Origin of the sequence: Paenibacillus sp. LK1 (genome assembly GCF_002750415.1) — a bacterium.
GTDB lineage: Bacteria > Bacillota > Bacilli > Paenibacillales > Paenibacillaceae > Paenibacillus > Paenibacillus taichungensis.
In genome coordinates, this window is sequence record NZ_PEII01000006.1 from 173,015 (window position 1) to 230,685 (window position 57,671).

Annotated in this window: 46 protein-coding genes and 1 riboswitch (2 of these 47 running past the window's edge); of the genes, 36 read left to right on the forward strand and 10 right to left on the reverse strand. The window is 47.0% G+C overall.

From position 1 onward, the window contains the following. From CS562_RS15470 to CS562_RS15515, 10 genes are all read left to right on the forward strand, one after another. Window positions 1–273, forward strand: the end of a protein-coding gene (locus CS562_RS15470; protein ID WP_099856944.1) for an AbrB family transcriptional regulator. It extends 843 nt beyond the left edge of the window; the window shows 273 of its 1,116 coding nt (coding positions 844–1,116); its start codon lies off the left edge, out of view; its stop codon occupies window positions 271–273. Between the two features lie 292 nt (window positions 274–565). Then, window positions 566–976, forward strand: coding sequence for a MerR family transcriptional regulator (locus CS562_RS15475; protein WP_257219498.1), 411 nt, complete (start codon window positions 566–568; stop codon window positions 974–976). Between the two features lie 141 nt (window positions 977–1,117). After that, window positions 1,118–2,218 (forward strand): MBL fold metallo-hydrolase, encoded by a 1,101-nt coding sequence (locus CS562_RS15480; RefSeq protein ID WP_099856948.1) that lies wholly within the window; start codon window positions 1,118–1,120, stop codon window positions 2,216–2,218. 77 nt (window positions 2,219–2,295) lie between these two features. Next, window positions 2,296–3,105, forward strand: a complete 810-nt coding sequence (locus CS562_RS15485) for an SDR family NAD(P)-dependent oxidoreductase (RefSeq protein WP_064635958.1) — start codon at window positions 2,296–2,298, stop codon at window positions 3,103–3,105. Window positions 3,106–3,381: 276 nt separating this feature from the next. Then, complete coding sequence (locus CS562_RS15490) at window positions 3,382–4,200, forward strand: purine-nucleoside phosphorylase (RefSeq protein ID WP_076287857.1); 819 nt, start codon at window positions 3,382–3,384, stop codon at window positions 4,198–4,200. A gap of 192 nt (window positions 4,201–4,392) precedes the next feature. Further along, on the forward strand, window positions 4,393–4,722 hold the full coding sequence (locus tag CS562_RS15495) for a GRAM domain-containing protein (protein WP_076287858.1): 330 nt from the start codon (window positions 4,393–4,395) through the stop codon (window positions 4,720–4,722). A 336-nt stretch (window positions 4,723–5,058) separates the two neighbouring features. Then, the gene (locus tag CS562_RS15500; RefSeq protein ID WP_099856950.1) at window positions 5,059–5,598 is read left to right on the forward strand and encodes an SMI1/KNR4 family protein; all 540 of its coding nucleotides are present in this window, start codon (window positions 5,059–5,061) and stop codon (window positions 5,596–5,598) included. Window positions 5,599–5,642: 44 nt separating this feature from the next. Beyond that, entirely contained in the window at window positions 5,643–6,083 is a 441-nt protein-coding gene (locus CS562_RS15505) for a GNAT family N-acetyltransferase (protein ID WP_099856952.1), read from the forward strand. A 141-nt stretch (window positions 6,084–6,224) separates the two neighbouring features. Next, a complete protein-coding gene (locus CS562_RS15510) occupies window positions 6,225–7,472 on the forward strand; it encodes an MFS transporter (RefSeq protein ID WP_257219499.1) in 1,248 nt (415 codons plus the stop codon). Window positions 7,473–7,556: 84 nt separating this feature from the next. After that, window positions 7,557–8,879 (forward strand): LLM class flavin-dependent oxidoreductase, encoded by a 1,323-nt coding sequence (locus CS562_RS15515; protein WP_099856954.1) that lies wholly within the window; start codon window positions 7,557–7,559, stop codon window positions 8,877–8,879. Window positions 8,880–8,910: 31 nt separating this feature from the next. Here the strand turns inward: CS562_RS15515 and CS562_RS15520 are convergent, their stop codons facing one another. Together CS562_RS15520 and CS562_RS15525 are read right to left on the reverse strand one after the other, a co-directional pair. After that, entirely contained in the window at window positions 8,911–9,615 is a 705-nt protein-coding gene (locus CS562_RS15520; protein WP_099856956.1) for a DUF6199 family natural product biosynthesis protein, read from the reverse strand. A 170-nt stretch (window positions 9,616–9,785) separates the two neighbouring features. Continuing rightward, the gene (locus CS562_RS15525) at window positions 9,786–12,935 is read right to left on the reverse strand and encodes an alpha-mannosidase (protein WP_099856958.1); all 3,150 of its coding nucleotides are present in this window, start codon (window positions 12,933–12,935) and stop codon (window positions 9,786–9,788) included. 231 nt (window positions 12,936–13,166) lie between these two features. Between CS562_RS15525 and CS562_RS15530 the strand changes: the two genes are divergently transcribed. From CS562_RS15530 to pstB, 16 genes are all read left to right on the forward strand, one after another. Beyond that, window positions 13,167–14,999: a cache domain-containing sensor histidine kinase gene (locus CS562_RS15530; RefSeq protein WP_099856960.1), complete on the forward strand. Its 1,833-nt coding sequence runs from the start codon at window positions 13,167–13,169 to the stop codon at window positions 14,997–14,999. After that, window positions 14,996–16,555 carry a response regulator transcription factor gene (locus tag CS562_RS15535; RefSeq protein ID WP_099856962.1) on the forward strand — a complete coding sequence of 520 codons (1,560 nt, stop codon included), beginning with the start codon at window positions 14,996–14,998 and terminating at the stop codon, window positions 16,553–16,555. Before CS562_RS15530 ends, CS562_RS15535 begins: the two co-directional genes overlap by 4 nt. A 284-nt stretch (window positions 16,556–16,839) precedes the next feature. Further along, on the forward strand, window positions 16,840–17,745 hold the full coding sequence (locus tag CS562_RS15540; RefSeq protein ID WP_205524889.1) for an ABC transporter permease: 906 nt from the start codon (window positions 16,840–16,842) through the stop codon (window positions 17,743–17,745). Between the two features lie 22 nt (window positions 17,746–17,767). Further along, window positions 17,768–18,724 (forward strand): carbohydrate ABC transporter permease, encoded by a 957-nt coding sequence (locus tag CS562_RS15545; protein ID WP_064635967.1) that lies wholly within the window; start codon window positions 17,768–17,770, stop codon window positions 18,722–18,724. A 58-nt stretch (window positions 18,725–18,782) separates the two neighbouring features. Then, complete coding sequence (locus tag CS562_RS15550) at window positions 18,783–20,282, forward strand: ABC transporter substrate-binding protein (RefSeq protein ID WP_076287867.1); 1,500 nt, start codon at window positions 18,783–18,785, stop codon at window positions 20,280–20,282. A gap of 100 nt (window positions 20,283–20,382) precedes the next feature. Further along, window positions 20,383–23,046, forward strand: a complete 2,664-nt coding sequence (locus tag CS562_RS15555) for an endo-beta-N-acetylglucosaminidase (protein ID WP_099856964.1) — start codon at window positions 20,383–20,385, stop codon at window positions 23,044–23,046. 324 nt (window positions 23,047–23,370) lie between these two features. Further along, window positions 23,371–24,378, forward strand: a complete 1,008-nt coding sequence (locus CS562_RS15560) for a zinc-dependent alcohol dehydrogenase (protein WP_099856966.1) — start codon at window positions 23,371–23,373, stop codon at window positions 24,376–24,378. Between the two features lie 12 nt (window positions 24,379–24,390). Continuing rightward, complete coding sequence (locus tag CS562_RS15565) at window positions 24,391–25,218, forward strand: sugar phosphate isomerase/epimerase family protein (protein ID WP_076287870.1); 828 nt, start codon at window positions 24,391–24,393, stop codon at window positions 25,216–25,218. 36 nt (window positions 25,219–25,254) lie between these two features. Beyond that, complete coding sequence (locus CS562_RS15570) at window positions 25,255–26,139, forward strand: AraC family transcriptional regulator (protein ID WP_099856968.1); 885 nt, start codon at window positions 25,255–25,257, stop codon at window positions 26,137–26,139. A gap of 70 nt (window positions 26,140–26,209) precedes the next feature. Further along, entirely contained in the window at window positions 26,210–26,641 is a 432-nt protein-coding gene (locus CS562_RS15575) for an RrF2 family transcriptional regulator (RefSeq protein WP_076287872.1), read from the forward strand. 71 nt (window positions 26,642–26,712) lie between these two features. Further along, the gene (locus CS562_RS15580) at window positions 26,713–27,579 is read left to right on the forward strand and encodes an aldo/keto reductase (protein WP_099856970.1); all 867 of its coding nucleotides are present in this window, start codon (window positions 26,713–26,715) and stop codon (window positions 27,577–27,579) included. Between the two features lie 281 nt (window positions 27,580–27,860). Next, entirely contained in the window at window positions 27,861–29,255 is a 1,395-nt protein-coding gene (locus CS562_RS15585) for a stalk domain-containing protein (RefSeq protein ID WP_257219500.1), read from the forward strand. 55 nt (window positions 29,256–29,310) lie between these two features. Continuing rightward, window positions 29,311–30,174 (forward strand): phosphate ABC transporter substrate-binding protein, encoded by an 864-nt coding sequence (locus CS562_RS15590; protein WP_063565318.1) that lies wholly within the window; start codon window positions 29,311–29,313, stop codon window positions 30,172–30,174. A gap of 107 nt (window positions 30,175–30,281) precedes the next feature. Further along, a complete protein-coding gene (pstC, locus tag CS562_RS15595; protein WP_063565319.1) occupies window positions 30,282–31,250 on the forward strand; it encodes a phosphate ABC transporter permease subunit PstC in 969 nt (322 codons plus the stop codon). Beyond that, on the forward strand, window positions 31,247–32,155 hold the full coding sequence (gene pstA / locus CS562_RS15600) for a phosphate ABC transporter permease PstA (protein WP_064635983.1): 909 nt from the start codon (window positions 31,247–31,249) through the stop codon (window positions 32,153–32,155). Before pstC ends, pstA begins: the two co-directional genes overlap by 4 nt. Before the next feature lie 53 nt (window positions 32,156–32,208). Beyond that, a complete protein-coding gene (pstB, locus tag CS562_RS15605; RefSeq protein ID WP_180287152.1) occupies window positions 32,209–32,964 on the forward strand; it encodes a phosphate ABC transporter ATP-binding protein PstB in 756 nt (251 codons plus the stop codon). A 76-nt stretch (window positions 32,965–33,040) separates the two neighbouring features. On the opposite strand, the gene CS562_RS15610 is transcribed toward pstB, so the two are convergent. Next, the gene (locus CS562_RS15610) at window positions 33,041–33,997 is read right to left on the reverse strand and encodes an MORN repeat-containing protein (RefSeq protein WP_125477288.1); all 957 of its coding nucleotides are present in this window, start codon (window positions 33,995–33,997) and stop codon (window positions 33,041–33,043) included. A gap of 614 nt (window positions 33,998–34,611) precedes the next feature. Here CS562_RS15610 and CS562_RS15615 point away from each other — a divergent pair. Next, entirely contained in the window at window positions 34,612–38,145 is a 3,534-nt protein-coding gene (locus CS562_RS15615) for an S-layer homology domain-containing protein (protein WP_099856973.1), read from the forward strand. A gap of 292 nt (window positions 38,146–38,437) precedes the next feature. Here the strand turns inward: CS562_RS15615 and CS562_RS15620 are convergent, their stop codons facing one another. Together CS562_RS15620 and CS562_RS15625 are read right to left on the reverse strand one after the other, a co-directional pair. Next, complete coding sequence (locus CS562_RS15620; RefSeq protein ID WP_099856975.1) at window positions 38,438–39,067, reverse strand: TetR/AcrR family transcriptional regulator; 630 nt, start codon at window positions 39,065–39,067, stop codon at window positions 38,438–38,440. A gap of 178 nt (window positions 39,068–39,245) precedes the next feature. Next, window positions 39,246–40,571 carry an APC family permease gene (locus CS562_RS15625; protein ID WP_099856977.1) on the reverse strand — a complete coding sequence of 442 codons (1,326 nt, stop codon included), beginning with the start codon at window positions 40,569–40,571 and terminating at the stop codon, window positions 39,246–39,248. Window positions 40,572–40,810: 239 nt separating this feature from the next. Beyond that, window positions 40,811–40,931, forward strand: a riboswitch (guanidine-I (ykkC/yxkD leader). A 72-nt stretch (window positions 40,932–41,003) separates the two neighbouring features. Between CS562_RS15625 and CS562_RS15630 the strand changes: the two genes are divergently transcribed. From CS562_RS15630 to CS562_RS15645, 4 genes are read left to right on the forward strand one after another with little or no spacing between them, the layout of a single operon-like run. After that, window positions 41,004–41,717, forward strand: a complete 714-nt coding sequence (locus CS562_RS15630) for an urea amidolyase associated protein UAAP1 (RefSeq protein ID WP_099856979.1) — start codon at window positions 41,004–41,006, stop codon at window positions 41,715–41,717. A gap of 1 nt (window position 41,718) precedes the next feature. Beyond that, the gene (locus CS562_RS15635) at window positions 41,719–42,393 is read left to right on the forward strand and encodes an urea amidolyase associated protein UAAP2 (RefSeq protein WP_099856981.1); all 675 of its coding nucleotides are present in this window, start codon (window positions 41,719–41,721) and stop codon (window positions 42,391–42,393) included. Beyond that, window positions 42,386–46,081, forward strand: a complete 3,696-nt coding sequence (gene uca / locus CS562_RS15640; RefSeq protein ID WP_099856983.1) for an urea carboxylase — start codon at window positions 42,386–42,388, stop codon at window positions 46,079–46,081. Before CS562_RS15635 ends, uca begins: the two co-directional genes overlap by 8 nt. Further along, window positions 46,078–47,820, forward strand: a complete 1,743-nt coding sequence (locus CS562_RS15645; protein ID WP_099856985.1) for an allophanate hydrolase — start codon at window positions 46,078–46,080, stop codon at window positions 47,818–47,820. The genes uca and CS562_RS15645 overlap by 4 nt, the downstream gene beginning before the upstream one ends. Window positions 47,821–48,216: 396 nt before the next feature. Here the strand turns inward: CS562_RS15645 and CS562_RS15655 are convergent, their stop codons facing one another. The 5 genes from CS562_RS15655 to CS562_RS15675 form a co-directional block, all read right to left on the reverse strand. After that, window positions 48,217–49,257, reverse strand: coding sequence for an alpha/beta fold hydrolase (locus CS562_RS15655; protein WP_099856987.1), 1,041 nt, complete (start codon window positions 49,255–49,257; stop codon window positions 48,217–48,219). A gap of 217 nt (window positions 49,258–49,474) precedes the next feature. Then, window positions 49,475–50,134 (reverse strand): DUF554 family protein, encoded by a 660-nt coding sequence (locus CS562_RS15660; RefSeq protein ID WP_099856989.1) that lies wholly within the window; start codon window positions 50,132–50,134, stop codon window positions 49,475–49,477. A gap of 16 nt (window positions 50,135–50,150) precedes the next feature. Next, complete coding sequence (locus CS562_RS15665; RefSeq protein WP_099856990.1) at window positions 50,151–51,473, reverse strand: amidohydrolase family protein; 1,323 nt, start codon at window positions 51,471–51,473, stop codon at window positions 50,151–50,153. 421 nt (window positions 51,474–51,894) lie between these two features. After that, window positions 51,895–52,506: a TetR/AcrR family transcriptional regulator gene (locus CS562_RS15670; RefSeq protein ID WP_090809647.1), complete on the reverse strand. Its 612-nt coding sequence runs from the start codon at window positions 52,504–52,506 to the stop codon at window positions 51,895–51,897. Between the two features lie 190 nt (window positions 52,507–52,696). Further along, window positions 52,697–53,035 carry a hypothetical protein gene (locus CS562_RS15675; protein ID WP_099856992.1) on the reverse strand — a complete coding sequence of 113 codons (339 nt, stop codon included), beginning with the start codon at window positions 53,033–53,035 and terminating at the stop codon, window positions 52,697–52,699. Between the two features lie 124 nt (window positions 53,036–53,159). Here CS562_RS15675 and CS562_RS15680 point away from each other — a divergent pair, with 124 nt between their 5' ends. The 5 genes from CS562_RS15680 to CS562_RS15700 all read left to right on the forward strand — a co-directional run. After that, window positions 53,160–53,429, forward strand: coding sequence for a hypothetical protein (locus CS562_RS15680; protein WP_099856994.1), 270 nt, complete (start codon window positions 53,160–53,162; stop codon window positions 53,427–53,429). 199 nt (window positions 53,430–53,628) lie between these two features. Beyond that, the gene (locus tag CS562_RS15685; RefSeq protein ID WP_099856995.1) at window positions 53,629–54,663 is read left to right on the forward strand and encodes an ROK family protein; all 1,035 of its coding nucleotides are present in this window, start codon (window positions 53,629–53,631) and stop codon (window positions 54,661–54,663) included. Window positions 54,664–54,932: 269 nt separating this feature from the next. Beyond that, window positions 54,933–56,132, forward strand: a complete 1,200-nt coding sequence (locus CS562_RS15690) for an MFS transporter (protein ID WP_099857223.1) — start codon at window positions 54,933–54,935, stop codon at window positions 56,130–56,132. A gap of 447 nt (window positions 56,133–56,579) precedes the next feature. Further along, window positions 56,580–57,056: a DUF6790 family protein gene (locus tag CS562_RS15695; protein ID WP_175383295.1), complete on the forward strand. Its 477-nt coding sequence runs from the start codon at window positions 56,580–56,582 to the stop codon at window positions 57,054–57,056. A gap of 63 nt (window positions 57,057–57,119) precedes the next feature. Then, a protein-coding gene (locus tag CS562_RS15700; RefSeq protein WP_099856997.1) for a hybrid non-ribosomal peptide synthetase/type I polyketide synthase crosses the window boundary here: on the forward strand, window positions 57,120–57,671 show its beginning. The gene runs 16,293 nt beyond the window's last position; only the first 552 of its 16,845 coding nucleotides appear in the window; its start codon is at window positions 57,120–57,122; its stop codon lies beyond the right edge, outside the window.

Sequence of the window (57,671 nt, forward strand, 5' to 3'; positions counted from 1 at the left end):
GCAATATTGAGTGGCGTGCTGCTGATTGGGGTCTCCATGGGACTTAGCTTGCTGCTGACACGAATGCATGACATCACAATCGTCACTGCATTTCTCAGCCTATCGCCAGGCGGTATGGACCAAATGGCCCTCATCGCTAAGGAAGTCAACGGCGACCTGTCGATTGTAACGTGCTATCAGCTCTTCCGAACCTTGTTTATCTTTTTTGCAGTTCCGCCGGTGTTAAAGCTGGCTTTCCGATCATTGCTGAAAGGGAAAAAAGATACTATATAAAATGGATAAAAGAGAGAGGGAGAGTTGAGCAGGATTGAGGCTAAGAGGCGAGAAGGTGTGGGGAGAAAGAGTGAGGCGAGAGGATGAAGGTGTCTTAAGTATGGTTCACGGTGGCTTAAGGGTGTCTCAAAGGTGACTCAATCACCGCCCAACTACCTCCCAAGTGTAAATAGAGGCATTTATGTACCTTTATTATAAGGAATAAAGGGGCTGGCTTCGATTAAGGGCAATTTTTTGCTTATAATAGAGCTAGCTGTAACATCTTATGAACTGGACTTGGGGGAGAGTGAATTTGTTTACAATCAAGGAAGTATCTGAAAAATTAAATTGCCCTGCTCATACGATCCGATTTTACGATAAAGAAGGACTTTTACCCGATATTCGTAGGGATAATCACGGCAACCGCCTTTTTGAAAAACGAGATATAGACTGGATTCGCTTAATAACATGTTTTCGTGCCACAGGAATGAGCGTAGCGGATTTGAAAAAAATCGTTGACCTTGCCTTGCAGGGAGATGAAACGATCGGACAGCGCAGATCCATACTAGAATCCCATCAAGCGGAGATCAAGAGAAAACAGCAAGTGCTAAATGAGGCTTTTGAAGCGGTTAGCCAGAAGCTTGAAGTGTATAACGATATAGAAAAGGGAAATCCTGAGGAACGTTTTCTCACGTACATTGGGGAATTAGATACAACCATATAAGTCGAGATTGTGACAAGTCACTCTGTGTAAGAATGGGGTGGCTTTTTCTGTAATCAAAAACTTGCCTTAAAGTGCACTTTAAGATGTATGCTAACAGGGTTAAAAAAAATTTCATCGGAATGAGAAAGCAGGAGAGACAGGATGAAATATGTAATAATCTTGGTCGTACTCGTATTAGTGATTTTCTGGGTCGTAAATTATTACCCGCCTCTTGGAGGGAAAAGTTCAGCGGATAGTAAGCGGCGTATTCATGAATCCGCTAACTTTATCGATGGGAAGTTTCACAATCAAATACCGACATCGATGGATTATAGTTTAAAAGATACCGTTGGAGCCCTATACGATACGATAAAAGGAAACCCAAATGGCCGACCAAAGGTAACCCTTCCAATGGAGACTTTTGATGCAAAAGCATTTTCAGACAGTGCCGAGGATCAAGTCATGTGGTTTGGTCATTCGACCCTATTGATGAAGGTCAGTGGAGTGAAGCTTCTGCTAGATCCAGTATTCAGTAAATACGCCTCTCCCGTTGCTTTCGCGGGGCCAAAGAGATATAGCATTAAGCCGCTAGCACAGATTGAGGATTTGCCTGACATCGATGTCGTCTTGATATCGCATGACCATTATGATCATCTGGACTATGAGTCTATCCGTAAGCTAAAAGGAAAGGTCAAACAATTTATCGTTCCGTTAGGGGTCGCTGGACATTTGACAAAATGGGATGTAGATCCGAGCCAGATTAAAGAGCTGGACTGGTGGGAAGAAGCATCGTATCAAGGGTTAACCTTCGTTAGCACGCCCGCAAGACATTTCTCTGGCCGCGGTGTCCGTTCTGGTTCCTCGTTATGGAGTTCCTGGGTTATTCAAGGTAAACAATCGAATGTATATTTTAGCGGGGATAGTGGTTATGGTCCTCACTTTAAGGAGATTGGCGATAAATACGGTCCGTTCGATCTTGCCCTCATAGAGACAGGTCAATATGATGTGAAATGGGCCAACATTCATATGGTTCCTGAGGAGTCCGTGCAAGCGTATCAGGATGTAAAGGGTAAAGTAATGATTCCTATTCATTGGGGAGCATTCACCCTGGCATTGCACAGTTGGACAGACCCCATTGAGCGCGCGAAAGCAGCTGCGGATAAGCTAGGTGTAGCTTTAGCTACGCCAAAAATTGGAGAAAAGGTGATTATCGGTTCAAGTGTATTTCCTACTTCAAGCTGGTGGGAGTCCATTGAAAAATAATACTTGCCTTAAAGTGAACTTTAAGGGTTACGATATCTCACGAGCCAAGCTCAATTCGTGATCTGGAGGGAATACACTTGAGTAAAACCATTTTAATTACAGGTACATCAACAGGCTTCGGTAAAGAATTGGTTCTTCAATTTGCGAAGCGTGAATGGAATGTCGTCGCTACCATGCGGGATACATCGAAAGCTGCCGCTGAATTTAGCCAATATAGTAATGTACAAGTGCTGGCCCTGGATATTACTAATCAGGAAATGACCCACGAGGTTGTGGATGCGGTAACGCGCCAATATGGACGAATTGATGTGCTGCTCAATAATGCCGGATATGCTCAAGCAGGTATTTTTGAAGAAGTATCCGTTGACCAAGCACGTCAGCAATATGAAACGAATGTGTTTGGTGTAATGACCACCATTCAAGCCGTTCTTCCACAGATGCGGGAACATCGCTCGGGTCACATTATCAATATCTCATCTATGGGCGGCGTACAAAGCTTGCCAACGCTGTCTATCTACTGTAGCTCTAAAGCAGCGCTTGAAAACCTGAGTGAAGGTCTGGCCGCTGAGGTTAAGGGCTTGGGTGTAAACCTTACCCTTGTAGAGCCAGCAGGATTCAAGACAGGTTTCCAAGGAAATACTCAAGAAATTACAAGCGATATCCCGGACTATCAACCGCTGTATGATTGGTATAATGATCTTGCTGAGACCGCGCCTTATGGCGATGTTGAAAAAGCTATGTCAGCGGTTGCTGATATTGCCGGCACAGACAATCCTCCAAGAAGACTGGCTCTCGGAAGCATGGGGCTTGTGATGGCGCGTACGCAGCTGAATGGCATGCTTGAGGAATATGACAAGTGGGAACACATTACGGCAAGCGCAGATTAAATAGAAAGAAAGAGGAGTGGATAATACATCCGCTCCTCTTTTGCATAATAAAGAATCCATCATCTATTTAATGTTAAGGCGACGAACCTGATTTTGATGAGATTTTGAGACCATATTTCGACGTGTTACAGTCCGGGCTCAAACTTTAACCTGCTTTCGGGAGGAGAGGCAGAGTCCACTTTATCCGGCTCCCATTTACTTGATTACTAAAGTTCATTACACTTGGTTTATAGTACTTACTTAATCCAAACTCAGATGTTCAGGGGGAATATATCTATGCATCAATCTGCACATATTCAGGAAGCCAGAGATTACATATTAAACCGTATTAATAACAAACCTGTCGTGGGCATGATTCTGGGATCAGGGCTGGGAGCGCTCGCGGACGAGATCGAGAATGCAACCGTCATTCCATATACGGACATTCCTTATTTTGCTCAATCCGAGGCGATTGGTCATGCTAACGAATTGGTCATCGGAGAATTGATGGGCAAGACTGTCGTAGCTATGAAAGGACGCCTTCATTATTATGAAGGTTTTACGCTGGATGAAGTAACGTTCCCGGTTCGGATTATGAAAGCACTGGGTGTCGAGCAGTTGATTATCACCAATGCTTGTGGAGCAATCAATACCAGCTTCGAACCTGGACAGCTTATGTTGATTACGGATCATATCAATCTGGTAGGGAATAATCCGCTGATGGGTCCGAATAATGCCGAACTGGGTGTGCGTTTCCCGGACGTATCACAGGTATATAATCGCGAACTCCGCAGTATCGCCCTGAAGGTAGCGGAGGAGCAGAATGTTGGTTTGCAGCAAGGGGTATATGCATGGTGGAGTGGTCCTGCGTATGAGACTCCAGCAGAGATTCGCATGATTCGTACGATGGGCGCGGATGCTGTGGGTATGTCGACGGTACCTGAAGCGATAGTAGCCATTCATGGCGGCATGAAAGTACTGGGCATTTCCTGTCTGACCAATATGGCTTGCGGCATTCTGGATCAGCCGTTAAGTCATGATGAAGTGATTGAAGTCGCCGCAAAAGTGAAAACAACCTTCATCGGGCTGGTTAAAGGTATTTTGAAAGAGATGTAATCCGGAATCGAGAGGAAGCTTTCCTTCTTTCCTTTCAAAGCAAAAATATATTAAGCATTGTCCAAGACGGAGTGATTCCGTAGGGCAGTGCTTTTTTTACAAATGAACATGTGCAAAATATTCCTATATCGGTCAAAACGACCTATAATAATAGAGATTCAAGCTATAGGCTGAAAAAGGAGACTGATAGAAATGGAAGAATTGGGCCCTACTGAGTACGTCATTTTTGAAAGGATTCAAGCAAACTGGTTAAGAGGTTTTGAAGGAGTAGGAGGAAAGCTTTTCCTTACTAATGAACGATTAGTTTTTATTCCTCACGGTCTGAATTTTCAGACGGAATGGGTTCAAATCGAGATCTGGGCTATGACTAAGATTGAGAAAAGTGCGACATGGGGACTAATTCCTAACGGAATTACCATTACATTAGACAGTGGACATGTCTTCAAGTTTGTTGTCTGGAATCGTTCTAAGATCATCAGGGAGATTGTACAAGCCAAGAGAATGAATAACGAAATAATGTAAGTTTCAGATGAAGTACATAAACCAAAAAATGTGGGATAATAAGGTGAACGGATGCTGCTCTAGCCAGATGAATTTATCAAATCCTCATAGATTAATGATGCATTGAAATCTATATAGACAATATTAATAACATGATATGCACTAAAAAGGCTATACAATGGGCACTGTCTATACGGAATTAATCCGTTGGGCGGTGCTTTTTGATTTGGCATAATGATGGGATTAACACGATCGTCATGCACTTCCTTGTATTTCCTATCTCTGATATCGTACAGTTAGATTTTCTATATCATTAGACTAGACAATCTATAAAGCGCACAAGAAGGAGAATGGAGAATGATAGAGCAAGCAGAGCTGCTATGGCGGCGTATTATTGCAAAAGGGACGGGTGCAAATGCAGATTTTGAGGTAGCGCTCAATCTCCAGCCGGGTGCGAGAGACGAAGAACTTCAATCTGTGGAAAATCAACTTGGGGTGACATTGCCTGAAGAGATGAAGGCTCTGTATCGTGTGCATAACGGACAAGCCTGGAATGTTGGCGTAGATTCCTTTGTGCGTAACCTGACATTGTCACCTTTGGATCAGGTGAAGGAGAACTGGACGTTTTTGCAGGAAGAATTCGACTCGGATGATATGGAGCCTGAGATTGAGGATGATGCTATTAAGCCAGTACTGTGGAACTGCAAATGGATTCCGATCGCAGAAAATGGTGGTGGGGATTATCTATGTCTGGACACAGACCCATCAGGTTCTGGAACGGTAGGACAGGTGTTGTATTTTTGGCATGATTGGGGACATCGATCAATTGAAGCTGCGGGGTTATTTGAATTCATTCAGAAGTGTCTGGAAGAAAAGGATGAGGTAGATGCAACGTAGGCAGCATGAATTCGAATAACTTATGCGTAAAAGGAGTCTTTTTAATGATCCAAATCACCATGCGTCAATCCAAGCAGGCAGATCAGGAGCACCTTGCTGAGTTGCGAGCTTTGGTTCTATATGATGATTTAAACAGGTTGAAAAGGTACGATGAGGTGAAGGTCCGTGAACGTTTCCGTAATACATTTGACCCTGTCCACACGTGGATTATTGAGGTCGAGGGTGAACTGGTGGGGTGTGTAGCGCTGAAACCCAAGTCGGAGGAGATGCTACTGGAACATTTCTATATCCATCCCGAATTTCAGGGTCAGCAAATAGGAAGTCAAGTGCTGAACATGCTGCTGAAACGGGATGAGGTCCGGGGCAAACGTGTTACTTTAAATGTATTGCAGGGCAGTCCGGCTCGGCGTTTGTATGAACGCTTTGGGTTTGTTTTGGACAGTGAAGATGAGGTGGATGTATTCATGTCCGTTCAAGTGCAGTAATCGTTACGGTCAAAATAACAGCATCTAACAGACCCATTCATTTAATTCTTGAATGGGTCTATTGAACTTTTCTATTATACTTTCCCGTGACGGTATCCTAATATGGATAATAACCTACTTTTTATATAGGAATTATATAGTATGGAGAATGCCGTGATGCCGCATTGGAAGCGAAATCTGTATATTCTGTGGTTTGGCCTATTTTTCAATCATATGGCTTACACCTTATCTGTTCCGTTCTTTCCGCTGTTCCTGCAAAATGATCTCGGTATTCAGAGCGGATTGGAAGTCTGGTCCGGCATTTCGATCTCGATCAGCTTTCTGATTAGCGGACTATGTGCTCCTTTCTGGGGCTCGCTGGCTGACAGATACGGGAGCAAACTGATGCTGATTCGTTCGGGCGTTGGTCTCGCCATTGCTCATCTGGCTAACTATTTCGTTTATGACCCTTACACGTTTATCGCTGTGCGGATATTTCAGGGACTTATGGCCGGCTTCAATCCTGCATCTATTACATTGGTCGGCACCAATACACCGGAGAAGCATGTAGGTTATGCGCTTGGTGTCATCTCCACATCCACGGCTGCCGGAGGAATTATGGGACCGCTTGTGGGTGGAGTACTAAGCCATTGGATCGGGCTGCGCGGATGCTTTATCGCATCGGGGATCATTACGCTGCTCTCGGCTGTGATGGTGATATGGGTAAAAGAAGCCCGCGGTCCCCGCACTGTGGTTCGCACAAGTATTCTGGGTGATCTGAAAAAAGCATCCTCCACTCCGGGATTAATGCGGATCTATGGTTTGATTTTGCTCGTTTCAACTTCCGTGCTCATTATTGAACCTGTGCTGACGCTTTATGTGGTCCAGATTGGTGGGGACGTCAGTAGTGCAACACTCAGTGCAGGAATCGTCTTCTCGGCTATCGGTGTGGCAACGGTAATTATGGGGCCGCGCTGGGGAAGAATTGGCGGGAAGATCGGATATGAGAAAACCCTGTTTATCGGCCTGCTGGGCGGCGGCATTGGCAGTTTACTGCAACTGACGGCGTATAACCTCATTTATTTTGGAAGTCTGCGATTTGTCTATGGTCTGTTCTTCGCTGCCGTGTATCCGGCCTTGAATGCGTTAATCATCAAATATGCTGACCGTGATTTCCGAGGAAGGGCTGTTAGTCTGAGTCAGACTGCGAATCAATTTGGTATTGTACTCGGCCCGTTACTTGGCGGTTTTCTGGGCGGATGGACGGGGATTCCTTTTGTTTTTCTCCTAACAGGCATTGTCCTTCTGGGAGCAGCTTGGACAGTCCGGGTAAGCGAAAGGAACCAGGCGAATAAACCGGGATTGGGTATGGCAGCAGCAGAAGCAGGCGCAAACAGCATAAAGAAATGATGAAATGAAGAAACGACTCTCAGAGAAAAAAAGGTACTCGGACTGAATTAAATGGTCATCACCACAATATAGGGAGGAATTAATATGTCACAACGACGATTGAGATTGGGAGCAAACTTGAATGGAGTGGGAAATAGCATATCTTTTTGGCGACACCCGGATATTCCGATCAATGCCAGCGTAAATCTGGATTTCTACAAGAAGCAGGCGATTAAGGCAGAGGAAGGGAAGTTCGATCTGCTCTTTATTGCGGACGGCCTCTTTATTAACGAGAAATCCAACCCGCATTTCCTGAATCGTTTTGAACCGTTAACCCTGCTCTCTGTTCTTGCGGGAGCAACTTCACACATCGGGCTGGTCGCGACGTTGTCCACCTCATATAGTGAACCGTTCACAGTGGCAAGACAATTTGCCTCCCTGGACCATATCAGTGGAGGAAGAGCCGGATGGAACGTTGTCACTTCACCACTTGAAGGCTCGGCTCTGAATTTTGGCAAAGGTGAACATCCAAACCACGCACTGCGCTACGAAATTGCAGAAGAACATCTGAATGTGGTCAAAGGCCTGTGGGATTCCTGGGAGGATGACGCGTTTATCGGGGATAAAGAGAACGGTGTTTTCTTCGACCCATCCAAACTGCATACGCTGAACCACAAGGGAGATCACTTTTCCGTCCAGGGGCCACTCAATGTGGCGCGCTCGAAGCAAGGACATCCGGTCGTTTTCCAGGCAGGTTCTTCCGAATCCGGCAAGGATCTGGCGGCCCGATCGGCCGATGCTATATACACGGGGCATGAGACGTTGGAGGAAGCTCAGGAGTTCTATTCGGATGTGAAGGCACGAGCGGTGGCTTATGGTCGTAAGGCAGAAGATATCCTGATCTTCCCTGGCATCGGTCCCATTGTGGGCAGAACGGAGGAAGAAGCGGAGCGCAAGTATCAGGAAATCGCGGAGTTGGTCGATATTGACCATGCACTGAATTATTTGGGACGTTACTTCGATCATTATGACTTTGCCCAATTCCCATTGGATGAGCCTTTCCCGGAGATTGGTGATTTGGGCAGTAACAGCTTCCGCAGTACAACGGACAAGATCAAGCAGCAGGCACGAGAACAGGGGCTGACCCTCCGCCAAGTGGCATTGCTTGCATCGACACCTCGCACATCTTTCATCGGTACACCGGATCAGATCGCTGATCAGATTCAGGAGTGGTTCGAGGGCGAAGCTGCGGACGGTTTCAATATTCGCACAGTCGTGCCGAATGGATTAGCAGACTTCGTGGATCTGGTCGTACCTGTCTTACAAGAGCGCGGCCTGTTTCGTACCGAGTATGAGCATGAGACACTGCGTGGTAATCTGGGTCTTGAGATTCCGCGCAATCGATATACATTAGAGACGGTAAAATAAATCAATTATGGTACATCGAATTGCTTTCAGTTCAGAATGCATTAATAGCGATCCAGAAAGCCCCTATCATAACGACAATCCCGCATACTTTGCTCAAAAAGTAATCAAAGTCGCTAGGTTCTGCATCGTTCGCCCAGAACGAACGAAGCGAGAGGTAGAAAAGGAAGTCTTGAAATTTTTGATAACGGAAGCTGCACCATCCGAATATCACTGCGGCTAATGCGAGAAACAGATAACCTGGAGCACCACGAGTGTAATGATATTCTGGGTAGGCGGCTGTTACAAGCGTTGCAGGAGAGAATTGTTCTTCCCCATCTTGAAGTACTCTTTGACTGCCAACGTACAAGAAGACCTCGGAAACGCTATTGCCTTTTGCATCAAAACTTATTAATTGTCCGGAATGATCTTGGACTTCATATTTGTTCCCGTTAGGATATATCAAGTGATACGTTGTGTTGAACGCAGAATCAATTTTCGTGATGAGATATTGCTGATGATTGATGTGAACAATCCGTTCCTGATGATCAAGGCGTACTTGAATAGGATCTGCCGTTCCGCTGCGATAAGTCATTAGATTACCTTGTTCACTATCGAATATGTACTTGTTGTTCTCAACATGGAAAATCGGTTCTGTGAAATAAGGTCTGGACAGGATTGCGATGATTACGGACAGGACCAGAACGCATGAAAAGAAAATGAAGGTGGGGGACTTCATTTTTTTGATTGACTCTCCCATATAAACGCCATCCTTTCCATTTTGTTCTATAATACGTCATTGAGAAGCATTGGTTGCGGACCGTTACTGATTGAATAACGACCGAATAACCACAACACGAAGAAACCAGCAAGTCGCCCATCATCTGGGGATTTGCTGGTTTCTTTGGTTAAGCTGCTGCAGTTATAGGATTATACTCTCAGATCAATCTCAAACGTCTTGATTTCATAAGGTTCAAGAGCAAAAGTTATCGGTGTATCATACAGGAGTTCGCCCTCTGGTACTTCCATAAGATTGCATTCTCTCCACGCGTGAATCCGTAGATCGCTTGTCAGTTCAAGCGTATTCATGCTGCCGGAATAATCATGAACGCGTACGATGACACGATTGGAATCCTCCGCCTTCTTAACTGCCGAGATCATGGCTGTGCTGCCGGACAAGGTGAACATGGATCGACTTGGCTGCTCTGATACCCCTTGTGTATATCGAGCTGGAGCATTCAGAAGCCAGGCCTGCTGCACGGTTCCGCCAACGAGCCAATCTCCCTGATGCGGAAGAAGAGCATAGGTGAAGCTGTGCAATCCCTGATCGGCATGTGGATCAGGGTGCGTCGCGCTCTTGATCAGGGTCAGCCGCATGACGTTGTCTTTAATGTCATAACCGTACTTGGAATCATTCAGCAAACTGACGCCATAACCTCTATCGGACAGATCAGCCCATTGATGGCCAACGGATTCGAAACGCGCCCAGTCCCAACTTGTGTTCCAGTGCGTCGGCCGTTTAACGTTACCGAACTGAATATCGTAGGTGGCTTCCGTAGAGCGGATGCCGACTGGGAAGGCAACTTTCAGCAGTTGCTGCTGTTCATGCCAATCCACCTCAGTGGTGTAATCGATTCGTCGCTGCCCGGTATATACAGTCATGTTCTGCGTAATCGTGGAGCCGAGGTATTCCCAAGCGAAGCGGATCACGGACTGAAGTGGCCCCGTCTCTACGACTTCAATGCTGGTGCATTTCGTAATCTCTCGCATATCTTCCTGATAGAAGATATCAATATCCCAGGCCTCGTGGGCAAGTGGTTTGTCCTCGAACACCTGAAGCACATTGCCTCTAGCGCCTTTGGCAAGCACCTCACGGTGTGACTCTTTATCGTAAAGGCGTGTCAACTGCCCATTCTCGTTCCACTCAAGCAGATAGAACGGTGTCTCAATTCCATTGGCTGAGTGGATGAATGGCGAATGCTCAGGGATAGCGTTTACCGTACTGCTCTGGAAGTGAATGGTGGTATACCCCAGCGAAGGAATATTATTCACCTCGACGGACCAACGTGCATCCTGGTATTGAGCGTTCAGGATCTCTCCGGAATCGCTCAGCCAAGTTCCCATTTCCAATTCGCCTGATGCCGCAGGAATGCTCACGATTTCTGTAACGACCCATGGGGAAGAGTTCCAAATGGTGTACGTATGCGGAGATTCTCCGTTACCAGCGATAGCCATCCGAGCCTGCGTGTCCACGTGACTGCCAATCTGCTCAGCTTCTGCATATTCAATTCTGCTATCCTCATACACCTCTGTGATGGAGGAACCGGGAATGATGTCATGGAACTGGTTGCGCAAAATGATTTTCCAACCCGCAGTCAGAGACTTCGCTTGATACAGACTCCAGTCATTGTGCACAATACTTTGCAATGCATTCAGCCATTCCGCTTCGCGGTAAGCCAGCTCAAGCTTGCGGTTCATCCGTTTGTTGTACGCCTGACTGGTATACGTTCCGCGATGATACTCCAGATACAATTCACCATCCCATGTGTGGATGTACGAATCGGTTTTCTCGACCGTCTCCTGCAGCTTTTCAAAATAATCATCTGCACGTCCTGTCTTGACCTTGGGCAATCCGGGCAGTTGATCCAGCCGTCGTCTCATCTCCAGCATTTCGCGGTTAACTCCGCCTCCACCGTCTCCGTATCCGTACGACAGCAGCAGATCCTGGTTCATCTCCTTATCACGGTAGGCATCCCAGATGCCCTTGACCGTCTTCGGAATGATTTTCCCGTTATAGGTATAGAACCATGAACCGGGCTCGGACCAAGGCTCGGGTGTAGTAATGAAGTGGGTCAGCACCTCTGAGCCGTCAATGCCGCGCCAGTGGAATGTATCGAATGGCATGCGGTTGTATTGGTTCCAGCTGATTTTGGTTGTCATGAACGTATGGATGCCGGATTTTTTCAGAATTTGCGGCAGAGACCAGCTGTAGCCGAAAACATCGGGCAACCATAGATATCGGCAATCCGTCCCGAATTCTTCTTTGAGAAAACGAGTGCCAATCAGCAATTGTCGGACCAGGGATTCACCCGAGGTCAGGTTGCAGTCAGCCTCCAGCCACATGCCGCCGCCCGCTTCCCAGCGACCTTCAGCCACACGTTCCTTGATGGATTCATACAGTTCAGGGTAGTCCTCTTTCACATATTCGTACAATTGCGGCTGTGTCTGAAGGAAAACATACTCCGGGAACATCTCCATCAGGCGCATGACCGTAGAGAAGGAGCGGGCGCATTTCTCGCGCGTGTGCTTCAACCGCCACAGCCAGGCAACGTCAATATGAGTATGGCCGATACAAGTAACGGTCACATCAGAGGCCTTGTCCATCGCATTCAATCGGGAGCTCAAGTCATCCCTTGCGTCATGCACAGAGGAATAGAAAATATCAGACTTAGGCTGCGACCAATCGATCAGGCGGAAGGACTGTTGAAGCGCATGAAGCAGCTTTGTGCGCTCCGGTGCATGGGCATCCAGAATGTTGACCGTTTCCAGAATCGCCGACCCTGTAAATACAAGATCATCAACAGCTTCATCCAGCCAGCACAGTTCTGCTTGTCTGAACGTATGCGTCTGGTTGCGGGGCTGACCGCCACCTTCCAGACCGGACCATAAGCGGAAGACCAACTCGTTGGTGCTGCCTGCGGCAGAGGCTGGAAAGAACACTTCCTTGTGGTTGGAATCTACGCCTTGAAATGGCTTGCCATCCCAGTAGAACAGTGATTCAAAGCCGGAATTGTTACCACCCCCGGTATCGCCAAAATCAAACAGTCCGACAATCCGTTTATCTTCCCAGGAGGAAGGGAATTCGGCTTTTGTACGCAGCCACAAATAGAGATCTCGACCGGACCAACTTTCTCCTGTATGCATAGGCTTCCAATGGCTATCGTCTCCCGGCAGGACCGGGTTGATCTCTTCCCTGCGGTCTTCGCAGGCGAGAAAATGATTTAAAGGCAGACGATCCCGGTAACGGAGCTCGGATAATTCATGAATACGTGCTTGTAGTTTGTTTTCAGTAAGAAACATCATAAAAACCCCCAGTTCATTTTATCGGGGAGTGATTCATATATAGAGAGCATCCAAAGCGAGTATGTATTACATAACTTTTATAGGGGAATGCGCCCATTATAGCGCTTCCATTCAATTTTGACAAATCATAATATGGATTACTGGTTCTATGCGCTGGTGATTGTCGAATTTAACCAAACGGTGATACACTGAGTTGGAAATGGGTCTGGAGGAGGTGTTCAGGCGCGAATGTCCAGGATACGAACCATGTATAAGAACTATTTGAAGAAAAAAATGTTCAACAAAATTCTGCTGTTTTATTCCATGGTGATGGTCCTGTTGTTCATCAGCATCGCGGTATTGGCCTACCGCTACTATGAACAGCGAGTGGTACAGGAACAAATGGATGCGAGTTTGCAGGAGCTGGATATTGTCAGTATCAACCTGAATCAGCAGTACGAACGGCTGTATAGTGCCGTGCAGCAGATTTATACCGACGCCATGATCGGCGATGATCTGAAGTATTTTTTGACTCATGAATACGAGGATTTTCTCAATTGGCGTCTGAATCAATATGCTTACAGCTACCGTACGGAGCGAGGGAACTTCGATTATCAATTACGTCTGCTGCTAAAGGATGAGGCTTCAATTGCAAATGTCGTGTTATACAGCACGGATCAGGATTTCTTCTATGTTCTTAATCGGGAGACCCAGCACTTTTACTATCATCCCAAGCTGTCTGCAGGGCATCAGGACTGGTTCCAGCGGCTGAGGAGTGCACCTTGGCAGTACATGGGCAGCGAACCGCTTTTCGAAGGGAAGATGGCTGATGAGCCTACCCCTTACAGCTATGCGAATGTGCTCAAAGACTCCGTGACATTGAAGCAGTACGGAGCAATTATGTTTGAGCTGAATACAGACCGTATCAAAGGGCTTCTTCGAGACAGACCGGGCGGCAAGAACAGTCGGATCATGTTGATGACCGGGGAAGGTGAGGTGATTTTCGATTCGCAGGGCAAGTATGACAACACCATCTACCCGTACTGGGGGAAGATGAATTTGCCGGAGGATTGGGTGGATCTGGAGGAGCGCTCCAAGGTGCAGCTGCTGAATATAGGGAATACGGGCATGGTCGTGGCTTCTATTATTCCGGAGTCGCAAATCAAACAGAGCCTTCAGGCGATTCGTTTCAGCCTCATTGGGATTGTGATTCTGTGCATCATGATTAGCATCGCGGTGACGTTCACCATCATCCGTCGTTATTCCAAAAAAATTCACAGACTCGTGCTTTACATGCGTCGCTGGCAGGAGGGTGATCTAAGTAAACGTATCGAGATGGAGGGGGAAGATGAGCTGCAGCAGATTTCGCAGAGATTTAATCATATGTGTGATCGGCTGGAGTCATACATAGAAACGGTATATGTGTCAGAGATCAAGCAAAAGAACGCGCAGCTTGTCGCTTTGCAAGCCCAGATCAATCCCCATTTTTTGTACAATACGCTGGAAAGCATCCGCATGAAAGCCATCAGTTTGGGAGCCAGGGATGTTGGGCAGATGATTTATATTCTCGCCACGATGTTCCGTCATTTGATCAAAAAGCAGACCCATGTAACTTTGGCGGAGGAAATAGAGCTGTGCGGCATGTACCTGGCTTTGGTCCAATATCGGTATGAGGACAAGCTGCACGTGGAGACCCATATCGAGAATGCAGCGGCGGGAAGCATGGTCGTCAAGTTGCTGGTCCAGCCGATTATTGAGAATTACATTGTGCATGGTTTTCGTACGAATGATGATGATAACCGGATTTCCATCACAGCCGAAGAAGAGAACGGCGTGATTCACATCCGTGTGAAGGATAACGGAAAGGGGATTTCCGCGGAGAGATTGCTTGAACTGCAGCATGGGTTGCATAAGGGTGATGAAGCTGCTGAGACATCTGACCGATCTTTGGGTCTTAAGAACGTGCACGACCGCATACGTCTGAATTATGGCAGTGATTATGGACTGCACCTGAACAGTGTGGAGGGCGAAGGATGTGAGGTGACCATCAGCATTCCAGTTACAAGGGAGGAAACGGGATGAGAAGTGTAATGTTGGTCGATGATGAGCCGCTTATTGTGAAAGGAATGCAAGCCATCATTGATTGGGATCAGAATAACATGCAGATTGCCGGAACGGCATGCAATGGGTTGGAAGCGCTAGCAATGATGGACGAGGTTCCTGTCGATCTGATTATTACGGATATCATGATGCCACAAATGACCGGACTTGAACTGATCCGGGAGACTAAAGCGCGCAATCCATATACCAAATTCATTATTTTGAGCGGTTACGAAGAATTCAAATATGTGCGGGAGGGCATCTCGCTGGGGGTCGAGAACTACCTGCTCAAGCCAGTCAATATGGATGAACTGGAAGCGACCATCAAGCATATGCAGCGGGATTGGGAGCACGAAGAGATGCGCCAGATTCAAATGGATCAGAGCTGGAGGATTTTGCGCAACAATATTTTGCAGCGGTGGGCGAACGAGACCATTGACGCTAAAGAATTCCGTGAGCGTGCGCAGATGCTTGAGATTCCCATGAACAAGTCCACATATTGTGCGGCTTCTCTGCGGATTGTAGGCGATGACAGGGGGGATGATCCCCAGATATATCTGCCGGGAATTGCTGAGCAGTGTGAGCAGATCGGGAACAAAGGCCTCCCGGATGGCTGCGGTGTTATCTGCTTTCCCGATCAGGACGGAGACATCATGCTGCTGTTCGTTTCAGCTGGTACGGAAGGTAGTGCTGAATGGCAGCTTCAGGCACTCAACAGGATGAAGCAAGCGGTTGTTGAGGACACAGGTGCACGTGTATGGGGGATCATGGGTCAATCCGAGTCGACCTATCTGGGTTTTCCGAAGAGCTGCAAGTCCGTAAAGCTGTGGCTTCAGAATCATTTGTTTATAGATTGTAATACCTTCATCATGCAAGTAGAGAACGAAGAAGCTACGAATCAGCATCAAGAGAAGCCTGGGCCTGCGATGGAGCAGTTTCACAAGCTGCTGCGGGATGGGGAAGGTACTGAGGTGGATCGATTCATCGACGAATTCTTCATTGCTGAGGGTAAGGAACCCTGCCTCCCGAGAACACCGTTCTTCAATTCTGCAATCCAGCTTATGCTGGCCGCCAAGGAACTGGAGAAAACGCCTGACTATGGGGACATCTTCGGGCCCCTGTCCAGAATTCATACGCTCAGCAAACTGAAACAATTGGTCAGAAAGGTTGTTCATCGCACGCTGGATACATATCATACCGCCGAGAAAACGTACAGTCCGCATATCATGTCTGTGCTGGAGGTGGTGAAAAATCACTATCAGGATGAGCTGTCACTTAAGACGCTCAGTCAGAGGCTGGAGCTTCATCCGAACTACCTCGGCCAATTGTTCCAGCAAGAGGTCGGTACCACCTTTTCTGATTATGTGAACCAGTACCGAATCGAGCGTGCCACTCATTTGCTGTTATATTCGGACAAAAAGACGGCAGAAATAGCGGGCGAGGTGGGTTATTGGGACTCTACTTATTTCTACAGACAGTTTAAGAAATATGCTGGCGTTTCTCCTACGGAGCTGCGCTCAATCTACATGAAAAAGTAAGCCGGGGCTCCGGCTGAATGAAGATACTCCCCATGTGGGGGTGTCTTTTTTGTTATGGAATGAATGTACGATCTTTAATTAATCCATCAATTTATTGGGTTTTTCAACTATCTCAAAATTGGTAGCGCTTGCATAATGGAAGTAGGAGTGAACGAGGAAATCCAAAGCACCAAAAGGGCTTAGATCCAGTGTTGATTATAGGGGATTAATGCTGGATGCAGCTAAAGCGATAATGAACGAGATTATAAGGAGGGACAGCCGTGCAGGGCATCTTCAAAAGTCTGATGAAGAACAAGGCGTTTCTTCTGCTGGTACTGCCGGGAGCAGCTTGGTTTATCATTTTTGCCTATTTGCCAATGTTCGGAACGATTATTGCTTTTAAGGACTTCAGGATTCATCCGGGCGGATTTCTTGAAAGCGTTCTAAAAAGCGAATGGGTCGGGTTCAAGAACTTTGAGTTTCTGTTCTCCACCAGTGACGCCTATATCATCACACGTAATACGATTCTGTATAACCTGGGTCTGATCTTTCTCGGGTTGGTGCTCGCGGTGACGCTTGCGATCATCATGAACGAACTGCTGAACAAACGGCTGGCGAAGATCTACCAGACCGCGATGTTTATGCCTTATTTCCTGTCCTGGGTTATTATCAGTTATTTCGTCTTCTCGTTTCTGAGTGTGGAAAAGGGTGTGTTCAACCAGATCATTACCTATTTTGGTGGAGATCCGGTTAGTTGGTACAGTGAGACAGGGTATTGGCCGTATTTTCTCATTCTGCTCGGCCTGTGGAAAGGTGCAGGTTATGGCAGTGTAGTATATCTGGCGGCAATCGCAGGTATCGATCGTTCTTATTATGAGGCAGCGATGATCGACGGAGCCACCAAGTGGAAACAGATCCGGTACATAACGCTGCCCCTGCTCAGACCGCTAATGATCATCCTCACCATTCTGGCGATCGGCGGGATCTTCCGTTCCGACTTTGGACTGTTCTATCAGGTTCCGCGGGACTCTGGTGCGCTGTATCCGGTCACCAATGTCATCGACACGTTTGTATACCGCGGCTTGACCATTATGGGTGATACAGGAATGAGTACAGCTACAGGGTTGTATCAATCGGTTGTCGGTTTGATTCTTGTCCTGCTGGCAAACTATGCTGTGCGTAAAATTGAAAAGGATTATGCCGTATTCTAGGCTGCGGCAAGGGGGTGCTTCCATGAGTAATTTAAGCGAACCGGTAAAGCGGGCATCTGCCCATACGAGGAGGACCGGAAAGAAATCGAGAGATCTGAATGCCATTTCGCCATTATCCAATGTGATTTTTAATATAGCTATCGGTCTGTTTGCCTTATCTTGTATCTTTCCGTTTCTGTTCATCGTTATCATCTCATTTACCGATGAGAAGACGCTGGCGATCAATGGCTTTAAGTTATTCCCTGAAGTCTGGACGCTGGATGCCTACCGATTCCTTATGGAATCCGGGCAGCAGATGGCCCAATCGTTTGGGGTTACCTTAACGGTGACGGTTGTCGGAACCGCGCTAACACTGTATTTGGTCACCACGTATGCGTATGCCATCTCGCGCAAAAATTTTGCGCAGCGTCGGTTTTTCAGCTTTTTGGCCTTCTTCACCATGCTATTTTCCGGCGGTCTCGTTCCCAGTTACATCGTGGTTACGCAGGTGCTGCACTTGCGGGATTCGATCTGGGCGCTGATCCTGCCGTCAATCATGAACGCTTTTTACATTATCGTTATGCGTACATTTTTCACGACCACCGTGCCGGATGCGGTTATTGAGTCGGCCAAAATCGACGGAGCTACTGAGTTCGGTATCTATACGCGCATCGTACTGCCGATTTCGTTGCCGGGCATCGCGACTATTGGATTGTTCAGTACGTTAGGATTCTGGAATGACTGGTTCAATGCGCTACTCTACATCGACAATGCGAATTTGATTCCACTCCAGACATTGCTAATTCGAATACAGAACAATATGGATTTTGTTGTGCAAAACAGCAGCCGGGTCGTGTCCTACGACATTGCCTCGACACTGCCAACGGAGACCGTCCGCATGGCGATGGTTGTCTTGGCTACACTGCCGGTTGCGCTGGCGTATCCGTTTTTCCAAAAGTATTTTATACAAGGCCTGACCATTGGTTCGGTCAAAGAATAAGTCTGGTTGTGCCTGCCCTCAAAGGGCAGTAACAATAACATTGATAAGGGGGATACACATGAAGACAAGAAAAATCGCTCTGCTCATGGTTACTTTACTGCTTGCTTTTTCTACTGTTCTAGCAGGTTGCGGTGGCAGTAATACCAATGATACAAGCGGGAATGCGGCATCCGGGGGAGAATCCGGCGATAAGGACACAGTGAAGCTCAAGGTATATCTGATTGGTGGTCCACAGCGCGATCTGCCAATGGTGCAGGAAGAAATGAACAAATACTTAATGGAGAAAATAAATACAACCGTCGACATCACGATGATTGACTGGGGTGATTATTCCAAACGTATGCCAGTCATTACCGCTTCGGGTGAAAATTATGATATCGCTTTCACCTCTTCCTGGGCTTATGACTATCTGCCAAATGCCACCAGAGGAGCATTCCTGCCAATCAATGATTTGTTGGATAAGTATGGTCAGGGCATTAAAGAGCAGCTTGATCCACGATTCCTCACAGGATCGCAGATCGATGGCCAAAACTATGCTGTGCCAGTGAACAAAGAGTTGGCTTCGCAATGGGTATGGCGCTTCAACAAGCAGTACGTTGATAAATACAACATGGACATCAGCAAGATTCGTACATTAGAGGATCTGGAGCCTTACCTGCAACAAATCAAGGACAATGAACCAGCCGACATTACTCCGCTGGCTGTTCCGAAGGGCTTTAAGCCTTATCTGGCGTTCGACTTCCTGCTCGGTGACGAATTCCCGGTGGGTATCAACATGAATGGTGACACCGGTAAATACGTTAATGTGCTGGAATCCGAGGAGCTGAAAAGCTCGTTGAAAACCATCCGTAAATACTATCAGGCTGGTTATCTGCGCAAGGATGTAGCAACACTGGAAGGCATCGACAACATCAAAACAGGCAAATGGTTTGTTGACCGTGAACAGACACAGCCGTACGCCGAACTGGGATGGTCCAGAAGTGCGGGCTATGATATCGTGACTACACCGATGCAGGATCCGGTTATTTTCACCGGCTCGGCAACAGGCGCTATGCATGCAATCTCGGCGAACTCCAAGAACCCGGAACGGGCTATGATGTTCCTGAACTTGCTGAATACCGATCCATATCTGCGTAACCTGATCAACTACGGCATTGAAGGAACACATTACAATAAGATTTCAGATAATGTCATTGAGGATTTGCCAGCGATGAAGGACGGATTCCAGATGCCTGGTTTTGCCCTGGGTAACTTGTTCCTGACTTACATGCACAAGGAAGATCCAGCTGATAAGTGGGAAGCGTTCAAGGAATTCAATAATTCCGCGAAAGTTGCTCCAAGCTTTGGCTTCAACTTCAATCCTGATCCGGTGAAGACGGAAGTGGCTTCCATCTCCGCCATCGTGAAAGAATTCTACCCATCCATCATGACGGGAGCTGTTGACCCGGATGAGCATCTGCCGAAAGCGATCGAGAAGTTGAAAGCGGCAGGTCTGGATAAAGTGATTGCAGAAGCACAAAAGCAGTACGACGAATGGAAAGCTGCAAATCAAAAATAACCTGAATTATAAAGTAGACATGGAAACGTCTGTCCTGGCATGACGGACGTTTCTTTTTTTACCCTGATTGGTTTGCCAAAAATGGATTGGAGGGTACGGTATGAAAAAACTTGGTGCGAGTCTCCTATTTGTAATATTGGTATGCGCTGTTCTTTCCTCAGCGGCCTTGGCGAAGCAACCTTATTCATCCTATTGGCTGCCTGAACAATTGCTTAATTGGAATCCAGCTTCCGACCCGGATGCGGCATTCAACCGGAGCACCATTCCGCTCCAGAGCCGATTCACAGGAGAGGCAGTTAACCCGAACGCAACGAAAGATCCCAAAGTGATGGCCTTGTCTGCGCTGAATCAGGGAACCAGTGGTGTTCCATCGCAGGGATCGGATACATTCTCTGCAAATACGTTCTCTTACTGGCAGTATGTCGACAAGCTCGTATATTGGGGGGGCTCGGCGGGAGAAGGTATTATTGTGCCACCAAGCGCCGACACGATTGATGCGGCACACCGGAACGGAGTGCCAATCATGGGCACAGTGTTCTTCCCGCCATCCGTATACGGTGGCAAATATGAGTGGGTGAAGCAAATGCTTCAGCAGAACAGCGATGGTTCCTTCCCGGCCGCGGATAAATTAATTGAGGTAGCAGAGTACTACGGTTTTGACGGCTGGTTTATCAATCAGGAGACTGAAGGTGGAACAGCCACTGACGCACAGTTAATGAAGACATTCCTCCGTTATCTTCAGGATCATAAGCCTGCGGGTATGGAGATCATCTGGTATGATTCCATGACGAAGGAAGGCAATATTTCATGGCAAAATGCGCTGACGGACCGGAATGCAATGTTCCTTCAGGATAACGGGAACAAGGTATCAGACAGCATGTTCCTGAATTTCTGGTGGAATGATCTTGGCAGTTCTGCGGCCAAAGCCAAAAGCCTGGGCAGATCACCATTTGAACTGTTCGCAGGTATCGATGTGGAAGCGAAAGGATACGATACCAGTCTGAAATGGAATTTGCTGTTTCCTGAGGGGAAACCGGCTGTGACTTCCCTCGGCATTTATCGGCCGGATTGGTCGTACAACAGCGCGGACAGCATGGCCGATTTCTTTGCCCGTGAGAATCAATTCTGGGTAGGCCAGAACGGTAACCCGGCCAATACGGCGACAAGCCAGGCCTGGAAAGGGATTGCGAACAATGTGATTGAATCTTCGCCGGTGGACCAACTGCCATTCACGACCAACTTCAACACGGGCAGTGGTGAGAAATTCTATGTCCATGGCCAGCAGGTACGGGATAGTGGTTGGAATAACCGCAGTTTACAGGATGTGCTTCCGACATGGCGCTGGCTGACAGAAAGTAAGGGTAAAGCACTTACGCCGTCCCTCGATTGGTCGGATGCCTACTATGGGGGCAGTTCCCTTAAGGTATCGGGTACGCTAAGTTCGGCAAATGCTACCCATCTGAAGCTGTATCAAACCGATCTGAAGATTGAGCCAGCTACCAAGCTGTCGATCACGTACAAAACGCAGAACAAGCCAAGCATGAAGGTTGGTCTGGCTTTTGCAGACCGTCCTGATCAGTTCGTCTTTTTGGATGTAAAAGACAAAAAGGCATCGGGTTGGACGACGGACATCTTGAATCTGACGCCTTATAAAGGAAAGCGGATTGTGGCATTGTCTTTGTATTTTGACAGCAAGGAAATCATATCGGATTATGACATCCATATTGGTCAGATATCCATTCAGAAGAATGCTAATCCAGTGAAGCCACTTGAAGCAGTTGAAGAATTGAATGTCATCCAATCCGATTTCCGCGGCGGTATATACGGTGATGCAAGGTTGAAATGGAACGCGTTGGACAACGACAAGGAAGTTCAACAATATGAGATTTACCGTGTTCTGCCCGACGGCAAAGAGACTTGGGTGGGTGCGACCACCAATAACGTCTTCTATGTGCCTGAGATGAAGAGAATCAACGCGGAACAGGCAACTGTACTGAAAGTCGTGGCAGTGAATGCAAAATATGAGCGCGGCCAGGCTGCCAGCGTGACCATCCAATGGCCGGCGTATCCTAAGCCGGAAGCAGGATTCAAGGCCGATGCAACGCTGATCACACCGGGTCAGCAGGTGCATTTCACTGATCTCTCTTCCGAGGTGACGGAAGGCTGGTCTTGGACTTTTGAGAATGGCAGTCCGGCTGTCAGCACGGAGCAAAATCCAGTGGTAACGTATGACAAGGAAGGCACGTACAATGTGATGCTTACAGCTACCAACAGCTCGGGGCAGGATACGGTAACGAAGCAAGCTTTGATCACCGTATGTAAGGGCGCTTCCGGGATTAAAAATGTCGCACTTGGCAAAACGGCCACTGCCGACCATGCCTGCGGACCTGCTGAAGATGCGGGAAAGGCAATTGACGGCAAGGTGACGGGCAACAGCAAGTGGTGCGCACTGGGTAACCAGCCGCATTGGCTGCAAGTTGATCTTGGCAAAGAACATCAAGTCAGTGGTTTTGTCATCAAACATGCTGAGAGCGGTGGGGAATGGTCTGGATTTAATACGAGCGACTATTCGATCCAGGTCAGTGCTGATGGCGTGAATTGGTCAGATGTAGTTCATGTACAGGGGAATACCGCAGCCGAAACCTCGGATGCAATTGCACTGGTCAAGGCTCGTTATGTGAAGCTGAATGTGCTGAAACCTACGCAGGGCGGCGATACGGCAGCCCGAATCTATGAGTTTGAGGTTCATGGGTTACAGCCGTAGTTGGCGGTTGAGAAGTGACAAGTGTAGCTGTGAAATTAGCAAAAAAGGAACCATGCGGCCATCCGGTTTCAATAACGGCCGGCTATCCCTGAAGTAGCTGGTCGTCTAACGGGTGTACCGCATTGTATCAGACTACGACTGAATAAGATTGAATTTGAGGCTCACAGATCATTGGATCTTGTGAGTCTTTTTACGTTTATGCTGGATTCGCTTACAAAGGTTTTAAAATCGTTGTTTTAGATAAAAAATCGGTTTTGCAATCAAAGACAATGCGAATGAAAAGTCTTATATTGTAGTTAAAAAGATAAGAAAGGAGTGAAGGTGATGAAGAATAGAAAGATCATGTTTGCTCGTCCGCTGCAAGTGGAAACGGTAGAAGAGGATTTTATTTTGCCAGCTCTAGGGGAGAAGGAAGTATTGGTAAAATTGATCTATTCCCTCATCAGTCCGGGAACGGAGCTGGCCATGTTATCGGGAAAAGAAGAGTGGGCCAAGCTTCCCGTATGTCCGGGGTATGCAAGTGTAAGTGAAGTGATCGAGGTGGGACAGGGGGTACACCATGTTCAGCCTGGGGACGCTGTGTTCCATTATGGTCAACATGCTGAATATCAAGTGGTATCCACAGATCATGTTTTCATCAAGGTACCTGAGCACTTGGATTTGAAGTGGGTTCCCTTTACCCGTATGGCAACCGTGGCATTCACCTCCGTTCGTGTATCCAATATTGAACTTGGGGACGTTGTTGGCGTGACGGGGCTTGGATTGGTAGGGAATTTGGCGGCTCAATTGGCACGCCTTCAAGGTGCAACTGTGATTGGCGTGGACCTGTCACCAGAACGAATTCGAACTGCCCAGACATGTGGGGTTGACTATACGCTTCATGGCGGAGAAGATAAAGTAAAAGAAAAGATACATGCCCTAACGAATGGAGCAGGTGTATCCACTCATATTGAGGCGACGGGTGTACCCAGTGTAGGTGTTCAAAGTCTGGAGTGGATCGGGAAGCTGGGAGAGATTATTTTCCTGGGCAGTCCACGAGGCGAATATAACACGGATGTCACCGATATATTGAACTACTGCCACCTGTATGGACGAGGATGTATTACGTTTAAGGGGGCACATGAATGGCGCTTCCCGGTTGAGCCGAACGAATTCGTTAAGCATTCCCTGGTGAGAAATTCGAACATTGTATTTGAACTGATGTTAAAGAACAAGCTGCATATCGAACCATTGATCAGCCATGTGATGAAGCCGGATCAAGCGCAAGAAGCATACGAGGGACTGAGATTGAATAAAGACCAGTATAACGGTGTACTGTTTGACTGGTCCTAGGAGGAGATTATGATGATTAGAGGGTTAACAAGAGCAGGCTTAGGGAACATCGAGTCCAATGAACAATATATTACGAATGCTGCAAAATACGGATTTCAGTCTGTAGATTTGAATCCGCTCTCATTCATTGAAGAGGTTGGCAAGGAACAGGCCAAACATCTGTTGGAGAGCAATCAGGTGATCATCGGTTCATCCGATCTGACCGTAGACTGGAGAACCACAGATGAACAGTTTCGTGATGGTCTTCAATCGCTGGTTCAAATGGCAGAAGCCTCTGCTGCATTGAACTGTTACAGCTGTTGTACCTATATTTTACCTTCCACAGATCAGCCAGCAGCATCATTTATGGCGGCAGCTACCAAACGCTTGAGATTGTGTGCAGATATTCTGGACGCCTATGGAATTCGACTGGGCCTGGAATTTGTGGGTTGCCATCATCTGCGCACTCAATGGAAGAATCCATTTATTTGGAGTGTGGAGGATACGCTTGACTGGATCGAAACAATTCATGCTCCCAATGTTGGTTTATTGGTGGATTCCTATCATTGGCATACGAATGGATTAAAGATCGAAGAAGTGTTGGATCTTAAGAAGGAACAGATTGTCCATGTTCATATCAATGATGCTTATGATCTGCCCATTGAAGAATTGCTGGATCATGAGCGTTTATACCCTGGCGAGGGAGTAATTGATCTGCAGGGATTCTTGAAGAATCTAAAAGCGATTGGATACACTGGCGTCGTATCTCAAGAGGTGCTTGCACCAACGCCAACTGTCGATTCAAGTGAATTGTTTGCCAAGTCCAAAGCAGGCTTCGATAAAGTGTTTGCGACAATATAAACCGGATCAGTGAGAAGGCAGTTGGGAGGAATACATGTGTATGAGGCATGGATGAATAGCATTTCGCCATTCGTAAGAGCGGCAAGAGTGACGGAATCATTTTCTTTGGCAGGGGAATGGATAGACCACGATCATGTGTATACATACATCGAACAAGGGGAAGCGGAGTTCTTCTTGAGTGGTGTGAAATACCTGGTCAAAGAAGGTGACATTGTGCTGATGCATCCATTCATGTCTCATATCATTCGGTCCACCTCCACGCAGCCATTGATTCAGTATATTTTTCATTTTGATCTGTATTATGAGGAAGAGCGTAGTTTATTGAAGAATACGAGTGCAGCTCATAGTGAACGACCTGATCTGGCGGATAGGGAAATGAAGCTGGCTTCCATACACCCAATCTCTCATTTGCAGCTAGCCGATCGAATTGAATGGAAAAAGAGATTTGCGCTCATGCATAAGGAGTTTCAGGAGCAGCGGGGAGGATCTTCGTTAATTACGAAATTCATATGTTTGGAGTTGCTGCATCTTTTTTTCAAAAATCAATCTGAAGATCAGGACCAAGAGGGGAACATGACCAAGGGGTGGGCATTCATTGAAAAGTCGATTCGTTATATTCATGAATGCTACGCCGACCCTCAATTAAATAATGTAGCTATCAGTAGACATGTCGGTGTATCGACGAACCATTTATCGCATTTGTTCAAAAGCAAGCTGGGGATTACCCTTCACAAATATGTGACACATATCCGAATAGAGCAGTCCCAGAAAAGAATTATTGAAGGAACACATAATTTAACCCGGATTGCCGAGGAAGTTGGCTTTTCGAGTATTCATCTGTTCAGTCGGTCTTTCAAGGCTGCTGTAGGTATCACTCCCAGTAAATATGCAGCGATGAAATCGAGGGTAGAGTGGGAATAGGCTAATAGTTGCTAACTAAACATAAAAGATATATAGTATATTTAGAAAAGAAATAGTTAGGATGAATGAAATGGCATATTCTACAGCCTTATCACAAGGAATCTCTATTCTGCTCTATATTCACGTTCTATCTGAGGAGAACTGTTCGAATTATTTATCCACCAAGTTGATTTCGGAGCAATTAAATATTCCGGTTCCTACGACGGTAAAAGTCATTCGCAACCTGAATAACGCCAAACTGACAATGGCCAAAGAAGGGGCCAAGGGCGGCATATTGCTTGCTCAGCCTTTATCGGAAATCACGATGTTGGACGTATTCCTGGCGGTTGAACCCGGCAAAGACTTGTTTAAAGTTCATACCGATGTAACACTCCAGGGACAAGACGTGGATGACGTGAAAGAAAAGATCATTCATCACCTTGAAGGCGCGGAGATCGCGATGCAGAATTATTTAAAAGACATACGGTTAACCGATCTGTTTCATGAAGAAAGAAAGGGTTAACCTCTTTTTTTGGCTTTAACTAGATATAATATATATCGAGTATATTTTGTTTTTGGAGAGGAGCAGTCAAAATGAATTTGCATACAAAAGTGATTGAAGCCAGAAACGGGGTTCCCATTCCTCAACTGGGTTTTGGAGTTTACAAAATAACGAAAGAAGCAGAATTTACAACAGCGACTCGCGAGGCCATTCAGGTCGGGTACCGACATTTTGATACTGCCCGAATTTATGGGAATGAGAAAGCGCTTGGAGCAGAGATCCGGCATAGTCCAATTCCGCGCGAGCAATTCTTTATCACATCGAAAGTCTGGAATACGGATCATGGCTATGAAGCGACCAAGAAAGCTTTCCAGGAAACGATAAACAAGCTGGGGGTCGATTACCTCGACATGTATTTAATTCATTTTGCCTCGCCAAAGTATATCGAAACGTGGAAAGCCATGGAGGAATTATACGAGGAAGGCAAGATTAGAGTCATTGGGGTCGCGAATTTTGAAATTCAGCATCTGGAAGAATTAAGGAAGCACGCGAAAATCTTGCCGATGATCAACCAGATCGAGACGCACCCGGAATTCCCGCAGAACGAACTACGTGCCTATATGGACAAACATCAGATTTTGCATGAGGCGTGGGGTCCGTTGGGACAGGGGAATAAAGTGTTATTGCAGCATCCAATATTGAAGGAAATCGCTGATCATCACCATAAGACGGTGGCTCAAGTAATTTTGCGTTGGCATCTGGAACGGGGCGTCATCCTGATTCCCAAATCATCCAATCCAAAGCGGATCAGAGAGAATAGTGAAATCTTTGATTTTGTGCTGTCCGCTGAGGAAATGGAGAAGATCAGCCGTCTGAACTCGGGTAAGAGGTATTCTATCCATCCGACAGGTTATATTGTGAATCCGATTTTTAATACATTGATGAAACTTTTTATCTAGGGAAAAAAGACAAAAAACGAGTCGTGGGTCATATTCCAACGACTCGTTTTTGTGTGTTATGAAAACATTGACAATTCGTTAACAATTCCAGGATTTTCCGTTTACAAATCTCTCCTATAATTACAATCGTGATAGGTCATTTTTACTATGAACGTGGAAGTTTGGGGGGATGAGCCGGACAAGCTCTCATAAAGACGATACATGCAGAATACCAGACAGCAGGGCATGACAAAACAAGGCAAATTAAATGGAATAGAGAAGGGTGACAAGAGCCAATGTCAATGAAAAAGGTGTTAGTGGTGTCCATGGTAGCAACAGTGTTAGGTACTTCTGTGGTTAGTGCAGTATCGGCTGCTCCTGCAGTGAAACCTGCGGCTAATACAGCTCAGGTGCAAAATTCCACGCTTACAATAAACGGTAACAGCGTCGTCGTTCGTTCCATCGTTAAAAATGGCGAGACACTCGTTTCACTTCGTGATGTGATCAAAGCTATCGGAGCACAAGCCGAAGTACATAGCGGAACGACGGTGATCAAGCTGAATGATCACAGCGTGACGCTCCAAAACAATAGCAAACAAATTGTGGTAGATGACGTCAAAGTGAATCTGAATCAACCGGTTACCATCATCGGTGGTACAAGTTACATCGCTCTTCGTCCACTGGTGTCGGGAGTTGGCGGTACGATTGTCAAGCGAAACGGACTGCTTGAGATCAGTACGGTATCCTTGATCGATGAAGTCGAGAATCCTCGTTTTGCCGGAGCGGATAAGCTGATTGTCTCCAAGAACGATAACAATGGCAGAAACGATTATCTCGTGAATACAACAAGCGGCAAATATGAGTTGTTGTTAACGACAGATGGTGGATCGGATCTCGTTATTTCGCCAAGTGGTGATCAAGCGGCTTACACGAATGCCGAAGGAGCCGTTTATGTTATTGATCTGAAGACCAAGGCTTCCAAACTGATCACGAGCGACAACAGCATCAAGCCTGAATTGGTATGGTCTGCTGACGGGAGCGCAATCTACTTCCTACAAGGGGATAAAGGGTCCGTGATTGCCAAGCTGAATCTGGCAGATGGCGCGATTACGAAAGTGGTCGAAGACAAGGTAGATTATAAGGAAAACCTGAATGTCTCTGCTGACGGCAAGAAATTTATCTATACCGTAACAACACTTGGTACCGTAACTTCGGATACAACCAATGTGGATGAAGACAATGTCTCCATTGATTTCTCATCCAATCAACAGCAAATATTTTCGTATAACACAGCAGATTCAAAACCTGAGGCTGTGAAGCTCACAACATCAACCGACGACAAGGTATTTGTATGGTCTGCTGACGGACAAAAAGCCTACTACGTGAGTGTACCTTCCGAAGACGGTAAAGCATCGTTGCTGTCTGTGGATTCATCTCAAAAGTCTACGCCGGTGTATGCCGAGTACGATGTAGAACAAGCTATTCTGTCGGGTGGAACCTTGTATGTACTGGCGGCCCAGGATGACAGCAACAGCGTGATCCTTTCGATCGACCCGGTAACTGGAAAACAAACCAAGCTATACACCGTATCTTCCGATGTATCCTCCATCGCGGTTGCCGGAACACAAATCTCTGTGGTTGAGAACGGCCGAGTTCTGGTACAAGCTGACGGAAGCTGGAGAGCCGTTACGAAGTAATGTTTTATATCAAGTATGATCACAAGCTTTTTAATTCGAGAGGAGTTTAATTAACATGAAAAAATGGATCAAACCCTTCACAGCAATGCTTATGGCTGTATCTCTGATTGGTGGACTTGGTGGCGCAACGACAGCATCAGCTGCCAAGAGCACAGAGAAAGGTAAAATTGTCATTAACGGTTCCTCCGCATTGCTTCCACTGACACTTCAAGCTGCCAGCGAATTCAAAAAAGATAATCCGAAAGTTAAAATCTCCGCTTCTGCAGCAGGTTCCATCACAGGTCCTCAATCCGTTCGTAAAGGGATCGCGGACATTGGCGCCGTAGACTGGGATGCATCCAAAGATGTACCTGGCTTCAAGAAATTTGATGGCTTGGTAGCCAATCCGGTAGCTGTAACAGTATTCACGGCTGTCGTTAATACCAATGTGGGTGTAAGCAATCTGACAACAAAACAACTGCAAGACATCTTCTCCGGCAAAGTGACTAACTGGAAGGAAGTCGGCGGATCGGATGCGAACATCGTTGTGGTTAACCGTAAATTTGGTTCCGGTACACGGGTTAACTTCCAACAAAAAGCACTGGATGGCAAGGACTTCATGAGCAAAGGGGATAACTACAAAGAGGTTGGCTCCAGCGGTGATATGAAAACAACGATTGAAACGACACCAAATGCAATCGGTTATATTGACCTTCCGTATGTGACTAGCAAAATGAAGGCTGTATCCATCAATGGCGTAGCACCAACAGAGAAAAACGTCCTGAACAAAACATACAAAGTATGGGGCATTGGATATTACATGACCAAAGGTCAACCTACAGGAGCAACCAAAGCGTTCATCGAGTATATCCAAAGCAGCAAGTTCCAGAACGGTTCCCTGAAAAAACTGAAATTCATTCCGCTTGCTGCCGTTAAATAACGAAAGCTGCGAACGTTCATCATTCTCGCACTTCATAAGGAAAGGGATAGCCAGCTTCTGCGCACGGTCGCCAAGCTGGCTTCTCTATGTGAAAGGAAGAGCCCTTCATGATCGATTTAAATCCATCCACGAACAGCCCTGCTCCGAGTGAGCTTGGTTCAAGCATCGGCAAGGCTCCCGGATCGGGAACCCGGTTTGACCGTAAGGCGCGTTTAAGATGGTCCAATAAACTGTTTCGCATGGTCTGTATTGGCAGTACATTATTCGTTTGTCTGGTTCTGTTATGCATTCTGGTCCTTATGCTTCGTACGGGCGTTCTTACCTTTGCGGATGTTTCGCTCAGCGAATTCTTTTTCTCTACCAACTGGGACCCGGAAAATGAGCATTACGGGGCGCTGACCTTTATTCTGGGAACGCTGGCACTCACGGGGCTCACAATGTTGTTTGCCATTCCCATCTCCGTCATCATTGCCGTGTTTCTGGCCGAAATGACGCCAAAATGGCTTCGCCATATTCTGCGACCTGTATTGGATCTGTTGGTAGGGATTCCTTCTGTGGTATACGGTTTCTTGGGACTGACGATTCTCATCCCCTGGCTTAGGGATATCAGTGGACATGATCTGGCGGACGGTTTGCTCGCAGCGTCCATTGTTCTGACGATTATGGTGCTGCCTACCATTAGCCGGATCAGTGATGATGCCATATCTGCTGTACCAAACAAATACCGGGATGCAGCTTATGCACTTGGTACGAACCGATTCCAAACCATAACTCGTGTGGTCTTGCCTGCTGCAAGAGGCGGAATCATGTACGCCGTCATTCTCGGGATGACTCGTGCCATTGGAGAGACGATGGCGGTGGTAATGGTCATCGGCAATACGGCGCAGCTCGCTAACAGTCTATTCACACCAACAGCGGTGCTGACAAGTAATATCGTCATGCAAATCTCAAGCGTTGAATTTGATTCTACCTGGAATCATGGGCTATACATGATGGGCTTTATCCTGCTTGCCATTTCCATCTTGATGATTGTAGCCGTAAGAATGCTTCAGAAGAAAGGGGGACGCTACTCATGAGTATGAAGAAGCAGGCGAACGCTGTCCCCGCCTATTCGTTCGGCAAACGCAGAGGTGCATCCACGCTGATGGACCGGATTTTTACGGGCATGGTATGGGGTGTAGGGATTGTCGTCATTTTATTCATTGTTGGACTGTTATTTCTTCTTCTGGAAAAAGGGTTGCCTTTGCTGAGCTGGGACTTTCTATATGGTGTTCCAAGCGAGATTGAAGAAGGAGGAGGGATTGGGCCGGCGCTGTTCAACTCGTTCTATGTGCTAATTCTATCCCTCCTGATCTCTATTCCCATCGGCATGGCGGCCGGGATTTACCTGGCTGAATTTGCTCCAAACAACAAACTTATGGAGATCGTGCGCATTTGCGTGGAGGGACTGTCTTCTGTTCCATCCATCATCTTTGGTTTGTTCGGTATTGCCCTGTTTGTGGAGTTCTTCGAAATTGGTCTTACGATTCTGGGCGCCGCTGTCAGCCTTGCCTTTCTGAATCTGCCTGTGCTTACCAGGGTAACCGAGGAGTCGGTCCGAGCGGTTCCAGTTGAACTTCGTAATGCGTCCTTTGCACTTGGCTCTACCCATTTGCAGACGATCCGTAATGTTTTGCTGCCGGTAGCTATAAACGGAATCATGACAGGCATTTGCCTCACGGCAGGTCGGGCATTCGGAGAGAGTGCCGTCATTATTCTGACCGCAGGGGTGTCTACATCCGGGGAAATGTGGGACTTCAATTTGCTATCGCCAGGAGGAACCCTTGCTGTACATCTGTGGTACATTCAGTCCGAAGCAATTGTGCCCGATGCCGAGGAGATTGCGCAAAAGACAACGGCTGTGTTGATCTTTGTGGCCTTGCTCATTAATATTCTGTTCCGTGTGCCAATTTGGCTGAATGCACGCAAAAATCAAGCCTGATGTGTCAGGCTGATCCAGTAACAAGATCAATTTCAACACCGGGAGGAACCATTGTGCAGTCAATCATTGAGATCAACAAATTGAATTTATATTACGGTCAGTTTCAGGCGCTTAAGGATGTCTCCATTGAAATTCCGGAACGGGCCATTACCGCTTTTATCGGACCGTCCGGCTGTGGCAAATCGACGCTGCTGCGGACCCTCAACCGCATGAATGACCGGATACCCGGCACACGGATTGAAGGTAAAGTGGCCGTAGGTGGAACGGACATCTACAGCGGCGAGGTGCATGTGGAAACCATTCGCAAGAAGATCGGCATGGTTTTTCAGCAGCCGAATCCTTTTCCAAAATCCATCTACGATAATGTGGCCTTCGGCCCAAAACAGCACGGTATCCATGGTAAGAAGAAGCTGGATGAAATCGTGGAACAGAGCCTGCGTTCTGCTGTCCTGTGGGATGAAGTAAAGGATAACCTGAAGCGTTCCGCGTTAAGTCTATCCGGAGGACAACAACAGCGCCTCTGCATCGCACGTGCACTGGCAGTGGAGCCGGACATTCTGCTGATGGATGAGGCTACGGCGTCGCTTGATCCCGTGTCGACCTTCAAGATCGAGGAGTTGGCTCATGAGTTGAAGGAACGTTATACCATCGTGATGGTCACACACAATATGCAGCAAGCAGCTCGGGTTTCTCAGCAGACGGTGTTTTTCCTGAATGGGGAGGTCGTGGAATACTCCGCTACCCAAGACATGTTCGCCGAGCCCGTTGATTCGCGTACACAGGACTATATTAGTGGTCGTTTTGGTTGATTCTGAATCGGCAAGAGGTGGAAGTCTTTCAGATAGTTATCTGGAAGGCTTTTTTCTCATTTGTGATCTTCACTACCTAGGGCATCATCCCCATATAGTCCATCTCTTTTAATGACATGATCTCGTTGGAAATGTTATTGAGTTTTGCTGAATAAGGTTTAATCGCTTGAAGGAATTCATTAAGGATTTTCTTGCGATCTTTATCAAAGGCGGCTGATGTTATGGAATTCTCTTTTAATACATTATCGTTCTTTACGAATTGTTTAGAATAACTAACTGGATTACCATAATCGATTAGATGCGTAGACCCCGTGAATTTGCCACTAGTTAATGTGCCTTTGGAGAATTCGGAAGGTTTAATCCCAATATATTTTTCTGAAGAGCCGTCTTTCTTTTTATAATTGATAATCGTGTCAAAAAAGTACTGGTCCCCGGTTAACTTTCCATTGAAATAATAGTTTTTGAGGGTGATTGTCGTCGTGTAATCTGTATATCTTAGTGAAACAATATCTGAGGAATGGATTGCGTAATAACCCTGAGACATCTTGCCTTGATTGAATGTTCCATCGTTAATGGTGTTTATGTAAATACTAGGTATAGGATGAACCTTGTTGTCAGAAGTAAGATACTGTACTTCTAACCATTGCGTAATTTCTTTTCCTTTTCCATGATATGTATCATTAATCCACGATCCGTTGTAGGTTTTTGTTGTGAATTCACCTGTTCCTTTACCCATGTTAGATTCATCATAATCATCAAAGGGTACACCCGCACCTTCGACTAATTTATATGTATACTTGCCTTTTCCTTGCCGCTTACCATTCACCCAATCTCCAGAGTATATTTCGGTTTCTCCCCACCTCGCTGTCCCTTTACCATGAGGTTTCCCGTTTAAAACTTCGCCATAAAACGTCGCTCCATCTGACAATTTTAAATTTATTTTCTTCGATGCTGCTTCTGTTGGAGTAGAGCTTAGTAATAGTAAAATTAAAGCTATAATAGTTAGCCCCAAACCTTGATAAAATCTTCTCAAAAGTGTGCAACTCCTTCTATATAATATGATCTATGTCTAATGAGCCAGAGCCATCTTCAATAGTATCGGTTTATTGGGAGAATTTTTCTAGTTTAAATATAAAGTAGAGAGTGCACACATTTCACAACCCGTTAACTTCCCCTTCACAAAAGTAAACATGTAAAAGCTACATCAAAATCCTAACAAACCCAGAGTACCTGCGGATTCAGGGTGCATTGCGCCTGTGCATTCGTGGGTTCTTTTTTCTATATTGGGCAGATGCACCGCCCTCAGATGTTTACAAAGACCTTCATTTATACCTCTTCATCACCCCTGCTATGTTAATTATCTTCCTAATGCTCCACTAGCTGTGGTGGAACTTTCCTGAATGGTGAACAAAATCTGAATTTTTCTTAACCCTCTTGCAACATCTCTCTAGTACATTTCAGCACTTCAATATGGAGGATGATAGAGCATAATCTTCGTAGATACAGCAAAAGAAATCGTTAACGAAATATAAAGTGATGCAGGGATATGTCAAATTTTTAATAGGCGCTTTCATTGCGTTGACCCTGCCCTCAAAGTTTCTTATATTTACTCCCGACACAAACACTCAGAACGGTGGTGGGATGATTTTGTTCAACAATAAAGGAAAGAAAATGCTCGCTATGCTTACGCTTATACCACTGGCTACGGGCCTTGTCATGGGAGCTTTCCCTGCTGCGGTAACCTATGCGGATGCGGGAGATAACACACCAACCAACAGCTCGGTAGCAGGCTCATGGCAAACGGGGGATTTGCACGTACATACCTTTGAGTCCGATGATGCACAGAATTCGTTGGAAAATGTACTCGACGCGGGACTGACGAAGTATGGTCTGGACTGGATCGCACTTACGGATCATTTGCGGTTATCCAAGCGGGATCAGAATGGAGTAGACATTCCAGGTGGATCGATTCCGATGTCCAAAGGGATGAACGAATACCAGGTGCCACAGATCAAAGCACTTCAGGAAGCGGGCAAATACGCAGGCAAAACGGTCTTCTCCGGTTTCGAATGGGACATGCCGACACATGAACACGTTGGGGTGGGTATTCTCACAGATGAGCCGAATTCGACTGAAGCGCTGGAAGCTGCAAACGAATTTGAGTATCGTTTTACCAATCGGGATGCGAATCTGTTCGATGCGGCTGACGTAGCGAATTGGGATCTGACGGGGGGACGTGCCTATACAACTCATCAGGATGCACTAGCTGCTATCAATTGGCTGGTAACCAAGTATCCAACGACGAGTTATGCGATGATCAATCACCCTTCACGGGGCAAAAACAAATATACCATCGCGGACTTCCGTGAGTTCAACGATCTGGCTCCACAAGTTGTTTTTGGTATCGAAGGTATGCTGGGCAACCAGATGGAACCGGATCGCGGTGGGTACAACACAACATACAATGTAGCTAATCCGACCGCAGATGATGGATACAAATACCGTACATACGGCGGTGTGGACTATATGGTCGCCAAGGTGGGCGGTTTGTGGGATGCATTGTTGGGAGAAGGGCGTCACTTCTGGAACTATGGCAATTCGGATTACCATTTCAAGACGATTGACACGAATTCCAGCGGTTATTTTCCGGGCGAATACGCCAAGACCTATTCTTGGGTTGATGGTACTGGGATGCAAGCCGTGCTGGAAGGACTGCGTTCAGGGAAATCATTTTCCGTTTTCGGTGATCTGATCAACGCACTGGACTTCACGGCTTCCGGCGCGGGTACTCAAGCTGAAATGGGCGGAGACCTGGGTGTGACCCAAGGTGACGAAGTGGAACTGAAAATCCGTTTCAAGAGTCCAACCACGAGCAACAACTATGAAAAACCTATCAACAGCGGCACATCCGCTGGACAAGTACCGTTGGTAGATCACGTGGATCTCATCGCCGGAGATGTGACGGGCAAGGCCGAGAAGGGCACAGCCGCTTATTCCAAAGACACGAACGACTCTACCAAAGTGTTGGCAACCTTCACGTCCAACGATTGGACAACAGATGTGGAAGGTTACAATGTCATCACGTACAAGATCAAAGCCACTGATCAGGATAAATATTATCGCCTGCGTGGTACAAATCTGGGCATGAACGTTGCAGGAGAGACCGTAAATGGTGAACCACAACTTGATCCGAAGATCACAACAGCGGATGCAGAGACTCGGTTCAACGAGATTAATGATCAGAACTATCGCGATCTGTGGTTCTACTCCAATCCGATCTTTGTAAGTTCTACACCTTACAGTGATGCACAGGCGGTAACGGATACGCTTCAAGCGATTGATCTGGGCGATCTGAACGCGGTCACTTCCGACCTTACCCTTCCTGTTGAAGGAAAACATGGAGCCACGATTAGCTGGTCCAGCTCCAACCCAGAATTGATGGATGCACAGGGAAAACTTCTTACACAGCCTGAGAATAATGAGCGACTGGAATTGACGGCAACGGTACAACGTGGCAGCGAAATGGATACCAGAACGTTCACTGTCATTGTGGAAGGAACAAATAATCAGGTATTTGTGTTAAAAGGAAATATGACCACCGCTGACGGCCAGCCGTATCATACGGATACATGGACAAATCAGTCCGTAACGGTTAGTGTAACCAGCGCAGTATACGCGCCAGCCACTTCGGCGACGATTGAGTTATCCCGTGATGGAGGACAGACGTACGAACCATATACGGAGAATACACCTCTGGAGGTAACGGAGCCGGGAGAGCACAAGTTGTTATTCAGAGCGACGGACGATCTGAACGAAACCTATACTTTACCATTGGTGGTCAAAATAGATCGCGAAATTCCTGTCATCACCCTGCAAGGCAGCGGCCAAATGTCATTAACCGTGGGAGATATGTATAACGAGCCTGGAGCAAAGGCTACCGATAATGTGGGCATCAATGGTTCCGTGCAGATGGACGGCACAGTGAACACACAAGCGGCGGGGATCTACACCCTTCGTTATAACGTGAAAGATATTGCCGGCAATGCTGCACAAGAAGTCACACGTACGGTTACCGTACAGGCTCGTTCGGGCAATGGTGCCGGGGGTTCAGGTAGTGATGGAGGCAACGCTGGAGGGAATTCCGGTGGAAGCACACCAAGCGTACCAACAACGCCTACCGTTCCAACCACACCAACCAACCCTGATACGGGATCAGATTCAACTGCTGAAGTGAAGGTAGAGGTTGAAGCGAATCAGCCAGTACAAACGGGTCTGAAAGACATCGTGCAATTCAACGCTCCGGCTGGAGCTATTGGGGAAAAAGATACCTTGCATCTGTCCGTTGTATCCAAGGACCAATTACAGAATGCAGCTTCGCTGAACGTACTGGGCCAAGCAGTACAGATTACTCGCAGTGGAGGACGGACATTGAACGATCAGGCAGCATTGAGTCTGCAATATGATGCTTCCAAGCTGCCACAAGGAACACAGCCAGCGATCTACTATTATAATGAAGCGCGTCAGAGCTGGGTATTCATCGGTGGTAAGACGAATGCAGCAGGAACAATATCGGCTAATGTGAATCATCTGGGTACCTTTGTTGTGTCCAGTTACAGAGCTACTAATTTGTCCGATTTGAACGGACACTGGGCATCCGACTATGCAGATCGTTTGATTGGCATGGACGTCATCCAAGGCTATACAGATGGTACGTTCCAGCCATCCAAGAAGATTACACGGGCAGAGTTTGTTACGTTAATCAGTAAGGCACTGGCTTTGAAGTCCGTGCAGTCGGATACGACGTTTGCAGATGAAGGCAGTCTGCCGGACTGGGCGAAGAGCGATATTGCCGCAGCCGTGCAAGCCGGAATCGTGAAGGGCTATGGAGACAATACGTTCAAGCCTAATCAGACGATCACTCGTGCCGAGATGGCTGTGATGATGGCAAATGCATTGAAGTTAAGTGCAGATGCACAGTCGGGAACGAGCAATGTTGCTGTAAAACCAAGCTTCACTGACGAGTCGCAAACTCCGGCTTGGGCACAAGATGCACTGAATACAGCCGTTCAGGCCAAAATTGTGAATGGTTATACGGACAATACGGTTCGTGCAGGAAATATGACGACCCGTGCGGAAGCCGCGGCAATGATCTATAAGTTGTTGCTCGCAATGTACGTGTAAGAAGTGAAGAAGAGAATTAACCGTATATAAGTAGATAAAAAAACGGCCCATATTGTCGAGATACGTCTCTGTAATTCGTACAATTCGGAATTGTACAAAAAAGAGGGAATTAGCGTATCCTCAATTCATTAGAATGAAGCGAATTCCAGAACAAAGCGATAGAGAAAAGGCATCGAGCAAACCCACAGAGCAAACCCCAAAAAGGCATTCCCTGTCTTCCGTATGATGTATGACAGGGAATGCCTTTTTTCTTATGATTTTTAGCCAGAGTCCTTCTATGCTGAGCTACTGATTATACTGAAGCACTAACCAGAGGCCATGTTCTCTGCAATCTGACGTAGGCACGCTCCGCACCGCTGCGTAGCAACTCAACCCACAATCCTTGCAGATGAACCATGAAAAAGGCGAAGGAGCTTTCCGCAGGGGAATAAGGTTTCGTTCTCTGCAAGGGAACAACAACCTGATATTGTCCAGAGTTAGCAAGGGATATGTAGAATTCCTGATCTGCCGGCTCCTTACTGAACACAGTGAACAAAATACGCTCCAATTCATCGATATAATGATTACGCAGGTCCTGAATTGGAGCTTGCAGGTGCTGCGGAGGATAAAGGAATGTTTTGAGCATATAAGAAACACTCGGTTCGCTCTCGTAACGATCAATGAAGCTGGACAAGAATTGAAAGAGCACTTCTTTGAAAGCTCCGTCAGAACGAATTTTCGTTAACTGACGGGCGAAATCCAACTCCTGTGTAAGTGAATCATGCAGTAATTCGAGATACAACGCATCTTTACTTGTGAAATATGTGTAAATAGAAGGCTTCTGTATACCGACTTGTTGTGCAATGGTTTGCAACGAAGTGCCGTCAAAGCCGTGGATGGAAAATAACATCAGGGAAGCTTGTTTGATTCGTTCCAACGTCACAGCAATCCCTCCCGTTACGCGCTATTCTATTACTCTATCTGTTGGTTCTACATGCTGTGTTCTATCAATCCGTCAGTGGGTTAAACACTACCCGCCAAATCTCGAGTGCCCTCACTAACTGACATGATCAAACGAACAACTGAACAATCAAAGTACCATTGAACAAAATCACCTTTGTTTACAAGGCTTCATCCACTTTGGATATGCTCATAGTTGCGGGCTTCAAACGTTTAACAAGGTAGTATATGAGTCCAGCTACGAGCCATCCGGAGCCAAGCATCAACGAGGAAACATCGAGTAGCGTGATAAGATAAAATACGAATCCGGCGCCGAGTAGCGGACATAGGAAACGTACGAACATATCACGGGGAGAACGCTGTTTTTCACGAATAATATAGTGGAATATAACGGATAGATTGACGAACAGAAATGCGGTTAATGCACCAAAACTAACAAACATGATCGCTGTCTCCAGGCTGATAAACATAGCCGATAACGAGATGACACTCATGAGAACAATGTTGAACACTGGAGTTCGAAGTGTAGGGTGGAGTGATGCGAATGCTCGTGGCAACAAGGACGTTTTTCCCATCACGAACATAAGACGTGTTACGGTCGTCATGGAAGACATCCCCTGGGATAGTACAGAGAATATAATGACAAAGGTGAATATCGAGGCGAGTAATGGACCACCGATCGATTGCATGAGTTCAAAGCCTGCGGAATCGACATGATTAAACGTGAACGACGGGTACATCTGCTGAATCAGGAAAGCTGTGACGAAATACATTAGTCCTGCCAATAAAACGATGATTATGATGGCCCGAGGGATGGTTTTCCTTGGGTTCTTCGTTTCTTCGGTCATGGTCGTAATGGAATCAAAACCAAGGAACGAGAAGCATACGAGCGAAGCTCCGGCAAGAATCGTGGAAATGGGGACACCCTCTTGAGTATTAAGCGGATTCCAGCCTGCGGTGATCCCGCTCTGAAATGCTCTGTATACAAGTAAGGAGCAAAAACCTGCAATGAACAGGATCTGCATGATTACGAAGATTTTGCTGACATTGGCTGATGTTTTGATCCCGATAATATTTATGATCATGACCACAAGGGTACATAACAGAATCCAGACAAAGGAAGGTATCGAGGTGAATTGTGCGTGAAGATTAATACCGAACATGAGCACGGCGATAATACAGGAGAAGAGATAATCTAACAGGATGGCCCACCCGACAAGGAAGCCGATAAATGGGTTCATGGATTTGGTTACATAGGTATACGCTGATCCCGACACGGGGAACGCCTTGGCCATCTGACCATAACTGAGCGCGGTGAACAAGATGGCTATAAATGCAAGCAAGTAAGCTGCGAGAAGCATGCCTCTGGAACCTTCATGCAACACACCGAAACTGGTGAAAAAGATCATGGGTGACATCCAGGACAGACCCATGGTCACGACGTGAGACAACGATAAGTCTCTTTTCAAAGTTAGTTTATCTGACATAGAATCTCCCCCTGATTTCGGAATGTATCGATTTTTTGCATTGGCGTTTGTCATGACACCTCACATTTAACCAAGGTTTTTTGGAAAGCACAAGCTTTTTTTTCGTTAAAAGAGGTGAAAATGCCTGAAAATATAACATGAATTCGATCGCTATATTGAAGAAAATAATTAAAATAAAATTATTGTTGTCACTGTTTTTGTTATGTGTTAGGATTGTTAACATGAAAAGCAACCGAATACAAAATGTTTTCTAGGGTTCCGAACGGTGGCTCACACTGTTGCCTGGTCCGAGAGAAAACGCATGGAAGTAGCCGATCTGGCTCACATCCATGTACACGGCGGGAAAAAAGCCCGGGAGAATGTACCAAATTCATTTTTGGTATTTCTCCCGGGCTTTTTTATATTTTTTTCTACTACACAGGAGGTACTGATATGACTTCAATTCGCATCCAAGCAGGTGGAAAGTGGTCAGGTTACATTAGCCGGGGCAAGAATATTCGAATGACAGCAGCGGGGGATCGCGCTAACCTGACAACACTTCTGTTTCAGGCTTCCGATCCTTCCGAACGTTACAACATGCCGGATTCACTCAAGGCGCAACACACCGCATACCTGACATCTGGTCATGTGTTGATGAGTGATCAGGGCCGTGTCCTTGCATCCATTATCGATGACACGACGGGTTGGCATGATACGTTGTCGGGATACACAACACGTCGAAGTACGGATCGCAAATATGGAGTCACGACCTATCAGCAGGAGCGAAATGACTGGTACCGCAGCGGATATGAGAATCTGGTGGTAGAGATGTATCGACATCGGCTGACGCCTCGTGATCTCGGTACGCCGGTTAACTTTTTTTCCAAAGTGGTCTGTGAGCTGGATGGCACGATGCGATACGAATCGCAACCGACTGCAGGTACTTCGATAACGCTCCGCACGGAAATGGAACTTCTTCTCGTCGTATCCAATACACCGAATTCGCTGGACCCGGAAGGGCGTTATCCAGATTCAGTTATTGAGCTGACGTTCAGTGATGCCGAACCTGTGAAGGAAGATGATCGCTGCCTTGTTCATTGTGAGGAGAATCGGAGAGCATTTGAAAATACCTGGCAAGCACAATCGTTACTGAAAGGGGCCAATTAATATGAGCACATCAACATTTGTAGCGACCACGAGCACACGGGAACCCGCCAAAGCGATCTATAACCACATCATCCCGGCAGGGGATGGATGGATTCATGATCTGGCCGCAGGCCAGGTACTCCGCATTGTCGATCTGGAAGGGAATCAGGCGGTGGATACACTCTTTTATGCTACGGAAGATCCGGGGGATCACTATAGTGCTATTCAAACGATTACCGGACAGCAGAACCTGTATCTGACGACTGGATCAGTGCTGGTTGCGGAGTCTGGTCGGGAGCTGCTTCAGATTACCGCAGATACCTGTGGCAGACACGATACGATTGGTGGAGCTTGCTCGGCACAGAGCAATACCGTTCGGTACTCCCATGATACGCTGCCGATGCATAACTGCCGGGATACGTTCATGCTGATGCTGTCCAGTCGCCCGGAGTTCTCCAAACGGGATCTGGCTCCCAACGTCAATTTCTTCATGAATGTGCCGGTTACACCCGAAGGCAAGCTCACATTTGCAGATGGCGTATCGGGACCAGGGCGGTATGTGGAACTGGTGGCTCTCGCTCCTGTCACGGTGTTGATCAGCAACTGTCCACAGCTTAACAATCCATGCAATGCATACAATCCAACACCTGCACAGGTGCTGATCTGGGAAGCTGAAGGGAGCGATTCTCATGTTTAAAAAAGTGCTCATAGCCAATCGCGGAGCGATTGCCGTCAGAATCATTCGTACGTTACGTCAGATGGGAATTGCTTCTGTGGCTGTCTACACCCAAGCAGATCGCGATAGTCTGCATGTTGAACTGGCAGATGAATCCATCCTGATCGGTGATGGCCCGGCGAAGGAGAGTTATGTGAATGCCGAACTTATCCTGAACATGGCCTTGGTGGCTGGTGCTGATGCAATTCATCCGGGGTACGGATTTCTAAGTGAGAATGCGACCTTTGCGAGAGCGTGCGGAGAGCAGGGAATTACGTTTATTGGACCAACTGCGGAGCATATTGAACTGTTTGGCCTGAAACATACGGCGCGTTCCATTGCGGAACAGGCGTCTGTGCCGTTACTTCCGGGTACGGGGCTGGTGCCATCGCTGGAGGTGGCGATGGAACAGGCCGCTGCGATTGGTTATCCCGTTATGCTCAAGAGCACCGCAGGTGGCGGCGGGATCGGGATGCGCATCTGCACGGATGAACAAGCGTTGCAAGAGGCATACGATTCGGTAACCCGACTGGCTGTTGCGAATTTTAACGATGGCGGCGTGTTTCTGGAGAAATATATCGCAAGAGCAAGACATGTCGAGGTGCAAGTTTTCGGTAATGCTTTTGGAGAAGCGGTGGCACTGGGTGAACGGGATTGTTCCGTACAACGTCGGAATCAGAAGATTATTGAAGAGACCCCGGCACCGAACCTGCCGGAAGCAACGCGAAGCGCCATGCATGAAAGCGCCAGAAGGCTTGCTGCGACAGCGGGATATCGTAGTGCGGGTACTGTCGAATTCCTGTATGACCCGGAGACAACACAGTTTTATTTCCTGGAGGTCAACACTCGGTTACAGGTGGAGCATGGGGTAACGGAAGAGGTGCTTGGCGTCGATCTGGTTGAATGGATGGTTCGGGAAGCAGCCGGAGAGATGGAAAGTCTGGCGGCACAGGTTCGTCAGCCGCAAGGTCACAGCTTGCAGGTGCGCCTGTATGCCGAGGATTGTTTGCATGATTTTCGCCCGAGTGATGGCCGGATCGATGCTGTCGTGTGGCCCGAACATGTTCGGGTGGAAACGTGGATTCGCAGTGGTGTACAAGTGACAACCCTGTATGATCCAATGCTGGCCAAGGTAATCGTGCATGCCGAATCCAGACAGGCCGCCATTGAGCGCATGATTGAAGCACTCGCTGCATTGCGAGTATACGGCATAACCACCAACCAGACTTACATTCAGGCGTTTCTGGATACGGAGCCTTTTCGGGAAGGGTTGGTATATACGAACATGCTCGCTGGATTCAGTCCGTCAGAGCATGCCATTGAAGTGCTGGACGGCGGGATTCAGACTACGGTGCAGGATTATCCGGGCCGCAAAGGGTATTGGGATATCGGTGTACCGCCTTCGGGTCCGATGGACTCACTTGCATTTCGAATCGGCAATCGCCTGTTAGGTAATGATGAAGGTGCGGCGGGGCTGGAAATGACTTTGCGCGGAGGCTCGTACCGCTTCCGTGATGAAATGACTTTCTGCCTGACTGGTGCGGATATGTCTGCAACGCTGGATGGAATACCGATTCCGCTTTACACACCCACACTTGCGGCTCAGGGTTCTACTTTAGTTCTGGGTGAAGCTGTGGTAGGCATGCGGGGTTACCTGCTTGTCTCTGGGGGAATGGATATGCCGCTGACGCTGGGCAGTGCGTCAACCTTTACTCTGGGGGAGTTCGGCGGGCATACGGGCAGTGCACTGCGAACGGGAGCGGTATTGCGAGTTCATCCAGAGCGGCAGCAGGAGCAAGAGCAAGTGCAACAGTCTAAGCCAGAGGGAATGCAGCAACAAGTGCAGCAAGACCTGCAACGGAGAACTGTTTTGCAGCCGCTCTCTCTTCATCAACAACCTGAACTAACCCATACCTGGACGATTGGTGTTATTCCAGGGCCTCACTGCACGCAGGAATATCTGTTACAGGAGTATTTGGAGCAGTTGACGGAGACGGAGTGGGAAGTTCATTTTAACAGCTCACGTACAGGCGTGCGATTGATTGGACCGAAGCCGCTGTGGGCAAGGGAAGATGGCGGAGACGCCGGGCTTCATCCATCCAACATTCATGATAATGCCTATGCGGTTGGCGCACTTGATCTGACCGGAGATATGCCGATCCTCTTGGGGCCGGATGGACCGAGTCTGGGGGGATTTGTATGTCCGGTGACAACGGCGTCAGCGGAATTCTGGAAAGTCGGACAGTTGTCTCCGGGCGACAAAATAAAGTTTAAGCTGATCACGGTGGAAGAAGCCGAGCAGCTCCGGGATGCACAGCATACCTATCTCGATGCATTGATCGAGGGGGGCGAACGTCTTTCTTTGCCGAAACTGTTGGATATTTCTTCTGGCGCCTATATGCCAATTCTCGCATACGAGGAGCAGGGACGTCGGTTCAAGATCGGTATTCGTTGCTCTGGTGACGAGAATATTCTGATTGAATATGGAGATCGGGAACTGGATCTTCTGTATCGCTTCCAGGTCTATGTGTTAATGCAAACGGTGCGTGACAGTGGACGGATACCGTTCATCGAGATGACACCGGGCATTCGCTCCTTGCAGATTCATCTGGACAGCACCCGAATGACGGTGAAGGAAGCCGCAGCAATCATTATGGAACTAGATCTGCAATTGCCGTCGCTGGATTCGATTGAAGTGCCATCCCGGATTGTGAAGCTGCCGCTGTCCTGGGATGATCCGGCCACCCAACTGGCGATTGAACGTTACCAGCAAAATGTACGCCCGGATGCGCCTTGGTGCCCCAGTAATCTGGAATTCATTCGCCGCATGAACGGACTCGGATCGCTGGAAGAAGTCGCTGAGGTGGTATTTAACGCATCCTATCTGGTGATGGGACTGGGTGACGTATATCTCGGAGCGCCAGTAGCTGTACCGCTTGATCCGCGTCATCGTCTGGTGACGACCAAATATAATCCTGCACGCACATGGACACCGGAGAATGCGGTTGGCATTGGCGGCGCGTATCTGTGCATTTATGGCATGGAGGGGCCGGGTGGATACCAGTTTGTCGGTCGTACGATCCAGATGTGGAACAAATTCAGGGAGACAGCCAACTTCCAGGAGGGCAAACCGTGGTTGCTGCGTTTCTTCGATCAGATTCAGTTCTATCCGGTATCCCAGGAGGAATTGTTGCAGATGAGAGAGGATTTCCCTCGTGGGCAGATGGTGGTTGACGTGGAAGAGACGACGTTCAATCTGGGCGAATATCTTAGCTGGCTGGAAGAGATTCAGGAACCTTCCGCACGTTTTCGGGATACACAGCAGGCTGCATTCCAGCAGGAGCGGGAGTACTGGAAGGAGCTTGGCATCGCAGAACATGTGTCCGAACCGGAAGTTGCGAGTGCGGCGGAGCAAGAAGCTTTGCCCGAAGGAAGTCTGGAAGTGAACAGTTCGATGTCCGGCAGTGTATGGAAGGTGCTTGTGAAAGTGGGTCAGAAGGTACTCCAAGGCGAAGACATTATAATAGAAGAAAGTATGAAAATGGAGTTCCCGCAAAAGGCACCGTATGACGGAATTGTCGCTTCCATCTATGTCTCATCGGGGGATCAGGTTCGTGCCGGGGACTGCATTGCAGCTATATATCCTGTAGAAGAGGTGAACGCGTCATGAGCCAATCATCTGTACCAGGGCAATTCACCGTAGCTAACTTGCAAAAGGCTTATCGCCATCGCCACTTCACCCCTCAGGATGTGATCGAGGCCATTATCCAGCGGGCAGAGCATGCCCGGGATCGTAACATCTGGATTCTGCCTCCGACCCTTGAACGGATACAGCCGTTCCTGGATCGACTGGCGCAGATGAAACCGGAGGATTGCCCGTTATGGGGCATTCCGTTTGCCATCAAAGACAATATCGAGGTAGCCAGTTGGCCGGTTACGGCGGCTTGTCCTGACTACGCTTATGTCCCGGATCGCCATGCGACCGTGGTAGAACGACTTATTGCTGCCGGTGCCATTCCGGTGGGGAAATGCAATCTGGATCAGTTCGCCACCGGACTTGTGGGCACACGAAGTCCGTATGGCGATACGCATAATGCGCTTCGTCCGGAGCTGATCAGCGGAGGCTCCAGTTCGGGATCGGCCATAGCGGTAGCGTCTGGTCAGGCGGCGTTTGCTCTCGGAACGGATACCGCCGGATCAGGACGTGTGCCAGCAGCGCTGAATAATCTTGTTGGATATAAGCCGGCGGTGGGTGCATGGCCTTCAGCTGGAGTCATTCCCGCTTGTCGCAGCATCGATTGCGTCACTGTATTCGCTCATGAGCTGGTCGATACACAGCGCGTAGACGAGGTGGTTCGGGGTGTGGATGTGCAAGACCCCTATTCTGTGCATCGCCCGTTGAGTGGAGGGGAGATGCCGCGTACCTTTTTGCTGCCGTCCAATGCACTGGAATTCTATGGTCCTTATGCTATAGCGTATGGAGAGGCATGGTACCGGAAGAAGGAAGCCATACTAGCATCCGGCGTAGCTGTGAAAGAGATCGATATTACCATGCTTCAGGAAGCGGCGGCGCTTCTGTACGAAGGTCCTTTGGTTGCGGAGCGCTGGTCTGATCTGGATGAATATGTGGAGACACATGGGGAAGCAGTCTTTCCGGTTACGAAGACGGTATTGGAGTCTGGGAAAAAAGAAGCCTTTACCGCTTCGTCCTTGTTCAAGGCTCAGCATCGCTTGGCAGAGATTCGGCGGCACACCGTAACTTTGCTGGAGAATGCCGTGCTGATTCTGCCGACATGCGGGGGAACCTGGACCCGCGAGCAGGTGATCACGAATCCGATCGAAACAAATAGCAAGATGGGGTTGTACACCAACCATTGCAATCTGCTTGATCTGAGTGCTGTGGCGATTCCCGCAGGCTGGGCAGAGGAAGGGCTTCCTTTTGGCATAACGCTGTTTGCCCGGCCGGAAGAAGAAGCGAATATCATCGTGGCATCTGAACTTCTGCTTCAGCAGGAAGATGTCATTACGGTTGCCGTGTGCGGACTTCACCTACGCGGAATGCCACTGGAACCCCAGATGACTGGACTCGGTGCCGTATTTCGGGAAGAGTCGCTGACGGCGCCTGTGTATGAGATGTATGCACTGCCCACCACGCCAGCCAAGCCTGGTCTTGTGCGCACAGTGACAGGCGGCTCATCCATTGAAGTCGAGCTGTGGGAGATGCCGCGCGCTTCGTTTGGAGCCTTCACCGCGTCGATCCCCGCCCCGCTTGGCATCGGTCAAGTCGAGATGATCGATGGCAGAAGCGTGAGCGGATTTGTCTGTGAGGCCTACGCTGCGGAAGGTGCCGAGAAGATCAGTGACTCGGGCGGATGGAGAAAGTGGATTGAGACAAGGGTTAGAGCTTGAGTGGGATTAGCGATATAAATAAATAAGGTGTCAAAAACAAGTCTTTCGGATATGATCTGAAAGACTTTTTGCTGTATGTTTAGATGGGGGGAACCAAGCGGTAACTGATAGAAAAAGCGGTGCTTTACCTGAACTTGTAAGTTATGATAATAATCCAGTGATGAAAGGAACGTCTGCACGTATACGGATGGGGTTCAAGTGTGCAAGTCCCACAAACGCAATGTGAAGCGATTGAAGTGGAACAGGCCGGACTAAAAGTGAGAATGAAAAATACTGCAGAATATAGCGTTCCAGAGCAACTTCAGCAGTAGTTCGATGAAAAAAGCAATCCAAAACGAAATTTTCACGAATAGAGAAGTACATGCAGCCGTTCCTGGAGGGTAAAGGATTGAATGATTAAGGTTTGTGCTTGATAAAGGTATCTACCATCCAATCAAAAAATCTTTGCTTCTCTTCATAATGTGGGTAGTGAGCCGAGTTATTAAAGCCAATGAATTCCTTTTGATTTCCTTCAATCTGGTCAAAAAACACCTTGGCGGCATGGGATGAAGTCATTAAGTCGTAATCTCCCATGACAAAATAAAAGGGGAGGTCCAGCTTCGTAATCAAGGATGGCAAAGGACGGCTCAGGGCTTCACTTATCAATATTTCTTGCGAATATATGATCCCTTTATTAAAACGAATGGCATCCAGCATATTATATTCATGGCTGAACGTCATTTCCAGGAAGCTGGTGTCAGGGCTGTCCATCAACCTTGATGTGCCTCCATAACGTTTAACGATATCTCGCGGCGTGAATGCCTGTCCTTGTTTGATCGGTTCATAGATCTGCTCCAACTGCTCTACATCTTCATGATTATCAGCCAACAGGGCTTGCTCCATAACGTAATTCCATCCGTCCATCTCGCTCTGTTGTGTATCTGCCATCTGCCCGATCCCAATGTAGGCTTCATATTTATCGGGTGCTCGATGCGCAGCAAGAGTTGCTATGTATGTTCCGTACGAATGACCCATCAGGATCACCTTTTTCTTCCCCAGACGTTGAGTAATATAATCCGTGACGGCCAGTGCATCCTCAACCAGCAAGTTAGCTGAGAGATTGGAATAGTCCTCAAAAAAATGATAGGATTTGCCGCTTGCTCTCTGATCATAGTTCACAATCGTAAACTGAGATTCTAGTAAATCCTGGTACTTTTTCGCGTACGGAAGTTCAGATGCACCCGGTCCACCGTGTAAATACAGGATAACTGGGTTGTCCAGATTCTGTCCTCTGATCATGATTTCATGTCCCGTGCCGTTGATTATAACTTGTTCCAATGCATGAATAGGGTTTGTTCCTTTTATTTTTGGCGTCCATGTTGGAAAGTAAAGAACTGCGAGTGATAGGGTTAGAGTCGTAACACCAAGCCACAAACCTGTTTTTTTCATTTTGTTCATAGGATATGTCTCCTCTGGTTCAATGTCTTGAAGTGATTATTGTTCATAAATTCATAACTCTATCTTACGTGATTCGTCATTGATTCAAATCGTACGCCAGATTGAATCTGTTCTCCTTCTCAGGTTGGACATAAAAAGACCTCAGTCCTGATGAACAGGACCAAGGCCGCAACTTGACTAACTTTTTATGTTTATAAAAGACCTCAGTATGCTGAAGCTACAGTAGAAAGATCGGGATAAATAAGGCAGGCAACAGGTTTAACACTTTGATCTTCGTAATCATCAAGATGTTCATTCCCGTACAGAGTGCAAGAATGCCACCAATCAGAGTAATTTCGTTCATGATGTTCGTCGTCATGAAGACGGATAAGAAATCAGCCGAGAAGAAGACCAGAACTTCGATCACCAGAAGAATGAATGCTGAGAAGATGATGCCGATCCCAAAGGTGGATGCCAGAATCAATGACGTAATGCCCGAGAAAATCGTATTGATTTGCAAAAAGGTATTATCCCCCTGTAACGCACTTTGTAGTGGCCCCAGAATCGGGATCGATCCCACGCACAACAATGAGATGGCAACCGTTAATCCTTCATTTAAGCCATTGGACGAGAATCTGATCATAATGTTGGACAAGATGTTCTCGAAATTAATGAGTTGCCCAATGACCCCACCTAAGGTGAGGAAGATGATAAACATAATCTGATATTGGCTGGTGGATATGCTGCTCATGGTTGTACTAATGCCTATGATGAGCGCGCTGATTCCAATCACTTGATTGAGTATGGACTTATAACCGTCATTCATGAACCTTTTGGAGATGGCCCCAAGGGTACTCCCGCATATAATGGAAAAGCAATTGATCAATATACCAAACATGATTTCACTCCTGAATTCACCAAACTGAGTTTAGAACATCGTCGACTTCTTTGATTCTTGTGACAGATGGTGTTTGAATTAGATTTCCTTTGACCATGACCATAGAGATGTCTGACAAGGCCTCGATATGTTCCAGCGGATTTTGCTCCATGATAATCAGATCGGCATGTTTCCCGATATCCACCGTTCCTGTTACATCGTCAACACCGAGGATCTTCGCATTGGTTCGAGTCACCATGTCGATGACCTGTTTGTTGTTCAGGTTGGCCTGTCTCATGTAGTGATCCATCTCTCTCCACATATCATAGTGAGTCACATAAGGCATAGCGGCATCAGTGCCGATACCAATGGTGATGCCGTTTTCGATCGCTTGTTTTACACCTTTGAGCATGGAATCATAGACCAGTCTGGAATTTTCTTTTACCGTTGCACTTACCTTCGTTACGCTGTTATCCAGTGAAGCGGATGGATAAGCGGCTTGCAGGGTGGGGATGAGTGCGGTGTAACCATTCAGGGCATTGGGATTATTTTTGTACAAACGAATGATTTCGTCATCCATCTCCGAACCGTGCTCAATGGTATCGACGCCACCCTTCAACGCAACCCGTACGCCTTCCGTGCTCTCTACATGTGCTGCCACCCGCAGGCCTATCTTATGCGCTTCATCACAGATCGCCGCAACTTCCTCCACTGTCATCTGTAAACGACCAGCTTCGCCCACCATTTTCGCATCCGTCACGCCACCCGTCACACAGATTTTGATCAAATCCACACCGTGTTTCACATTCAGACGTACATTTTTCCGTGCTTCCCACGGGGAATCGCCCACCAGAGCGAGGAATGGAGCACCGTGTCCGCCCGTTACACTTAGGAAAAACCCGGAGACAAGCAGATTAGGGCCGACAAAGTCACCGTTGTTAATCTCATCCCTCAGTTGGACATCCGTGTAAAAGAATTCCCCCACACTGCGCATCGTTGTTACACCCGCATGAAGTGCGGTCAGCGCGTTGCGTTTCATTCGTTTTTTCAATACGTTTCTGCCGAACTTCGTGTTCAAAATCCGATCATAGGCAAACTGCAACATGCCTTCACTAACCGAGAGACTGAACGGTTTACCGTCTGCAAAGAGGTGCACGTGGGCGTTGATCAGTCCAGGCATTACGTATTTTCCTGAGAGGTCGATTGTTGTGTAGTAACTAGGGATAAGCAGTTCGTTATCTTGGCTTATATTCTGAATAAGTCCTTGTTCATTGACGAGAATCGTCATGTTTTTTTGCAGATTGCGGTTCAGATCACCGTGGATCAGATTGACGTTTTTTAATGCGTAAGCGGTGTTCATGTTGTGTTCCTCCTTAGAATGTGGGGGTGAAGCTATATAAGTTGAATGATGGGTATGTACACTTGTCACTCCGATGACAGAACAACCTTCGGATCGCTGTTATCCCCAGATTTTTTTGATACCCTCTTATTAGGGGGGAATCCGGTGATAAGCGTATGCTTCCGATGTAGCTTTCTTTCAGAAAGCTTTTAGGCGAACGCTTCGCTTCCTCTGGTTATTTCTGTCCTCTCCGTTATCGTGTAAATGTAGGTTCAACTTAAATAGTTTGGTAAATGGTAGATACTTGACTTAAAAATGAATTATAAATTCATTTTTAAGTCAAAAAAATAGAGTGTCTTAATGTTAGAGATTTTTTCACGTGCAAACCAAGTGAAGTTGATATGATTTGCACGCTTTGTTTTTTCAGCATGGGCTTGGGTTGTTATTCGTTGAGGCTCTTCATACCGTACAGTCTGTATACATACAAAGCTTCGAATATTTGCTTCCGACTGTCCTCGCTCATATCCCGTTTCAATAGATCCAGGTTCATATCAATCACATTGTGCGCGAGGATGTTCAACAAGATCAAGTTCTCCTCGGTGCCAATCTCATACCGTTTATATTGGTTCTTCAGATAGGCCTTCTTAGTTTCGATCATCAGCTCGACCAGCTCATTTTTGGCGTTGGTGTAAATGGTACCTTTATTCTTTTCGAAGATGATGACAATCTGATTCCGGTATTTCCGTAATACGTCCACCTGTTCCTGCAACAGCGCCGACTTTCGCTCGCTATCCGTTTCCTCGAACAAGGTCTGGTTATCAAAGTGAATCGTCTCCACCAGCACATTTTTCAGATAATCCACCAGATCCGGTGGCACGACGGCGTAGAATAGCTCTTTCTTGTTCTTAAAATAAGTATAGATATTGCCCACGGAAATATTGATCTCATCCGCGATATCGCTCATCTTGGCATCGACATAGCCTTTTTCAAAAAAGACCTTGAGTGCCGCGTATTCAATCTCTTTCCTGACTTCGTCTTTCTTGGCTTGCACCATCGGGAACGACTCCTTAATAGTGAATGGTTTATTCGTTATTAGAGTAGACCTTTTTGAGGGAGGTGTCAATGAGAAGGAGTGCGAAGGGAAGAAAGCCTGCAAAAATAAAGAGCACCTCTGGTGCTCTTTGTCTTTGAACTTAACCATGTTTATTAATGAGAGGGAAGTATGAGTTTGATAGCTTTCTAAATTACATGCGCCAAGGAAGTTGTGGCGTTTTATAGCGAAAAAAAGTATTCGAATCCTTTTTTACATATATCCATGGTGGGTTTGGCGGTGTACCTTTGGCCTTATAAAGTGCTTCGCCTGTATCACTTGATGCATATTCGTCAAGATCGGAAGGACTAGAAAAAATTGTTCCTTGATAAGATAGTCTTTTTCCCTGTACTTCAATATTAGGTGCACCAGAGATAATTCTGTTCGTTGTATTGAATAATCCAACTCTTCCCGAAGACCAAAGGAATAATTCACTGAGTAGTAATAAGCCAACCAGCGTAAAAATGCCTATTAACATTCGTTTTTTTCTCATCATACTTGATCTCCTTTTGAGTTATCGACTATGGTGTTACAACCCAGTAACAACGTGTTACGTTTTTACGTACCATATTATCCCTAATTTAATGTTACTCTCTTTTTAACAAAGGGGTGGCCACATGACAAGTACCCACAGCGAAGATCTAGTTTCGCAATATAGACAACTCGTCCAACAAGAAGACGATTACGTCAACCAACTAGTCACATGCAAAAAACTCATCCTGGATGCCATGGACATCATCGCAAAGCAGGCAGGTGTGCTAGAGATGGATACCGTGAAACAAGCAGCATATCACCTTCATTCCATGGAACAGGATCTAAACAGAAAGTTATTTAAAGTCCGACTGGAGAAGAGCATCTTGGCAAATCAAATGAGTCATTCTACATAAAACCACCTTAACTAGTGGACAGCGCAGGATCATATTAGATGATCTTGAACTGTCTTTTTGCCTTTCCATCCAAACGATTTTTTCTCTCAATTTAGCATTGACTTTCCTCCCAAATCCCCCTACACTTCAATTATTAAAATACTTTTAAAAACATTCGTTGAATGGTTCGAAATGAACGAAAGGAGGCATACAACTAACCATGTTACCCACATCACACAATACCCAACAGGTGAAGCGCATTAACGTTGAATTGGTGAAGAACACACTTCGATCTATGGGCGTAGGCACGAAGGCTTCAATTGCGAACCTAACCAAACTCAGCGTGGCGACATGCGGCACGATCCTTAACGAATTGCTCCAAACTGGTGAGATTATCGATCTGGGCCCGGATGAATCGAGTGGGGGAAGACCTGCCAGTCGATATCAATTCAATGCGGACTATGCAAGTGTGCTGTGCCTGATTATTAGAACGGAGGGCGGCATTCACTCAATCACACATACATATGCCAATCTGAACGGAGAGATGGCGGACGAACAGACACTCTTTTTGGATGAGATTAATGTGACTGTGGTGGAGGATTTGATTGCGAGCCTGATCGAAACGCACCACAATGTGCAGGCCATTGGCATTGGTATACCAGGGGTGGCACACAACGGTGTAATTGGCATTTGTGATGTGTCGGAGCTGGCGGGTCAACCGCTAGGGCCAAGGCTCAAGGAACAGTATGATGATGTGGAAGTGGTCATTGGTAACGACATGAATCTCACGGTGTACGGACTGTATAACCAGCAGCAATTTGAAGAAGAGAAGAACTTCGCGGTAGTTACATTTCCTGAGAACCATTTTCCTGGTGCAGGCTTTATTATTGATGGTCGTCCGCTCACAGGGAACACGCAATTTGGGGGCGAGGTATCTTTTCTACCTTTTGGCGTGTCACGGGAAGAACAGCTACGGATGTTGAATACGCCAGATGGGTTGCAGAAACTGGTAGTACAGACGCTTGTATCGATCATCGCGATCATTAACCCGGCTACGATTGTGGTTACAGGCGATACGATGGATCCAGCTATGCGGGATGGCCTGACGCAAGGTTGTCTGGACATGATCCCACAGGAGCATATGCCGGGGTTGATCATCCAAAGAGACACTCGGCGCGAATATGTTACGGGGCTGGTCGCTGTTACGCTGGAAAGTCTGACCTACCGTATTCAGGTGGTTGAGAAGCAGTGGTAGGAACTACTTATTATGAAGTGAAGTTAAGCAAAATAATATTTTACACGATAACGGAGAGTGCGGAACCAATCTGAAGAGCGCCTTTATCACCGGATTTTCCCTTTAGGAAAGGGGATCAGAAAAATCTGGGGATAACAGCGATCGGAAGATGGTACTGCAATCGTAGTTATGAAGTGTAATCATTTTTTCAGTACACAATGGAGGAACTTATTTTGAATCAGCAAGCAGGTACAGAAGGAAACAAGAAAAAGTTCAACAAACTGTATGCCATGCAACTGGCAACGATTTTTTTGGGATTTATCGTATTCGGCATATCGGAAAATATTAAGGGACCGGCCATTCCGCGCATTCAATTCGACTTCAATCTGGATGAGAAACAGCTCGGGACGTTGTTGTCCCTGAATGCACTGGGGTATCTGATCGCCTGCTCCTTCACTGCCATCCTGGTACGCAAATGGGGCATTAAGGCGGTTAGCATCATTTCGTTTGCATCGATGATTCTCTCGGGTGTGTTCATTTACGTATCTCATACATATCCACTTTTTGCTTCATCTTACTTCTTCATGTACATCGGAAACGGCATGCTGGAGATTGCGCTGGCGATTCTGGGGGCGCGGATCTTTGTGAAAAACACAGGTACGATGATGAACCTCTCCCATTTCTTCTATGGGCTGAGTTCAACGGTTGCACCTTTGCTCGCGACAGGGGTGATGTCCTTGAGCGTGTTCGGACACGTACTGGACTGGCGCGGCATGTATCTGGTGATGTTGTCGCTCTGTCTGCTGCCAATTATTGCGGCGCTGCGCAGCAAATTTCCGGGGGATGATCTTCCTCATGAAGATCGGACTTCACTCAAGACGTTAACTCGTGATCCAGCCATCTGGCTGATGGTGCTTATTCTTTCTTTTGGCGTGGTATCCGAACTGGCGGTTGGAGGTTGGCTTGTTAACTTTCTGGAGAAAGCTTACACGTGGGACACGGTCAAAGCATCTGGGCTGCTGTCTGCGTTCTTCCTCAGCTTCTCGTTGGGCAGACTGTTGCTAGGGCCGCTTACGGACCGGATCGGATTCGTATTGTCGCTCATTTTGTTCTCTGCTTTCTCGGCGGTATGCACATTCATCGCTATTGCAGGTGGAGAGGGGCTGGCATTCTTCTTTGCCGTATCAGGAGCGGGTATTGCGATGATCTATCCAACAGTCATGGCATTTATCGCACGCAGATATCCAAACGGCAGTGACACTGCGATTACGTTCACAGTTACCCTGATGGGGATTGGTAGTGTCATCGGTAACTATGTAATTGGTTGGGTAATTGAAGGCGTGAAGAATGCGTATGGTCCAACCACTCAGCTTGGGTTATTGCGCGGGCTTCAAGCAGGGTACGGATTCATCGGCTTATGCGCTGTGATCTGTGCGGCATCTGGAGTGGTGTTGTATGTGTATTTGAAGCGGAAGCAGGAACTGATTTAGCTATCATTTATCCATAACAGAAATCAGTGAATGAACTTAACAAATAAAGGATGAACTAACGAAGTTTCTTTAAGCATGCGGTAAAAGATAGGAAATATACATTAAGGGCAGGTACTTCGGTATCCTGCTCTTTTTAGCTATGCTCTTAACCTATCATATGGTTCAAATAAATGAGTTGTAGTTCTTTCGTAGCGTAAAAAAAAAAGTAGGATTCATGATAGAATATGTAAATTCAGTGTTAAAGTCCTATTTTTTTTGAAGTTTCATAGAACTATATGGAAATATTTTTTGCGCATATGGGAACGAAACTGACAAATACTTCGACAAACTAGAAAAATATGTACGAATTGACAAATGTAAAAGAGATTATATAATGTGTGTAACTACAAGATTGTACATGAAGTTACAAATGATTCCAAAATAACAAAACGGCGGGAGTGGGCAAGAATGTGGTTTTTGGTACTATGGTTGCTAGGTCTAATCTCAGGGGGAGTTCATCTCTACTTGCTAGGTTTTCCCGGGGAAATGAGCGAGATTAGTAGAGTACTGCTGCTTCATCAATTTGTGGTCACCTTTGGACTGGTTGGAGTTATTGGTTACGTCGTCAACATAGCCAGAGCCGATCAGACTGCCAAAATGCTGGGATGGCCTGGCGGACCATTTCAGGTCAAGTATGGTTTTTCTCAGGTCGGGTTGGGTGTAATGGGAATTATGGCGATCTGGTTTCAAGGGAATTTTTGGGTAGGCGTGCTGGTAACGATGTACATATACGGTTTAAGTGGTCTTTGGTCACATACTTATGTCATGATTAAAAACCGCAAGGCAGATGGAGACAGCATCGGTAATCTGATTATGGATGTGGTGTATCAGACCTTTATCACAGTTCTCTCCATTTGGGCTGGCGGAATTTGGGTAATGCACTAAGCTGTTACTGGATTTTTGCTTTAAATGAGCTAAATCTCAACTAACGAACGAGGTGTGGTCACGATGAACCGAAAAACCGTTGAACTCTCTGAAACGCAAAAAGGAATCTATTTCGATTGCCAAATGAACGATCCTGCTTCGTATAACATCTCCGCTTCGATACAAATTAAACCATTGAAATTAGATATGTTTCATCGGGCTATCGAATTGCTCATGTATGAACAAGTGGTGCTGCGTGCCCGGATTGAGATACAACGTGATGTACCGGTGCTGACTGTTCATGAAGAAATGGATCCTGAGTTTGTTTTCCGGGATCTGAGCGACGAGAAGCAAGAGGATCTGAAGGAAAAGCAGTTAAAGGCATGGATCGAGGAATGCATCGGAACTCCTTTTTCTTTGGAGGAAGGACCTCTGTTCCGCATGATGGTTATTCAGATGGACGAAAATCGGCATATCCTGACCATGTGTATCCATCATCTGATCTGTGACGGGATTTCGCTTGAACTATTTAAAAACAAACTGATTCATCTGTACTCATGCCTTCTGCTGGAACAGCCCGTGGACGTAAAACAGGATGAGGGATTCATCTCCTACGTTGAAGCTGAAAATCAGAAA

What these genes read in the sequence shown, in the direction of transcription:
- CS562_RS15695 (WP_175383295.1), top strand. Translation starts at nt 56,580, where the DNA reads ATGTGGTTTTTGGTACTATGGTTGCTAGGTCTAATCTCAGGGGGAGTT.
- CS562_RS15480 (WP_099856948.1), top strand. Translation starts at nt 1,118, where the DNA reads ATGAAATATGTAATAATCTTGGTCGTACTCGTATTAGTGATTTTCTGG.
- CS562_RS15495 (WP_076287858.1), top strand. Translation starts at nt 4,393, where the DNA reads ATGGAAGAATTGGGCCCTACTGAGTACGTCATTTTTGAAAGGATTCAA.
- CS562_RS15670 (WP_090809647.1), bottom strand. Translation starts at nt 52,506, where the DNA reads ATGGTGCAAGCCAAGAAAGACGAAGTCAGGAAAGAGATTGAATACGCG.
- CS562_RS15565 (WP_076287870.1), top strand. Translation starts at nt 24,391, where the DNA reads ATGATTAGAGGGTTAACAAGAGCAGGCTTAGGGAACATCGAGTCCAAT.
- CS562_RS15635 (WP_099856981.1), top strand. Translation starts at nt 41,719, where the DNA reads ATGAGCACATCAACATTTGTAGCGACCACGAGCACACGGGAACCCGCC.
- CS562_RS15520 (WP_099856956.1), bottom strand. Translation starts at nt 9,615, where the DNA reads ATGGGAGAGTCAATCAAAAAAATGAAGTCCCCCACCTTCATTTTCTTT.
- CS562_RS15655 (WP_099856987.1), bottom strand. Translation starts at nt 49,257, where the DNA reads ATGAACAAAATGAAAAAAACAGGTTTGTGGCTTGGTGTTACGACTCTA.
- CS562_RS15540 (WP_205524889.1), top strand. Translation starts at nt 16,840, where the DNA reads ATGAAGAACAAGGCGTTTCTTCTGCTGGTACTGCCGGGAGCAGCTTGG.
- CS562_RS15510 (WP_257219499.1), top strand. Translation starts at nt 6,225, where the DNA reads ATGGAGAATGCCGTGATGCCGCATTGGAAGCGAAATCTGTATATTCTG.
- CS562_RS15550 (WP_076287867.1), top strand. Translation starts at nt 18,783, where the DNA reads ATGAAGACAAGAAAAATCGCTCTGCTCATGGTTACTTTACTGCTTGCT.
- CS562_RS15500 (WP_099856950.1), top strand. Translation starts at nt 5,059, where the DNA reads ATGATAGAGCAAGCAGAGCTGCTATGGCGGCGTATTATTGCAAAAGGG.
- CS562_RS15685 (WP_099856995.1), top strand. Translation starts at nt 53,629, where the DNA reads ATGTTACCCACATCACACAATACCCAACAGGTGAAGCGCATTAACGTT.
- CS562_RS15625 (WP_099856977.1), bottom strand. Translation starts at nt 40,571, where the DNA reads ATGTCAGATAAACTAACTTTGAAAAGAGACTTATCGTTGTCTCACGTC.
- CS562_RS15590 (WP_063565318.1), top strand. Translation starts at nt 29,311, where the DNA reads ATGAAAAAATGGATCAAACCCTTCACAGCAATGCTTATGGCTGTATCT.
- CS562_RS15660 (WP_099856989.1), bottom strand. Translation starts at nt 50,134, where the DNA reads ATGTTTGGTATATTGATCAATTGCTTTTCCATTATATGCGGGAGTACC.
- CS562_RS15580 (WP_099856970.1), top strand. Translation starts at nt 26,713, where the DNA reads ATGAATTTGCATACAAAAGTGATTGAAGCCAGAAACGGGGTTCCCATT.
- CS562_RS15675 (WP_099856992.1), bottom strand. Translation starts at nt 53,035, where the DNA reads ATGAGAAAAAAACGAATGTTAATAGGCATTTTTACGCTGGTTGGCTTA.
- CS562_RS15680 (WP_099856994.1), top strand. Translation starts at nt 53,160, where the DNA reads ATGACAAGTACCCACAGCGAAGATCTAGTTTCGCAATATAGACAACTC.
- CS562_RS15665 (WP_099856990.1), bottom strand. Translation starts at nt 51,473, where the DNA reads ATGAACACCGCTTACGCATTAAAAAACGTCAATCTGATCCACGGTGAT.
- CS562_RS15690 (WP_099857223.1), top strand. Translation starts at nt 54,933, where the DNA reads ATGCAACTGGCAACGATTTTTTTGGGATTTATCGTATTCGGCATATCG.
- CS562_RS15630 (WP_099856979.1), top strand. Translation starts at nt 41,004, where the DNA reads ATGACTTCAATTCGCATCCAAGCAGGTGGAAAGTGGTCAGGTTACATT.
- CS562_RS15505 (WP_099856952.1), top strand. Translation starts at nt 5,643, where the DNA reads ATGATCCAAATCACCATGCGTCAATCCAAGCAGGCAGATCAGGAGCAC.
- CS562_RS15585 (WP_257219500.1), top strand. Translation starts at nt 27,861, where the DNA reads ATGAAAAAGGTGTTAGTGGTGTCCATGGTAGCAACAGTGTTAGGTACT.
- CS562_RS15560 (WP_099856966.1), top strand. Translation starts at nt 23,371, where the DNA reads ATGAAGAATAGAAAGATCATGTTTGCTCGTCCGCTGCAAGTGGAAACG.
- pstA (WP_064635983.1), top strand. Translation starts at nt 31,247, where the DNA reads ATGAGTATGAAGAAGCAGGCGAACGCTGTCCCCGCCTATTCGTTCGGC.
- pstC (WP_063565319.1), top strand. Translation starts at nt 30,282, where the DNA reads ATGATCGATTTAAATCCATCCACGAACAGCCCTGCTCCGAGTGAGCTT.
- CS562_RS15490 (WP_076287857.1), top strand. Translation starts at nt 3,382, where the DNA reads ATGCATCAATCTGCACATATTCAGGAAGCCAGAGATTACATATTAAAC.
- CS562_RS15525 (WP_099856958.1), bottom strand. Translation starts at nt 12,935, where the DNA reads ATGTTTCTTACTGAAAACAAACTACAAGCACGTATTCATGAATTATCC.
- CS562_RS15555 (WP_099856964.1), top strand. Translation starts at nt 20,383, where the DNA reads ATGAAAAAACTTGGTGCGAGTCTCCTATTTGTAATATTGGTATGCGCT.
- CS562_RS15530 (WP_099856960.1), top strand. Translation starts at nt 13,167, where the DNA reads ATGTCCAGGATACGAACCATGTATAAGAACTATTTGAAGAAAAAAATG.
- CS562_RS15645 (WP_099856985.1), top strand. Translation starts at nt 46,078, where the DNA reads ATGAGCCAATCATCTGTACCAGGGCAATTCACCGTAGCTAACTTGCAA.
- uca (WP_099856983.1), top strand. Translation starts at nt 42,386, where the DNA reads ATGTTTAAAAAAGTGCTCATAGCCAATCGCGGAGCGATTGCCGTCAGA.
- CS562_RS15515 (WP_099856954.1), top strand. Translation starts at nt 7,557, where the DNA reads ATGTCACAACGACGATTGAGATTGGGAGCAAACTTGAATGGAGTGGGA.
- CS562_RS15575 (WP_076287872.1), top strand. Translation starts at nt 26,210, where the DNA reads ATGGCATATTCTACAGCCTTATCACAAGGAATCTCTATTCTGCTCTAT.
- CS562_RS15545 (WP_064635967.1), top strand. Translation starts at nt 17,768, where the DNA reads ATGAGTAATTTAAGCGAACCGGTAAAGCGGGCATCTGCCCATACGAGG.
- CS562_RS15535 (WP_099856962.1), top strand. Translation starts at nt 14,996, where the DNA reads ATGAGAAGTGTAATGTTGGTCGATGATGAGCCGCTTATTGTGAAAGGA.